This window comes from Citrobacter telavivensis (assembly GCA_009363175.1).
GTDB lineage: Bacteria > Pseudomonadota > Gammaproteobacteria > Enterobacterales > Enterobacteriaceae > Citrobacter_A > Citrobacter_A telavivensis.
Window position 1 is genome coordinate 1,725,438 of sequence record CP045205.1, and the last position, 57,321, is coordinate 1,782,758.

The window sequence follows — 57,321 nt, forward strand, 5'->3', positions numbered from 1 at the left end:
TGGCCTCGCCCTTCGTCGCAAATTGCTTGCGAACACGCTTACCGTCGCGCCCCTTTGGGTAGCATTCACACAACCATTTTCCGTTTGGCTGCTTTCTGATGGTCATATCAAAGGCTCTTAATTATTTTTAAAGCGCGGCCTACTACCTCGATATCATCAAGGCTGCACTCAAAGGATGATTCGTCTTGATGGACCACCAATCTGTTCCCTGGTAGCCGTGTTAACTTCACGATGATTTTTATTCCGTCGATATCTACCAACCACATACCGTTAACTGGAGGCGTTTGGCTGCGGTCCACTAAATAAGAATCGCCAGAAGTATTCACCAGTAATAGGTTTCTTGAGTCTGAGGGGAGCAGACTGCTATCAATGATTGCTTTTCCAGCATCGACTAATAAGCCACCGTTGAGAGTTGCCTTGTCAATTTCGGGGGAAACAAGCTCAGAAAGGGGTTTAACTTTGCCTGAGTTCACGAAATTAATATCTTTTTTGTGTTCAATATTTGAACCTGTATCGCCCTGTCCAGTAGTGAGCCACAATAAAGAAACCCCTGTCTCCAAAGCACACTGAATCACCCATTCTGCTGGAAAACTATCTCTTAAGTATCTGTTTGCCATGGTGCTTTTTGATGCGCCCAGGTGATCACACAGTTGCTGTCTGGACTTGAAATCATAGGCGGCCATTAGCCTATGGATAGCCTCTCTTCCCCCGGTATTCTCGCCAGCTTTCACTTGTATCATTTTTTAATCCTATTGATGTATCAAATATTGGATCGTAGTATCTCGATGTATCAATTATTGAATCAAATAAAACAAGATAAGACGACGTAAACCAAACCTTAACCGAGAGATATTGCACTATGAGCACTGATATTTCAATTCGTGTACCAAAAGAGATGGCTACGCCTGCAGAGTTCGCTGAATGGGAAGGTATCTCCCGTGGCTCTGTTTACCAGAAAATTCACCATGGTCATCTTGCTAAGTACATGGTCAAAAAAGAAAAAAACAAAGGTCGCGTAAGCCTGCGTTACCTGATGTACAAAACCGACCAGGTTCGTGAATCCCTCGGTCATTCCAACTTTCGCGTCATTGTTGGTCAGTAAGTTCAATTATGAGAACTTTTTGAGAGGGGCGCATGTTTGATTATAAGATTTCCAAACATCCACACTTTGACGAAGCCTGCCGGGCTTTCGCGCTGCGTCACAACATGGCGAAGCTGGCAGAACGCGCAGGAATGAATGTCCAGACGCTGCGCAATAAGCTGAACCCGGATCAACCGCATCAACTTACGCCGCCGGAGATCTGGCTGCTGACTGATATCACAGAAGACTCAACGCTGGTTGACGGTTTTCTGGCTCAAATCCATTGCCTGCCGTGTGTGCCATTGAATGAAGTGGCAAAAGAGAACCTGCCGCATTACGTCATGAGTGCAACTGCGGAAATTGGGCGAGTAGCTGCAGGCGCAGTATCCGGTGATGTAAAAACCAGTGCGGGCCGCCGCGATGTTATCAACAGCATCAACTCTGTCACGCGCCTGATGGCACTGACCGCAGTTTCATTACATGCGCGTTTGCAGGCGAATCCGGCGATGGCAAGCGCAGTAGATACCGTGACGGGCCTCGGCGCTTCGTTCGGTCTGATCTGAGGTGGTTATGCTGACTAAAGAACCATCTTTTGCATCACTGCTTGTTAAGCAAAGTCCTGCAATGCACTGCGGTCATGGCTGGATTATGGGGAAGGATGGCAAGCGCTGGCATCCGTGCCGCTCTCAGGATGCGTTGCTGGCTGAGCTGTCCACTAAAAAGCAGGGGAAACCATGGCTATTGAAGGCGATGCTGCGACTGTTCCGCTAAGCGCTGGCCTCCGCCTTAATGGGTTAAACCACATCGCGGAATTAAGGGCGAAAGTGTTTGGCTTAAATATTGATTCAGAACTGGAGCGCTTTATTAGCGATATGCGGGACCAACGGGATATTAACCATGAGCAGAATAAACGCGCACTAAATAGCTGTGCCTAATACCGCTACACTTTTGCCTGACCATGTTTTCCTCCGGGGAATGGGCTGGCGGTTTCCATAAAATGGCGGACCTTTTTCAGTAACTGCCACATTGAGCGGCACTGATGATTACGGGTTATCGTGTCATGAAGTGCCTGCCATAGCCGTTCCACATGATTCACCCACGGCGAGTAAACCGGCTGGTAAATTACCCTGAACTTGGGATTTGCTTTCAACCAGCGCTGTGTTTCGCGGCTTTTATGGATAATGTAGTTATCAACGATCAGCGTGATTGTTTTCGCCCGCCGGTAAGTGGCTTTCAGGTGCTTCAGCAGAGCGATAAACAGCGCTGAACTTTTGCTGTTGCCGCCCACGTAGCTGACTTTACCCGTGCCACTGTGCAGTGCGCCGGCCAGATAGTATTTTTCGTTCTGCCCCGGCGTCACTACCCGTTTCTGCTGTCCGCGCAACTGCCAGTCCGCACCGATTTTAGGATTAAGGTGGATATCCACTTCATCTTCATAAAATACCGGATGCTCTGCGCTGCATTCATCCAGCGCTTTGTGGATTACCGCCATCTTTTCATCTTTATGTGGGTCACGGATACGCAGAGTTGGCGCGGCCCTGCGCCATACAAGCCCCGCAGATGGCAACCAGCGGCGAACGGTTCCTGCATGTAACTGGCAACCGGTTATCTCATTGATTTTTATTGCCAGTAATTCGGTGCTCCAGCGTGAACGTTGATAACCAAAATCGCCGGGAGAATGCTTTATCAGCTCACGTAACAGGGTGCAGATATGTTCAAAAGGCCAGCGTCGGGAGCGCCCTGCGGGTAAGGATTTCAGGCCTTCAATACCTGAGTGCGTAAACCAGTTAATCCAGCGACCAACGGATGAACGGGCACAACAGAGAGTTCTGGCAACATCGCTGACCCGTTCACCCCGATGAAGCATCAGCATGGCCGTGAGTCTGCGGGCATGATTTTTATCGCGCGTTTTATGAATAGCTTTCTGCATCAGGCGTCGTTCGCCACGGGGTATTGGTGCTATGATCGGCATCGCTCAGTCCGGTTGGTGGTTTTGGTTGGTTTGGCGATTGATCAGATCGCACAATCCGGGCTGAGTTCCCTTTCAGTGATCTACTATTCCGCGCAGCTATTTAGCCGCAATATTCTTTATGGCAAAGATTCCGGCGGAACGTCATAGCGTCAATGTTAGTGAGCTGACGACTGACGAAAAGCGGGAGCTGATTAAAGCAATGAACCATTTCCGTACAGTGGTGAGTTTATTTCCAAATCGGCTAGCCATGCCGAATTAACCCACAACCGAAATTAAAGGCGTAAACCCGCCGGGCTTCTTATTGCCCAAATTCAGGAGAAACAACAATGCGAAATATTGAAACCCGAATCACCAAAACAGGACCAGATGATGCTGGCCTTAACCAGATGCTGACTGATGCACGCATGGAAGAACGCCGGGCACGTGCCGCGGCAATGGCAGCCCGTCTTGATAGCCTGGCTTGCCATATCACGTCACGCCAGCTTAATCACGTTGAAGCGGCGGAGCTGCTGCGTATTGCGGCTGAAAACATTCAGAACGAAGCGCAGGAGATCCACTGATGGCTGATTCAATGGACCTTGTACAGCAGCGCGTTGAAGAAGAACTTCAGCGCCACATCCACACCGCCCGCAACAGAACGCCGGGCGTTTCCCGTGTGCTTTGCATTGATTGCGATGCACCGATCCCGCCAGCTCGCCGCCGCGCTATTCCGGGCGTGCAGTGTTGCGTCACCTGTCAGGAAATCGCAGAGCTGAAAGGCAAACATTACGTAGGGGGTGCTGTATGAGCACTATCCTGAAATGGGCGGGTAATAAAACCGCCATAATGCCAGAACTGAAAAAACACCTTCCAGCAGGCCCGCGACTGGTTGAGCCTTTCGCGGGTTCGTGCGCTGTGATGATGGAGACAGACTATCCTCATTATCTTGTCGCGGATATTAATCCAGACCTGATTAATCTCTATCAGGTGATTAAGAATGATGTTGAATACTTCATCAAAGAGGGCAGATATCTTTTTGAAGCCCGTAATGACCCAGAGGCATATTATAAGACGAGACAGGAGTTTAACTTGCGCCATGGTGGTGCAATTGAACGCGCATTGTATTTCTTATATTTAAATCGCCATGGTTATCGCGGACTGTGTCGCTATAACTTGGACGGTTATTTTAATGTTCCTTACGGTAATTATAAAAAGCCCTACTTCCCTGAAAACGAAATACGCGCATTTGCAGAAAAAGCAAAATGCGCAACGTTTATCTGCGCCAGCTATGACGAGACACTGGCACTGCTGCAAACGGGTGATGTTGTCTATTGCGATCCACCATATGACGGCACGTTTAACGGATATCACACTGCCGGTTTTACAGAGGACGACCAGTATCATCTGGCGTCTATTCTTGAGCGCCGGTCATCAGAAGGTCATCCGGTTATCGTGTCCAACAGCGACACGTCCCTGACCCGTTCGATTTATCGTAACTTTACCCGCCATCGTATCACTGCAAAGCGCAGCATGGGCGTGACTGCCGGTGATAGTAAAACTGCAGTAGAAATCATCGCCACAAAATCAGCATGCTGGTTTGGTGTTGATTTGGCGTCTGGTCCTGATATCTCGGTGGAAGCTGAGGTGCGGGCGTGGTAGTGAGTAAATTCACATTACATCATGCACAAACCACTGGCGGCTCGAATGAGGCCGCCGTGGCCTTTCCATGGAATGCCCGAAAAAAAGCGGTTAACCCGTATCTGGACCCGGCGGAAGTTGCGCCGGAGTCTGCGCTTTCAAACCTCATCACTCTGTACGCTGCGGATAACGAGCAGGAGCATCTGCGCCGTGAGGCGCTGAGTGATAAGGTCTGGGAACGTTATTTCTTCAATGAATCCCGCGATCCTGTCCAGTGTGAAATGGAGCAGGATCGGCTGATTAGCCATGCCAAAATGGCCCGCGAACAGCAGCGTGTTAATCCCGATTTGGTGATTATTGCCGATGTAAGCGCCATGCCTGCCCATATCAACAAGCCTCTACTGGAGCGGATTAAATACTTCCATAGCCTGGGCAGGGCAAAGGCTTATTCCCGGTACCTGCGCGAAACAATCAGACCGTGTCTTGAGCGGCTGGAGCGCGTGCGGGGCAGCCAAATGTCCACCTCGTTTCGGTTTATGGCGAGCCAGGACGGGCTGGAGGGGCTGCTGGTACTGCCTGAAATGAATCAGGATCAGGTCAAGCGCCTTTCCACGCTGGTTGCGGCACATATGAGCATGTGTCTTGATGCGGCCTGCGGTGATCTGTTTGTCAGTGACGATGTTAAACCAGAAGAAATCCGCCAGGCATGGGAAAGGGTTGCTGCAGAAGCCATGCGCCTTGAGGTCATCCCGCCTGCCTTTGAGCAGTTACGCCGCAAAAAGCGCCGCCGCAAGCCGGTGCCTTATGAACTGATCCCACCGTCGCTGGCGCGCATGCTGTGTGCGGACTGGTGGTACCGCAAATTGTGGCAGATGCGCTGCGAGTGGCGGGAGGAACAGCTGCGCGCCGTCTGCCTGGTCAACAAGAAAGCGTCCCCGTATGTCAGCTATGAAGCCGTGATCCACAAACGCGAGCAGCGCCGCAAATCGCTGGAGTTCTTCCGCTCGCATGAGCTGGTCAACGAAGATGGCGACACGCTGGACATGGAAGACGTGGTGAACGCCAGCAACAGCAACCCGGCACACCGCCGTAATGAAATGATGGCCTGTGTTAAGGGGCTGGAGCTGATAGCGGAAATGCGCGGAGACTGCGCAGTGTTCTATACCATCACCTGCCCGTCACGCTTCCACGCAACCCTCAACAACGGCAGACCTAATCCGAAGTGGACCAGTGCCACGGTCCGGCAGAGCAGTGACTATCTGGTTGATACGTTCGCTGCTTTCCGCAAGGCAATGCACAAGGCCGGGCTGCGCTGGTATGGCGTCCGCGTTGCAGAGCCGCACCATGACGGCACTGTACACTGGCATCTTCTGTGCTTCATGCGCAAAAAAGACCGCCGTTCCATCACCGCGCTGCTGCGTAAGTTTGCCATCCGTGAAGACCGCGAGGAACTGGGCGCCAATACCGGGCCGCGCTTTAAGTCCGAGCTAATCAACCCGCGCAAGGGTACGCCGACAAGCTACATCGCCAAGTACATCAGCAAGAATATCGACGGGCGCGGGCTGGCTAAAGAAATCAGCAAAGAAACCGGCAGATCACTGCGTGACAGCGCCGAGCATGTCAGCGCCTGGGCGTCACTGCATCGTGTCCAGCAGTTCCGTTTCTTTGGTATTCCGGGGCGTCAGGCATACCGCGAACTGCGCCTGCTGGCTGGTCAGGCGGCGAGAGTGCAGGGTGGACGCAAAGCGGGCGCGCCGGTACTGGATAACCCGCGTCTGGATGCGGTACTGGCGGCGGCTGATGCGGGCTGCTTTGCCACCTACATCATGAAGCAGGGCGGTGTGCTGGTTCCCCGCAAACATCACCTTGTCCGCACGGCATATGAGCATAACGACGAGCCGAGCGCCTACGGCGATCACGGTATCCGTATCTATGGCATTTGGTCCCCGATTGCAGAAGGCAAGATTTGCACGCACGCGGTGAAGTGGAAAAAGGTTCGTAAGGCCGTTGACGTTCAGGAGGCGGCAGCCGACCAGGGCGCTTGCGCCCCTTGGACTCGTGGCAATAACTGTCCCCCTGTTGAAAATCTGAACAAATCAGGAGGGGATTTACCTGATATTAAAACCATGGATGAGAGGGAACTGGGGGATTATCTCCACAACATGAGCCAGAAGGAACGGCGGGAGCTTACAGCCAGGTTAAGACTGGTGAAACCGAAGCGGAAAAAAGCATACAAGCAGGAGATTTCGGAACAGCAGCGCCTGCAGCTTGAGGCAGAACTTATTGCCAGAGGGTTTGATGCAAGTAACGCAGAAGTGGATTTGCTTTTGCGTGGTGGCAGCATTCCATCTGGGGCTGGGTTGCGGCTTTTTTACCGGGGTCAGCGTTTGCAGGAAGATGATAAATGGCGCCATTGGTTCTAAGGCGCCTTAAATCGAAGAGTTACAAGCCAGCCAGACTCTTACCGCGAATGCGGGCAACTTCATACTTCAGTTCAGCCGCCTTGGCCTCGCAGAGCCTTAAGGATTTTAGCCATTGTTCTGTTGTAGGCTTACCAAATATGTCTTCCATTACTACAACCAAGTAAAGACAGCGACCAGTGCCTAGTTCACCTGCAACCAGGCAGGCTGCGTTAGTTCCTGCCATAAGTTCAATACATGCTTTACGCATCGATTAATTCCTCATTCCGTTGTCTCCTGTAAAGCATCTCACTTGAGCCATCTGTTTGAAACATAGAAAAAACAATTTACATTTAATGGCTAATTATATACTGTGTTTATATACAGTTGTTTTAAGTGGAGGGGAAAATGCAGGACTATTTTTTGGAGTCGTTGAAGCTCCAGCGCATTGATTTTTTTGTGAAGCTTGTAGCGGCTAGTGAATGCGATGATGAAGAGAAGCGGCTTGCTATCCAGTGGGTTTCGGAGCTTACCGATGAGCTGATGGCGAAAATCCGTGCTCATGAGTACAACCGTTCAATGGATCTCCCCAGTTAGGTTTAGGAACGTTGCTGGCGTTAGGACTTGATTCTGACGCTGGCAAGGTTGAACAACGAGCCATGCGAGGCGTTAGTGCCGTTGTGCATGTCTATGCCGCATGAAAATGCATGATCGTCTGAAGCTCTTTTTTATTGAGGCCTGCCAGAACTGGCGGGCTTTTGCTTATGTCATGCAGGTGCATGAAAACCACTACATAAAGCGGGCAGGCGTGGCGGGGATACGAGCGCGCGCTGGCACTATGGATGATCGCTTCACCTGTATGCATGACCACCTTGAAAATTTGATTGTTCTGGACTTAAGTATGTATTTTATATTCGGAAAAATCCGAACCACTGAAAAGGATTTGTGTGATGATAGAAGAGTTAACGATCAGAAATGCAGGTTCATATACTGGGCCAGAACAAAAGATGTATGGTTTATCTACATTTAATTATCTTTATGGAGCTAATGGTGCAGGTAAAACTACTATTAGTAAAATAATTAATGAACCTGATAAGTATCCCGACTGCTTAATTCAGTGGAAAAACGGCAATAAATTAATTAGTTATGTTTATAATAAGGATTTTGTAGACAATAATTTTAGTCAAGATAAAATAAAAGGGGTTTTTACCCTGGGAAGCGATATTAAAGGTGCTCAAGAGAAACTAACATCATTAAACGAGCAGAAAAATAAGCTTCAAGAAGGAATAACAGCTAAACAAAAATTATTAAATGGCAGCGCTGATGATGTGGGCGTTATTAATGATCTGACTGAGCAAGAAGAAACTTTTAAAGACATTTGTTGGAAACAAAAGCAAAAGCATGATGATGTTTTCTTTAAGGCTTTTGAAGGTTTAAGAAACAGTACTGAAAAATTTAAAATCAGAGTCCTTGCTGAATTCAAGCAGAACACCGCAGCTCCAATACCACTAAGTGAACTTACTGAGAAATGCCGTACAGTATTCTCGGATGAGCTAATTTCATACACCCCGTTATCCATTCCTAGTTTTGATGGATTCGAATCTATTTTAAGTCATGAGGTATGGCAGGAGAAAATACTGGGGAAAAAAGATGTCAACGTTGCAGATTTGATTAGCCTATTAAATAATAGTGACTGGGTAAAAAAAGGTTTAGAGTATTTTCACGAATCAGAGCCTAAGTGTCCATTTTGTCAGCAGGATATAAGTAGTGATATTTTCCATAATCTCTCATCATACTTTGATGAAACTTATAATAAAAAGCAACAACTAATAAATGGATTGCTTTCTGAGTACCATGCTAATATACAACGCTTAAGATGGGAACTTGATAACATTAGGGGGGCAAAGTTACCGTTTATCGATGACGACATATTTGAAGATAAATCTAATATCCTTATTTCTCTATTGCTTAGAAATTTTGATAAGGCAAGAGGTAAAGAAAAGTTACTGAGTGAGGTTGTTGTATTTGAAAACATTGACTCTATAATAGAGGATTTTTCAATATTTATACAAGCAATAAATTCAAAGATTGAGGCTAATAATACACTCTTTAGAAATATCAAAACTGAGCAAAAAAATTTAAAAGAACAAATCTGGGCATACATAACAAGAACTGAATTAAAAACGGATATAGAAAGTTATCTAAAATCACGAAACAAACTTGAAAAGAAAAGAGATGGTTTATATGCAGGAGTGGCAAAGGAAAGCGAAAAACTGATCGAGTTGAAGAAGGAAATTGAAGGGATTGAATCTGGCCAAACGAGTATTCTTCCTACTGTTCATGAAATTAACAAGATTTTGAAGAGCTATGGGTTCATAAATTTCCATTTAAAACCATCGGAAGATAGAGCACATTATGTAATAGTAAGAGACAGCGGAGATAACGCGCGATTGACATTAAGCGAAGGAGAGAAGACATTCATCACTTTCCTTTACTATTATAATCTCGTTAGAGGTAGTAATCAGTCTTCTGGTGTTCTGGCAGATCGGGTGGTTGTTTTTGATGATCCAATATCAAGTTTAGATAGCGATATATTGTTTATCGTTAGTTCACTGATTAAAAATTTAATGGATGATGTTCGTGCAAACAAAGGTAGTATAAAACAAATGATTATACTTACGCATAACATTTATTTCCATAAGGAGTTAACATTTAATCCGAAAAGATCAGGCAATAACGCAATGAATGAAGAAACCTTTTGGATTGTTAGAAAAAAAGAGAAGGATTCATATGTTGAAAAATGCACGACCAATCCAATAAAAACATCATATGATCTCTTATGGAGTGAATTACGCCGTAGTGAAAAAAATAATGGTACAATTCAAAACACTATGCGCAGAATTTTAGAGAACTACTTTAAAATTTTAGGTGGCATTGATGTTAGAGAATTAGAGTGTCACTTTGAAGGTTGTGATAAATTGATTTTTAAATCATTGGTGTCATGGATTAATGATGGCTCACATTTTTCTGGTGATGATGTGTTCATGAATTTAGATGATATTTCTGTAGGGAAGAATCTAATTGTATTTCAGAAAATATTTGAGTGTAGCCAACATGCCGCACATTATAAGATGATGATGGGCGATTCGTACAAGCCATTGGAAACATTGATTCAACCTGTCGATGTTGTTGAGTTGGAGCCTGGTGCTAATGATGATGATATGAAAGTTGATGGTGCTGCTGAGAAACCTCCCTTGTTGTCAAATGATGATGCTCCCTTTTAATCAGTTAAACTGTAAACATGCCTGTAATTGATTTTAATTACAGGCATGGTCTACTAGTTTAAATTGTAATTTTTAAAATTTAAAACATTTATACCTACCCAATCGTTCAATTCTTCCAGCCTTTTTTGCAATGGCAAAAGTTCATTTCGAACGAATACATTTGCCGCCTTCTCCACATCCCCAAACCCCCCAACATTGCTCGGCATGATCCCCATCATTTGCGGTGGAACGCGGTGCGCTGCCATCATGTCATCGCGACTCACGTTTTTGATATTCAGAAACTCATCCTTTGCCGCAACCTCTGACAATGGGATGATCTGGATGCCGTCCTTTTTGCCGTTGGGCGAGTACATAAACAGGTTGCGGAAATTACCTGGCCCTTTGGCGCTTTTCATGGCCTGGCGGATGTTGTTCACGTCCTCCTGGTTCTGCGCGGCGTCAGTCATATACATGATGAAGCCTGCGTGGCTGCCGTTGATGTAGTACTTACGGCGGAACAGCGTGGCGGATTCATTCAGCAGGGCTGAAGGGATGGCGGACAGGTACTCCGGCAGGCCGTAAATCTCCTGGTTTAAATCCGGCTCCATCAGGTGAAAAATGCTGCCTCTGGTGAACTCATACGGCTGGGTGGTCATGCCGTACTGCACAAACCAGTAGGTATCCAGATCCACTCCGCGCCGGGTGTACTTCGCCAGCGATGGCTCCAGCGACAGAATACCGCCGAGGCGGTTCGTCCGTTTTTCCAGATAGGCATTACCAAACACCAGATAGTCCTGTACAAAGCGGCTGAATGCCTGCTGACTCAGCAGCGGGTGCGGGATAAACGTGCTGGTCAGGATGTTGCGCTTAACGGCAATCGGTGAGCTGTGATGCACGGCGGCGCGGTAGGTGCGGGCAAGTCCGTCAAAACTGACCGGCGGCTCATACCAGCGGTCCATCTGTACGCATTCCACATAATCAAGAAGTTCACGCCGGTCCAGAACGGGGATCGGATCACCAAAACTGAATGCTTCTGCTGTCGCCGCTTTATTTGGCAGTTTCTCAGGTTCAATTGTGCTCAGGTTGGCGGCCTCGTTTTGTTCATTCATTAAAAAATCTCCACGATATTACTGGTATTGGCGGATTCGCCCTGCAGCGGTTCGTTGAACAGCGCGTGCATCGTTGCCCAGGCCAAATCTGCGTGGCTGGCTTCTTCGCTGCGGCTGGCTTCGTAAGTAGGGCGGTTTCCGCTGGCGGTTGTGGCGCGGCGGATAGCCATAAAGGACTGCGCAATGTCGGTATGCCCGGCGTCAAACTCCAGACGGCGGTGGCTGATAATGTCGTACGCCTTGAGCACCAGGGCGTTTTTGACGTTGGGGTTGTAGACAAATTCACGCACGGCAGGAAAGAACGCTTTCACGTTCTCATAGACACCGTGACCGACCCCGGTCGAGTCGATGCCGATATAGGTCACGTTGTATTGCTGCGTCAGTTTTTTGATAGCGTCCGCCTGCGCGCGGAAGTCCATCCCGCGCCACTGGTGCCTCTCAAGAATGCGGAACTTCCCGCCCGGTACAGTTGGCGGTGCTATAACCACGCAGCCTGCGCTGTCACCGTTCTGCGTACCTTTCGCCGGGTCGTATCCGATCCAGATTTCTCGCCAGCCAAACGGGCGCAACGCCAGCGCCTGAAAATCTCTCCAGACTTCCCAACTGTCCACCATGCACGCCTGCAACTCGCTGAGCGGGAATACTGACGCCAGATCGTCAATAAATTCGCACATCAGCAGGTTCTGGTATTCGTCCGGGCTGTACTCCGTGCGCAGCTGATCCAGGTCGAACAGGTTACAACCGCCGCGCACTGCATCCTCCACGGTGACGATCTGGCGATACTGTCCGTCCGGGCAGAGCACGCCGCGCGCAAGGTTGGCGTGGGTCAGGTCAATGTCCACCTTGTCCGCTTTGGCGCGTCCCCGGTTGAACAGCGCGCCGGACCAGAACGGATAGGCGCTGTGGGTCAGGCTGGACGGTGTGGAGAAGTAGGTTTGTCGCCATTTCTTGTGAATGGCCATACCGGAGGCAACCTTGCGCAGTTCCTGGAATTTCGGTATCCAGAAATATTCATCCAGATACAGGTTGCCGTGGTAGCTCTGCGCCGTGCGGGCGTTGGTGCCGAGGAAGTACAGGCACGCGCCGTTGCAGAGCGTCATCGGGTCGCCTTTCAGCTCCACATCCACCTCTTTGGCAAAGTCGATGATGTATTGCTTAAAGACGTGCGCCTGCGCCTTACTGGCAGAGAGGAAAATCTGGTTGCGCCCGGTGGTGATGGCATCAATCAGCGCTTCGCGGGCAAAAAAGTATGTTGCCCCAATCTGGCGTGACTTAAGCAGGTTGCGAATGCGGTGTTTTACGCCTGCCTGCCACCAGTGGCGCTGATATTCAAACATGCCGTTGCGGAAGATTTCTTCCAGCTTTTCGGTCTGTTCATCAGTGAAAACATTCTTTTCGGGCTGGCGACGTGGCCCTTTGTTACGGTTGGCAACTTTCGGGTTTAAATCAGCTTCGTTCCCGCCATCGTTAAATTTTTCGATCCGGGCATGGCGCTCTGACTGGCGCGCCAGCAGGTCAATTTCCTTGAAGTCTTTCCCTTCTTTCTGCTCCTTCATGATGAGCTGGCAGTAACGTGCGGCGGTGGTGAGCTGCATCTGATCCAGCGGCCCATAGTCGCCCCATTTGTCGCGCTTCTTCCAACTGTGAACGGTTGCAACTTTCTCGCCCAGCATTTCAGCAATGCGGGCTACGCGGTATCCCTGAAAGTACAGCAGCATGGCCTGCCGACGGGGATCGAGGTCTGCGGGGGTCAGTGTCGTGTTCATGGCCCAAACATACGGCCTTGGATGGCGGCTTTCCCCGGCTGCGGTTTGTGTGGTTTACCGTACAAATACAGCGCGTTGTCTCACTCCCCCCATCACCGCAAACATAAGGCTCCAGTAAGTTATTTCTAACGGAGCACGGCTCATGACAGTGAAAGCAAAGCGTTTCCGTATCGGGGTGGAAGGTGCCACTACTGACGGGCGCGAGATCCAGCGTGAATGGCTGGTACAGATGGCTGCCAGCTACAACCCGATGGTCTATACCGCGCTGATTAACCTTGAGCACATCAAGTCTTATCTGCCGGACAGCACTTTTAACCGCTATGGCAGGGTGACGGGGCTGGTAGCAGAAGAAATCCAGGATGGGCCGCTTGCGGGCAAGATGGCGCTTTATGCTGATGTCGAACCCACGGACGCCCTGGTGGAACTGGTGAAAAAGGGCCAGAAGCTTTTCACCTCCATGGAGGTCAGCACGAAGTTTGCCGACACCGGCAAAGCCTACCTTGTGGGGCTGGGGGCGACGGACGATCCGGCGAGTCTGGGTACTGAAATGCTGGCATTCAGCGCCAGCGCAGCACACAACCCGCTGGCGAACCGTAAGCAGAACCCTGAAAACCTGTTTTCGGAAGCAGTTGAAACGCTGATCGAACTGGAAGAAGCCCAGGACGAAAAGCCGTCCCTCTTTGCCCGCGTCACCGCGCTGTTCACCAAAAAAGAACAGACCGACGATGCGCGCTTCTCTGATGTGCATAAAGCCGTGGAGCTGGTCGCTACTGAGCAGCAGAACCTGAGCGAGCGCACTGACAAATCCCTGTCCGATCAGAACCAGCGCCTTTCTGAACTGGAGTCCTCCCTGCAGGAGCAGCAGACCGCCTTTGCCGAGCTTGAGCAAAAGCTTAGCAGCGAAGACAGCCGCAAGGATTACCGCCAGCGCGCGCCGGGCGGTGACGCACCGGCAGGCACCCTGACCAATTGCTGATGGAGCATATAACCCGATGAAAAAGAAAACCCGCTTTGCCTTTAACGCTTACCTGCAGCAACTGGCGCGCCTGAACGGTGTGGAGATTGAAGAACTCTCCAGCAAGTTCACCGTGGAGCCGTCCGTGCAGCAGACGCTGGAAGACCAGATCCAGCAGTCCGCCGCTTTTCTGACGCTGATTAACATCACGCCGGTCACTGAGCAGTCCGGGCAGCTGCTGGGGCTTGGCGTTGGCAGCACCATTGCCGGAACCACTGATACCACCACCAAAGAGCGCGAGCCAACCGATCCGACGCTGATGGAAGATGTGGAATACAAATGCGAGCAGACCAACTTTGATACGGTGCTGACCTACGCAAAACTGGACCTGTGGGCGAAATTCCAGGACTTCCAGGTGCGTATCCGCAACGCCATCGTCAAGCGTCAGGCGCTGGACCGCATCATGATCGGCTTTAATGGCGTGAAGCGTGCCAAAACCTCTAATCGTGCTGAAAACCCGCTGCTGCAGGACGTCAATAAAGGCTGGCTGCAGAAAATCCGCGAAGACGCGCCGGATCATGTCATGGGCAGTAAAACCGCAGAAGACGGCACCACTACTGCAGAACCGGTAAAAGTAGGTCCGGGGGGTAAGTATCTAAATCTTGACGCGGTGGTGATGGATACCGTCAACGAGCTGATCGATGTGGAGTATCAGGATGATGACGAGCTGGTTGTCGTCTGCGGACGTGAACTGCTGTCTGACAAGTATTTCCCGCTGGTCAACAAAGAGCAGGACAACAGCGAGAAAATCGCCGCCGATCTGATCATCAGCCAGAAACGCATGGGCGGCCTGCAGGCTGTGCGCGCGCCTTTCTTCCCGGCAAATGCCCTGCTGATCACCCGTCTGGATAACCTGTCCATCTACTGGCAGGAAGACACCCGCCGCCGTTCTGTTATCGACAACCCGAAACGTGACCGGATTGAAAACTTTGAATCCGTCAACGAGGCGTATGTGGTCGAGGACTACCGCTGCGCGGCGCTGGTTGAAAACATCGAAATCGGTGATTTCAGCGCGCCTGCCGCACCGGAAGGTGGGGAATAACGCATGAGCCTGAGTCCCGCACGGCAGCACCGCCTGCGCATTCAGGCCGAACAGGCCGCCCGTGAGGGCGGCAGTGTTCGCCATGCGTCGGGGTATGACCTGATGCTGCTGCAACTGGCAGAAGACCGCCGCCGCCTCAAGGGGGTCCAGTCCACGGTGAAAAAGGCGGAAATCAAGGTGGAGCTGCTGCCGAAATATTCCGCCTGGGCGGGGGGCGTGCTGGCTGCCGGAGGTGCGCAGCAGGATGACGTGCTGATGTACGTGATGCTGTGGCGTATCGATGCCGGTGATTATGCCGGTGCGCTGGAAATCGGGCGTCATGCGCTGCGCCATGGCTGGGTGATGCCGCTGGGCAATCGTAACGTGCAGACCGTGCTGGCAGAAGAAATGGCAGACGCGGCGCAAAGCGCTCTGCTGGCTGCTTCCGTTTTTGATGCCGATCTGCTTTTGCAGACGCTGGACCTGACAGCCGATCTGGATATGCCGGACCAGTCGCGGGCGCGCCTGCATAAAGCCATCGGCGCTGTACTGAGCGAAAGCAACCCGGCATCTGCCCTGAATCACCTTACCCATGCGCTGCAGCTCGATCCCCGCTGCGGTGTGAAAAAAGAAAAGCAGCAGCTGGAGCGCAGACTGCGCAATGACAGCCGCTAACGAACGTGCCCCGCGCACGGGCGGCACGGGGTGGCGAAAGGCACTGCCACATCAAAACCCCGTCCACCGCCCACTTATTCAGGAGAATGCCGCATGAAGTTTGTTGCGCCCGAACAGGCACCGGAACAGGCGGAGGTCATCAAAAATACGCCGTTCTGGCCTGATGTGGACCTGTCGGAATTTCGCAGTGTGATGCGCACTGACGGCACGGTGACGCAGCCGCGTTTAAAGCAGGTCGTGCTGACGGCAATTTCTGAGGTTAACGCTGAGCTGTACGACTTCCGCAACCGTCAGCAGATGCTGGGCTGGCGGACACTTGCTGAGGTTCCGGCAGAAATGCTGGACGGCAAAAGCGAGCGTATCCGGCACTACCACAACGCTGTTTTTTGCTGGGCGCGCGCCGTGCTCAATGAGCGTTATCAGGACTATGACGCCACGGCATCCGGTGTGAAGCGAGGGGCGGAGCTGGCGGAGGCCAGCGGCGATCTGTGGCGAGATGCCCGCTGGGCCATCAGCCGGGTGCAGGATGCGCCGCACTGTACGGTGGAGCTTATCTGATGAAAGTGCGTGCGCATCAGTATGACACGGTGGACGCGCTTTGCTGGCGTCATTACGGGCGCACGCAGGGTGTCACTGAGCAGGTTCTGCAGGCAAATCCGGGGCTGGCTGAGTACGGCCCATTTTTACCGCACGGGCTGCAGGTGGAGCTGCCGGACATTACGGCGTCAACCACAGCGCAGACCGTCCAGCTATGGGACTGAATGATGACGCTTGAACGAATCAGCGCCTTTATCACTTACTGCATCGCCGTGCTGCTGGCATGGCTGGGCGATCTGTCGCTCAAGGATGCGTCAACGGTTGGCGGCGTACTGATAGGTGTGCTGATGCTGGCTATCAACTGGTACTACAAACACCAGTCTTTCAAATTGTTACGTGGCGGCAAAATTTCGCGGGGGGAATATGAATCCTTCAATCGTTAAGCGCTGCCTTGTCGGGGCGGTGCTGGCTATCGCCGCCACGCTGCCCGGTTTCCAGTCGCTTCATACCTCCGTTGAGGGTCTGAAACTGATCGCCGATTACGAGGGATGCCGCTTGCAGCCTTATCAGTGCAGTGCGGGCGTATGGACTGACGGTATCGGCAATACGTCCGGTGTGGTGCCGGGGAAAACCATCACGGAACGGCAGGCGGCGCAGGGGTTAATAAACAATGTGTTGCTGACTGAAAAAAGGCTGGATGCCTGCCTGACGGTGAAGCCACCGCAGCATGTCTACGATTCGCTGGTGAGTATTGGTTTCAATGTGGGGACCGGCGCGATCTGCAGGTCAACCATGGTGTCATATATCAATCGCCAGCAGTGGTGGCAGGCATGCAACCAGCTACCGCGCTGGATTTACGTTAACGGTGTGAAAAATAAAGGTCTGGAGAACCGCCGCGCGAGGGAACTGGCCTGGTGTCTGAAAGGAACTGGAGCGTGACGCGCGCACTGGTGGTAGGGCTGGCGCTGGTTCTTGCGGCGCTGGCCTGGCAGTCGTGGCGACTTAACAATGCCACTCACACCATTGAGACGCAAGGCGCGGCGCTGAAAAGCAAAACGCAGGAACTGACGAAGAAAAATAGTCAGCTCATCGGCCTGTCCATACTGACCGAAACCAACAGCCGGGCGCAGACGCGGCTTTATGCGGCAGCGGAACAGACCACCGCACTGCTGCGCAGCCGCCAGCGCCGGATCGAGGAACTGAAACGTGAAAACGAGGATTTACGCCGCTGGGCTGACACTCTTTTGCCTGCTGACATTATCCGGCTGCGGGAGCGTCCGGCCCTCACAGGAGGTGCAGCTTACCGTAAGTGGCTGTCCCAGAGTGACGCAGTGCCGCCTGGAAAGGTCAGCGCCGCGCAGTAACGGCGATCTGAATGCGGTGCTCGATGAAACCGAGGCCGCCTGGGCGATCTGTGCTGACAAAGTGGACACGATTATTGCGTGTCAGGAGCTAGACAGTGAACAAACCACAGTCCTTACGCAGCGCCCTGAATAAAGCGGTTGCCTATGTCCGCGATAACCCGGACAAGCTGCACCTTTTCGTTGATAACGGCTCACTGGTTGCAACCGGTGCCAGCTCCATGTCATGGGAATACCGCTACACCATGAACGTGGTGATCGAGGATTTCAGCGGTGACCAGAATTTGCTGATGGCTCCTGTGCTGCTGTGGCTAAGTGACAACCAGCCGGATGCTATCAATAACCCGGATCTGCGCGAAAAACTATTCACCTTTGAAGTGGATATTCTGCGCAACGATGTGTGCGATATCAGCCTGAACCTGCAATTGACGGAGCGTGTACTGGTCAGCACTGACGGTAATGTGTCGAGCGTTGAAGCGGTGCCAGAGCCGGACGGACCCGAAGAAATGTGGACGGTGAAACGTGGATGAGCTGCAGAGGATGGATGACTGGCTGACGGCATTGCTGGCAAATCTGGAGCCTGCAGCACGCAACCGTATGATGCGGCAACTGGCGCAACAGTTGCGCCGGATGCAGCAGCAGAACATCAGGCTGCAGCGTAATCCAGACGGCACCGCCTTTGAGGCGCGCCGGGTGACGGCCAGAAGCAAAAAGGGGCGTATCAAGCGCCAGATGTTCGCCAAATTGCGCACCACTAAATACCTGAAAACCGCAGCCACTGCGGATTCTGCCAGCGTGCACTTTGAGAGGAAAGTTCAGCGGATTGCGCGGGTGCATCATTATGGGCTGCGTGATCGTGTCAGTAAAAAGGGAGGTGAAGTGAAGTATTCTGAACGTCGATTGTTAGGATTTAATATGAGCACACAGGATATGATAATCGAAAATCTACTTGAGTTTTTTGTGGTTAACCATCTCTGGTTTAAAACATAAATAATGAAAATTTAATTTTGGTCGAAATTTTTTTTGTGTATGGAGGTTTTTTTTAGGTTTGTTTTTTGATTCGGATATTATTATGCTGATATTAAATCAAACCAATTGAAGAGGTGCGGCATGATCAAAATAATGTCTGAATATAATAGTGATTATAAAAACCTAGAAGAATATATTGAAAGCCAATTAATAGAACAGAGTTTAACTGCTCAAGTTTACAAAGAGGATCAGCTTGCTCAATCACTAAATAGTGATGAAGGTCTTCTCAATATTTGCCGTAAAATGGATAACATACCTTCTGATTATATGAAGGAGATCGTTGATAATGTCCAAGGTGTAATGACTCTTCCAACAATCTACGATGACCGATTAAGTTATAGTATTGCATCTCATCTAATGAGTAAAGTGGAGTTAGTCGCGAAAAGTTTTCCCTTTGATCACCAAAATTATGGCGGATTTTGTTGTGCCCCAACCGGTAAAGTTAGTGCGCTGGCTGCTCCGGTAAAGTGTTCAGACGGAAAATCAAAAGTTTTTATTATTTTTGAATCGGGGATATTTCATTTTGTTCATGGAGTCATTAGTTTGTTTGTGAGCAGTTATCCACGAACTCTTTTACAAGGGGGAAATGAAAAAGAGTGGAGAGCTGAATGGGAGAAACATGTAAACGATGATCAAAATAGAACGGAGTTATTACAAAGTAAGACTGATTTGAACGAGTGGCGGAATTTCTTCAAAGATTACAATGTTCGCGGCCAACTTGCATACACATCATTAATGAACTTTGGACCTGTGGGGCAAAAGCTCATACTGGATATGGTGTTAGGGTGTGAGATTTTCATAGCCGCACACGAGTATTCTCATGCCATGCTGAACCATCAGCACCCAGATTTAGATCCTTCTGAAGTAGAGAAAGAGGCAGATATGTGGGGCGTTAGAATTGCCTCAATCATATGTCGTGATGAAGGTGTTACGTTAACATTTATGATGGCTGGGATAGCTATATTTTTTTCCGCAATAGAAACAACAGTGCCATCTCATTATTTACCTGCTGCAGATCGAATTTCTTTTGTTATAAAATCATTAGAGATCAATGATTCAACACAAGAGAAAATACTTTCCGATATCGCGAGTTTAATGCAGGATGTATTCCGCGATATTGTCAATATGAAATGACTATTTTTAGACAATTGACCGGCTTCATACAACCTCGCAGTGAATAAGTGCTGCGAGTTTTTCATTTTCCTCCAAACTTCTTTGTATCCTTGCTTATACAATCAAACAAGATCAAATTACTTACAAAAGTTGTGCATTATTACTTTTATGAATGCACAACTTACAGAAATCATGCGCCTTATCACCAACCTGATCCGCACCGGCACAGTGACCGAAGTGGACCGGGAAAACTGGCTGTGCCGGGTGAGAGTGGGCGAGCTTGAAACCAACTGGATTAACTGGCTGACGTTGCGTGCCGGTGGTGCCCGTACATGGTGGTGTCCGTCGCCGGATGAGCAGGTGGTGGTGCTGAGTATGGGTGGCAATCTGGAAACTGCTTTTGCGTTGCCTGCCATCTATTCCAGTCAGTTTGCGCCACCGTCGGATTCCGTGGACGGCTGCGTGACGGAGTACCCGGACGGGGGCTGGTTTGAGTATGAACCCGCCACCGGGCGGTGGTATGTCAGGGGTATCAAATCCATGGTGATCGAGGCGGCGGACAATATCACCCTCAAAACCGGTGAGTTTGTGGTGGAGGCCGACACCACGCGCATTAACAGCGAGGTGGTGATCAATGGCGGCGTTACCCAGGGAGGCGGTGCGATGAGTTCTAACGGGATCGTGGTGGATGACCATGTGCATACCGGTGTTGCGAAGGGTGGTGCAAATACCGGAGGTCCGGTATGACGCTGTATATCGGCATGAACCAGAAGGACGGGCAGAGCATCACGGACACTGACCATCTGCGCCAGTCTGTGCGCGATATTCTGCTGACGCCACAGGGCAGCCGTATTGCCCGACGGGAGTATGGTTCCCTTTTATCCGTGCTGATTGACCAGCCGCAGAACCCGGCGCTGCGCCTGCAGGTCATGTCTGCGGTCTATGTGGCCCTGAGTCGCTGGGAGCCACGGCTTGCGCTGGATTCCATCACCATCAGCAGCAATTTTGACGGCTCCATGGTGGTTGAGCTTACCGGGCAGCGCAACAACGGCGCGCCGGTTTCCCTTTCGGTATCAACAGGAGCAGAAAATGGCAGTAATTGACATTTCCCTGCTGCCCGCGCCGCAGATAGTAGATGTGCCGGATTTTGAGACATTGCTGGCAGAACGCAAGGCCGCCTTTGTGGCCCTTTATCCGACTGATGAACAGGAGGCCGTTATGCGCACGTTAGCGCTGGAGTCTGAACCCGTCACCAAGCTGCTGCAGGAAAGCACCTACCGCGAAATACTGTTGCGCCAGCGTATTAACGAGGCCGCGCAGGCGGTCATGGTGGCATATGCCATCGGCGGCGATCTCGATCAGCTGGCAGTCAACTACAACGTGAAACGCCTGACGGTAACGCCTGCTGACAGCGACGCGGTGCCGCCGGTCGCGGCAGTGATGGAAAGCGATGAGGCGCTGCGTCTGCGTGTTCCGGCTGCGTTTGAGGGATTGTCCGTTGCGGGGCCGACGGCGGCCTATGAGTTTCACGCCAGAAGCGCGGACGGGCGCGTGGCGGATGCCAGCGCAACCAGCCCGGCACCGGCGGAGGTGGTACTTACCGTACTGAGTCGTGAGGGTGATGGTACAGCAGAGGCTGATCTGCTGGCGGTAGTTGAGCAGGCGCTTAACAGCGAGAGCGTGCGTCCGGTGGCAGACCGCCTGACGGTGCGCAGCGCCGAAATTATCCCTTACAGCGTGGATGCGACGATCTATCTTTATCCGGGGCCAGAAGCTGAGCCGGTGATGGCGGCGGCAAAAGCCAGCCTACAGAAGTATATCGCCAGTCAGACGCGGCTGGGCCGTGATATCCGTCGCAGCGCGATTTATGCCACGCTGCATGTCGAGGGCGTCCAGCGTGTGGAGCTGGCGTCACCGCTGGCTGATATGGTGCTGGATAAGACGCAGGCGGCGTTCTGTACGGAATGGAGCGTAACCAACGGGGGCACGGATGAATAGCCTGCTGCCGTCAGGTTCATCGCTGCTTGAGCGCCGACTGGCGCAGACCTGCAGCGGGATTTCCGGACTTATGGTGCCGCTGCGCGATTTGTGGAACCCGGCAACGTGTCCGGTCAGCTTTCTGCCGTATCTGGCGTGGGCGTTTTCCGTTGACCGCTGGGACGAAAGCTGGGCGGAGAGCGTCAAGCGCCGGGTGGTGCAGGATGCTTTCTATATTCACCAGCACAAGGGGACAACCAGCGCAGTGCGGCGCGTGGTGGAGCCGTTTGGCTTCCTGATTCGCATCATTGAGTGGTGGCAGACCGGCGAAACGCCGGGGACGTTCCGTCTGGATATTGGCGTGCAGGACCAGGGCATCACGGAAGAAACCTATCTGGAACTGGAGCGCCTCATCGGTGATGCCAAACCGTGCAGCCGTCACCTGATCGGCATGTCCATCAACCTGCAGACCAGCGGCCCCTATTTTGTAGGCGCGGCTACCTACACCGGCGAAGAAATCACGATCTACCCGTATATCAACGACACCATTATTTCCGGTGGCGCCGCTTACGAGGGCGGGGCAGTCCATGTTATTGACACAATGAGAGTGAATCCATGAGCGCAAAATTTTACACCCTGCTGACGGATATCGGGGCGGCGAAACTGGCAAGCGCCGCCGCGCTCGGTGTCCCGTTGAAAATTACCCAGATGGCGGTGGGAGACGGTGGTGGCGTATTACCCACGCCAAGCGCGCAGCAAACCGCGTTAGTTGCTGAAAAACGCCGCGCTTCCCTCAATATGCTGTATATCGATCCGCAAAACAGCAGCCAGATTATCGCTGAACAGGTGATCCCCGAAACGGAGGGCGGTTGGTGGATTCGTGAGGTAGGTCTGTTTGATGAGACTGGCGCATTGATTGCCGTGGGTAACTGCCCGGAGAGCTACAAGCCGCAGCTGGCGGAGGGGAGCGGGCGCACGCAGACTGTCAGAATGGTGTTGATTACCAGCAGCACTGATAACATCACCCTGAAAATTGACCCGGCAGTGGTACTGGCAACTCGTAAATATGTTGATGACAAGGTGCTGGAGTTAAAAGTGTATGTGGATGACCTGATGGCGAAGCATGTCGCAGCTAACGATCCTCATACGCAGTATGCGCCAAAAGCCAGTCCGACATTCACTGGTACGCCAAAAGCGCCGACGGCGGCGGCAGGCAATAATTCCACGCAACTTGCTAACACGGCTTTTGTGCAGGCGGCAATTGCAGCACTGGTGGCATCTTCTCCAGCTGCACTCGATACCCTTAACGAACTGGCGGAGGCGTTGGGAAACGATCCTAATTTTGCCACCACCATGACAAATGCGCTTGCCGGAAAGATGGACAAGGCTGCCAATGGAAAAGACATTGCTGATGTTTCAGAGTTTCTCAAAAACCTTGGTTTGGGAGAGATTGCGAAAAGAGATGTCGGTACCGGCGCAAATCAGATACCGGATATGTCCAGCTTTGGCGCTGGCTCAGGATGGTGCCAATTGCCTAACGGGAAACTATTGCAGTGGGGTGTTTACACCGGTACTGCTGCATCAGCGACCATTAATTTCCCGATTCCTTTTCCAACCACGCAAGGTAGAGTGATCCTTAGCTTATCCGGGACTGCAACCAACACGGATACGGCCTATATCATTCAAGATGATAATTTACTTTCGCGGACGTCATTTTCTTTTCGCCGTACTGGTTCTCAAGTTCGTTTTAACTGGTTCTGCATAGGTGAATAAAATGAATAAATATAAATGGTCAGCAAAATATAACGCATTTTTCCCGATTGAAATGCTTCATATATATCAATCGTCATGGGATGAACTTAGTGATTTAATTGATATTGATGATACTGTTGAGGCTGAATTTAACGGGGAGCCACCTGAAGGGAAAGTGCGGGGGGTTGTTGATAACATGCCAGCATGGGTAAGCGAGCCACCACCAACACAGGAAGAACTAACAGCAAATGCCGAAAATATGAAGTTGAATCTGAAGACTAAAGCCGATTCTGAAATTGCGTGGCGGCAGGATGCGTTAGATGCGGAGATCGCGACTGATGAAGAAACCGTTACGCTGACTGAATGGAAAAAATACCGGGTTTTGTTGATGAGAGTTGATCCTGCGTCACCAGTATGGCCAGCCCTTCCGGTTTAGCCTGTCGTAAACTTATATCGGCTGATATAACGCTCTAAAAATAAAGCATAAACTGATACTATCTAAACATTGGTTAGTTGCGAAGGTTGCAATTATAAGGTCTGAGTCCGATAGGATATCGAACTCAGACCCTGAAAGAATAACATGAGCTATCCAAACTTTATGGAGTCAGCCCTTGTTGGAGGGGTTAACCGGTGAACACCTGATTAACAAAACTAGATAACCATGACTGTTTAATTCGCCGTGTAATCCGATTAATAAGTTTACGTTGATAAACAGCCATCGAAATGGAGAAGATAGAGGTTATGATAAGGCTAATGGAATAATGATAATTGCTAAAGTAGTTTTTCGTGAAAAAAATCATTGGAATGTGCCACAGATATATCCATATCGTATTTGTAGCTATATTGTTAATGATTAGTGCGAATGTTTTATTTTTTAACCTGAAGTGCTGTAATGAAGAGTAAATAGTAATAGATATGATTATTGCATAAGAAATATAAATAATAGTAGGAGGGGTTTTATAATCATTGACTCTAAAGTTATTAAAATAAAATACACAAAAAAACAGAAGTAGTGCTGCGTGTATAATGAATATTATTGATAGTTTTTTGGTGGTCAATGATGAGGCTAAATATCCGATTACAAACATTAAACCGTAAGAAACGGAATGAATAAAATAATCACTCAATATGAAACTTATAAATTTATTATCTTTGTATGGTGGGGTGAAATGTGCAAAGGTAATAAGAACACACATTAGAGTAAATAAAAGAACGGTTTTCAGTTCACCACATTTTTTTATTAATAAGACATACAGAGGGGAAAGGAGAGCGACGATTAAAAATACTCTGATTATCCATACGTAGCCAAATCCGCTTTCTAATTTAAAAGAGCTTGTCATTGTATTGTAATTTAAAGTCCAGTGGGTTATTTTTATATTAAATAGAAAGGTTACTAGGTAAAAGAAAAACAAAAAAATCCACACAGGGAAAACAAGTCGCTTAATCCTTGACCATACATATGATAAATAATTCACTGAGGTTTTTTTAGCGAGAAAAAATGAAGCGCCTGAAATAAAAACCATCATGGGGACGTCAAAGGTCCTTATCTGAAACAAGATGTCAGAAGGTGTCGGGTTCATGTGAGCAAGGATGATTAGCAGTATTCCCAACGATCTCATTATATCAATAGTAAAATTTCTATCTTTCATTTATATGCTCGCCAAAAATTAAAAGTGCTTACATAGTGATTAATTGTACAGCATTCTTCTACAAGTTGTGATAATTACAGAAATAAATTATAGAGAAATGGCCTTCGCTGGTAAAGTAAAAAAAATTTATCATAAAAGATGTTTTTTTTCAGATTAATTCTAAATGTTGGAGCCAACTAATTATCTTGCAATATGCTGAATATATTGCATTGGTTTATGCTCGCTCAGTAGAATATTAGGTTTTGATGATTATTGGATATCCACACTATATCAAAAAAAATTTCCTGCCAGCCGGTTTGCATGACAATGGTTTCATTGTGCCAGCACTGACACATTACTGACCGCGTGCACGAGATGTCTATCACCCTGAACATAGGCAGACACCCTGTAAACCGGAGAGACTGCCTTATGGCTCAGGACTACCACCACGGCGTGCGCGTCGTTGAGGTTAACGACGGCACCCGCCCTATCAGAACAGTAAGCACGGCAGTTGTCGGTCTTGTTTGTACCGGCGACGATGCCGATCCCGTGACTTTTCCACTTAATAAGCCAGTCCTGCTGACCGATGTACTGACCGCCAGTGGTAAAGCGGGCGAGTCCGGCACGCTGGCACGTTCACTGGATGCGATTGCAGACCAGGCTAAACCCGTAACCGTTGTCGTGCGTGTGGCGCAGGGCGAAACCGAAGCGGAAACCACCTCCAACATTATTGGAGGCGTGAGCGCTGACGGTAAAAAAACAGGTATGAAAGCGCTGCTTTCGGCGCAGGCGCAGCTCGAGGTCAAGCCGCGCATTCTTGGCGTGCCGGGACATGACACGCAGGCGGTTGCTACGGAACTGCTGAGTGTGGCGCAGAGTCTGCGTGGGTTTGCCTACCTGTCCGCCTACGGATGCAAAACGGTGGAAGAAGCTATTGCCTATCGTGACAATTTCAGCCAGCGCGAGGGGATGTTGATCTGGCCTGATTTCATCAATTTTGACACTGTACTGAGCGCGGATGCGACGGCTTACGCCTCCGCCCGTGCGCTCGGCCTGCGCGCCAAAATTGACGAGCAGACCGGATGGCACAAAACCCTGTCCAACGTGGGCGTGAACGGCGTCACCGGCATTTCCGCCGATGTGTTCTGGGATCTGCAGGACCCTGCAACCGATGCTGGACTGCTGAACCAGAACGACGTCACCACGCTTATCCGCAAAGACGGCTTTCGCTTCTGGGGTTCCCGTTGCCTCAGTGACGATCCGCTGTTTGCTTTTGAAAACTACACCCGCACAGCGCAGGTGCTGGCTGACACCATCGCAGAGGGGCACATGTGGGCAGTGGATAAACCACTTAACCCGTCACTTGCTCGCGACATCATCGAAGGTATCCGCGCCAAACTGCGCAGCCTGGTGAATCAGGGGTATCTCATTGGGGCTGACTGCTGGCTGGATGAGTCCGTGAACGATAAAGACTCCCTGAAAGCCGGAAAACTCACCATCGACTACGACTACACGCCGGTGCCACCGCTTGAAAACCTGATGCTGCGCCAGCGCATCACCGATCGCTATCTGGTGGATTTCGCCAGCCGCGTAGCTGCATAAGGGGAAATCATGGCTTTACCACGTAAGTTAAAACACCTGAACCTGTTCAACGACGGGAACAACTGGCAGGGGATTGTTGAGTCTCTGACCCTGCCGAAATTCACCCGCAAGTTTGAGAAGTATCGCGGTGGTGGCATGCCGGGCGCGGTGGACGTGGACATGGGGCTGGATGACGGCGCACTGGACACGGAATTTTCAATCGGCGGCACTGAACTGCTGTTATTCAAGCAGATGGGCACTGCCACGGTGGACGGTATCCAGTTGCGTTTCACCGGCTCCATTCAGCGTGACGATACCGGCGAAGTGCAGGCTGTTGAGCTGGTTGTGCGCGGGCGTCATAAAGAAGTGGATTCCGGCGAGTGGAAAACCGGCGAGAGCAGCTCCACCAAAGTCAGCAGCACCAACAGCTACGCGAAGCTGACCATTAACGGTGAGGTGCTCTATGAGGTCGATCTGGTCAACATGGTTGAAATCGTTGACGGCGTGGACCTGATGGAAGCACACCGCAACGCCCTCGGCCTCTGATTAACCTTAACGGCGCGGGCAGCCGCGCCAGTATTTCATTAACAGGAAACGAACATGAGCGACAAGCTGACTGAAAGGACCGTGCAACTGGATACCCCGATCAAGCGCGGTAAAACTGAAATCACCGAAATTGTGCTGCGCAAACCGCAGTCCGGCGCACTGCGCGGGACACGCCTGCAGGCAATCATGGATATGGATGTGGGCGCGATGATGACCGTCATCCCGCGTATTTCCACCCCGACACTGACCGCGCAGGAAATGGCAGAACTGGACCCCGCCGATCTCACCGCGTTGTCGGTAGAGGTGGTGACTTTTTTGTTGAAGAAGTCGGTGCTTGCCGGTTTACCGACAGCCTGACGGTTGATGATCTGGTGGCAGACATTGCTACCATCTTTCACTGGTCGCCGTCCATCACTGACGTTATGCCGCTGACTGATGTGCTGGAGTGGCGGCACAAAGCGATTCAGAGAAGCGGGGCCAGCGATGAGTGACAATAACCTGCGTCTGCAGGTGATTCTGAATGCGGTTGATAAAATCACCCGTCCATTTCGATCCGCGCAGACCAGCTCAAAAGAGCTGGCTGCCGCTATCCAGCAAAGCCGTACCCGGCTGAAAGAATTAGATACGCAGGCGGGTAAGATTGACGGTTTCCGCAAAGCCAGTACGCAACTGGCTGTCACGGGCAACAGCCTGAAAGCCGCACGTGAAGAAGCGGCAAAACTCGCCACGCAGTTTTCCGCCACTAACCGCCCGACGGCGGCACAGGCGAGACTGCTTGAGCAGGCAAAAAGCTGTGTCACTGAGCTGCAGAGTAAATATAACGGCCTTCGCCAGTCCGTACAGCGTCAGCGTCTGGCGCTGAATGAAGCCGGGCTGGACACAAAGAAACTCAGCAGTGCGCAGCGGGAACTGCGACAGAATGCCGATGAAACAAGACAGGCGCTGGACCGTCAGCAGAAATCCCTGAAACGTCTGGGTGAACAGCAGGCCAGAATGAATGCTGCCCGTGATCACTATTCCAGAAGTCTGGAAGTACGGGATCGCATTGCCGGGGCTGGAGCGAGCACTACCGCCGCCGGGGTGGCAATGGGGGCACCTGTGGTGGCTGCTGTTAAGAGCTATTCAAGCATTGAAGATGCCATGAAAGGTGTGGCAAAGCAGATGAATGGCCTGCGTGATGATAGCGGCAACCGTACCAGACAATATTATGACATGCAGGATGCCATTAAGGCTGCCAGCGAAGATTTGCCGATGGAAAACGGTGCCATTGATTATGCCGCGCTGGTTGAGGGCGGTGCACGTATGGGCGTGACCAATCAGGACGATCCTTACGAGGACCAGAAACGTGACCTGCTGGCCTTTGCATCCACGGCGGCAAAAGCCGCAACGGCCTTTGAGCTGCCCGCCGATGAACTGGCGGAAGGGCTGGGGAAAATTGCGCAGCTGTATAAGGTGCCAACCCGCAATATAGAACAACTGGGCGATGCACTGAACTACCTGGACGATAACGCCATGTCAAAGGGCGGGGATATCATCGACGTGCTGCAGCGTATGGGCGGCGTGGCTGATCGCCTGGACTATCGCAAGGCGGCAGCACTTGGTTCCACATTCCTGTCTCTTGGTGCCGCACCGGAAATAGCTGCCAGTGCCTCTAATGCTATGGTGCGTGAACTGTCCATTGCGACAATGCAGAGCAAGCGCTTCTTTGAGGGCATGGATCTGCTGAAACTTAATCCTGCAGAGATTGAAAAGCAGATGACCACCGATGCCATGGGCACTATTCAGCGCGTTCTGGAGAAGGTCAACAATCTGCCGCAGGATAAACGCCTGTCAGCGATGACGATGATTTTTGGCAAAGAGTTTGGCGATGATGCAGCAAAACTGGCTAACAACCTGCCGGAGCTGCAGCGCCAGCTGAAACTCACATCCGGCAGTAACGCAAACGGCTCCATGCAGAAAGAATCGGACATCAACAAAGATTCATTGTCTGCTCAGTGGTTGCTGGTTAAGACGGGCGCGCAAAACGCTTTCAGTAGTCTGGGCGAAACGCTGCGTGAGCCTCTGATGGCGATCATGGGAACGGTAAAGCAGGTCACGGTAATATTTCGCCGCTGGGTTGAGGAAAACCCGAAGCTGGCAGGTGGGTTGCTGAAAGTTGTTGCGGGCATTGCCTCTGTTGCAGCGGTGCTGGGGACAATGATGCTGGCAGTGTCGGCGGTGCTTGGCCCTCTTGCACTGATGCGCCTGCAGTTCTCTGTCCTGGGTATCAAAGGAGGAAGCGCATTTGGTGTGATCAGCAAGGCCATCGGCAGTGTTGGTAAGGGGATTATGTGGCTGGGCCGCCTGATGTTCGCAAACCCAATACTGGCTGTGATTGGCCTGATTGCGATGGGGGCAGTCTATATCTGGCAGAACTGGGACACGCTGGGACCGAAGTTCAAAGCTATGTGGGATGCAGTTTGCGCTGCCACGACTGCTGCGTGGGAATGGATTAAACAGGCTGTCAGCAATGCCTGGGAAGGCATCAAATTTCTGTTTTTCAACTACACCCTGCCAGGGTTGATTGCCAAAAACTGGGACGCCATCAGGGCCGGAGTGTATGAAGCATGGGCCAGTATCAGACAGGCCATCAGTGATAAATGGAATGCGATTCTGGCTGATGTTGCGGCGCTCCCGGCAAAATTCCAGGCGATGGGGAGCGCAATTATTGACAGTATTCTGGATGGGATTAACGCCAGATGGGAGGCGCTTAAAAGCAAGATTTCCTCTGTTACCGATTATCTGCCTGACTGGATGACCGGTAATAACACGTCGGGCAAAACACAGATACAGATAACGGGTGGCGCTGCTGCTGTTTCTTATGCTGGCATGTACGACAGCGGCGGCGTTATTCCGCGTGGGCAGTTTGGCATCGTGGGCGAGAATGGTCCGGAGATTGTGAACGGTCCGGCAAATGTAACCAGCCGGCGGCGTACTGCAGCACTGGCTTCCATTGTTGCCGGAGTCATGGGGGGTGCTGCAACACCGACAGAGGCGTCACCGCTTCATCCGTTCAGCCTCCCGGCGCGGGCATACCAGACGCAGGCCGCTAAGACAGATATCCAACCCTCAGTTATCCGCTATGAGATAAACGCGCCCATTTATATCACTGCCCAGCCGGGGCAGAGTGCGCAGGATATTGCCCGCGAAGTGGCGCGGCAGCTTGATGAGCGCGAGCGCAAAGCCAGGGCTAAAGCACGCAGTAATTTCAGCGATCAAGGGGGATATGAATCATGATGATGGTGCTGGGGTTATATGTCTTCATGTTGCGTACCGTGCCGTATCAGGAGCTGCAGTATCAGCGCAGCTGGCGACACGCAACCAACAGCCGGGTGAACCGGCGACCATCAACGCAGTTTCTTGGCCCGGATAATGACTCGCTGACATTATCTGGCGTACTGCTGCCGGAGGTCACTGGGGGCAGGTTGTCATTGTTGGCGCTGGAGTTGATGGCAGAGCAGGGCAAAGCCTGGCCTCTGATTGAAGGCAGTGGAACCATTTACGGTATGTTTGTGATCGAGAGCCTGAATCAGACAAAAACGGAATTTTTTGAAAGTGGAATGCCTCGCCGTATTGAGTTTACGCTGACCCTGAAAAGGGTTGATGAGTCCCTGTCTGATATGTTCGGCAGTCTCAGCGATCAGCTCAGTAACCTGCAGGACTCTGCAACATCTGCGATAGGTAATATTAAAAATACGGTTGGAGGGTTGCTGCAGTGAATTTTAGCTCTGATCTTTTTGACCTGAACAGCAAAAGCCCGGCTTTCAGTATCACCATTGAAGGTAAGGATGTGACTGCCGCGCTGGATGCGCGTCTGATGAGTCTGACGCTCACCGATAACCGGGGTTTTGAGGCTGACCAGCTTGATCTGGAGCTGGACGACGCCGACGGGCAGATCGTCCTGCCGCGACGTGGTGCCGTTATTCAGCTGGCGCTGGGATGGAAGGGCCAGCCGCTTTTCCCTAAAGGAGCTTTTACCGTAGATGAAATTGAACACAGCGGTGCACCTGACCGGCTGACCATCCGGGCGCGTAGCGCAGATTTCCGTGAAACCCTCAATACACGACGCGAAAAATCATGGCATCAGACAAGCGTTGGCGATGTGGTAAAGGAAATAGCCGCCCGGCATAAGCTCAAAATGGCGCTGGGTAAAGACCTGGCGGATAAAGCGCTGGAACATCTGGACCAGACCAATGAAAGCGATGCCAGTTTCCTGATGAAGCTGGCGCGCCAGTATGGGGCGATTGCTTCCGTGAAGGATGGAAACCTGTTGTTTATCCGGCAGGGGCAGGGAAGGACGGCGAGCGGTAAGCCGCTGCCGGTAATCACCATTGAACGTAAGGCCGGTGACGGTCATCGTTTTACCCTGGCCGATCGTGGCGCGTATACGGGCGTTATTGCCAGCTGGCTGCATACCCGTGAACCAAAGAAGAAAGAAACAATGCAGGTAAAGCGACGTCGCAAGAAAGTCGCCGCACCCAAAGCGCCGGAAGCAAAACAGGGTGATTATCTGGTGGGAACGGATGAAAACGTGCTGGTTCTTAATCGTACCTATGCTAACCGGAGCAATGCAGAGCGCGCAGCAAAAATGCAGTGGGAACGTCTGCAGCGCGGGGTTGCTTCATTTTCCCTGCAGCTCGCTGAGGGCCGGGCAGATCTCTATACAGAAATGCCGGTAAAAGTGTCGGGGTTTAAACAGCCGATTGATGAGGCTGAGTGGACCATCACCACACTGACGCATAACGTCAGCCCGGATAGTGGGTTTACGACTAGTCTGGATCTTGAGGTGAAAATTGATGGTCTTGAAATGGAATAATCGGTTCTCAAAATTGAATTATAATGTATCATTATTGCGATTTCGGCAAAGATGGTGGAATTGCAACAATGATGAACTGTCCAGAGTGCGGTCAGGCTGCACACACCAGAAGTAGCTTCCAGGTATCAGCAACGACGAAGGAACGTTATAACCAGTGCCAGAATATTAACTGTGGCTGTACATTCGTGACTCATGAAACGTTTGTACGTCACATAACAAAACCGAATGTCGTTTCTTCTGCACCGCTACATCCAGGAAAGGGCGGACAAGCCCATATGAATTTCTGAGCAGAACCCGCTTTGACTGCGGGTTTTTTAATGTCGCCAGTCCGAGTCGCTGTCGCCATTTTGCCGCCACTACCAAAGAAAAAGAGGCTACGTTTTCACGTAACCCCTTGTTTTATTTGGTGGAGCTGGCGGGAGTTGAACCCGCGTCCGAAATTCCTACATCCTCGGTACTACATGCTTAGTCAGTCTTTACATTCGCCTGGCACCTGCGGATTGACACGCCACTACCAGACTAGCCTGATTAGTTTTAACGCTTCAACCCCAGGCAGGGCCTCCACGCGATCTCTTTTGGGTTTGACCTCTCTTTGATCCCCGTCTTAAGAGCGGAAGCTAGGGAGAGAGGGCTCAGAGCAGGTTATTAAGCTGCTAAAGCGTAGTTTTCGTCGTTTGCGACTATTTTTTGCGGCTTTTTACGAGGCCAACCGCCCCTCGGCATGCACCTTGGGTTTCGCAAATCCCGTCGAATCCAGAATCAGCCCCAATGTGTTAAGACAAGTATAACAGACTTGTGACAGCCCTTTCCAGCCCAATCCTCAAGGATTTACCGCTCGCGCAGCGCTTCTCGCGCCCGATTGAACGGTTTGATTAAATAGTCGACGATGGTTTTTTCACCTGTTTTTATATCCACTGTCGCAATCATGCCCGGTACGATAGAAAAGCGGCGTCCCAGCTTATTTTGTAAATAGTCCTGATGGGTACGGATGAAGACGCGGTAGTAGAAGATTTCTGGTTTTACTTTGTCCTGAATGGTGTCCGGCGAGATGGTTTCAACCACGCCTTCAAGGCCACCGTAAATGGCGTAATCGTAGGCGGTGATTTTGACCAGCGCGCGCTGACCGGGATGGATAAAGGCGATATCGCGCGGAGACAGGCGCGTCTCAATCAGCAGATGATCGTCAACCGGCACAATCTCCATCATTTCGCCGTTTGGCGGGATCACGCCGCCGATGGTCGTGACCTGAATGTTCTTCACAATACCGCGAACCGGAGAGCGAATGGTCAGGCGGGTCACCGAATCTTCGCGTCCCTTAATGATGGCGGACAGCATTGCCACTTCGGCGTTGGCTTTGGACAACGCCTCGCGCGCCTGGACGTAATATTGCGAGCGCAAATCCGTGAGCTTCAGGCCGATGTCGCTTTTTTGCCGCTGCAAACGCAATACCTCGACGTGGCTGGCAGCCCCGCTTTTTGCCAGTCGCTCGGTGATCGCCAGCTCTTTATTCACCAGCGCCAGCGCCTCTTTGAGCTCAGACTGCGCATCAGCGAGTTGCGCGCGGCGACTGGTATAGAGCCGCGTTTCCGAGGCGAGCAGATCCGGCCAGCCGTTCAGCTCGTCAGAAAAGACCAGCGGCTTATCGCTCACCTCCGCCGTCAGGCGTTGACTGGAGGCCAGCGACGCGCGATAGCGGGCGGCGCTTTCGCCGACGTTAGACTCCGATCGCGTGGGGTCCATCCTCGCCAGCACTTGTCCCGCCTGTACCTGATCGCCCTCATGCACCATCAGCTCGGCGAGAATTCCTCCGTCGAGCGACTGTAATACCTGCTCACGCGAACTGGGGATCACCTTACCGGTACCGGTCGAAACCTCATCAAGAATGCCGAACCACGCCCACACCGCGAGGATCAGGCACAAGATCCCGGTGAGCCAGATGATGCGGCTGGCACCCGAAAATTCGCGCTCGCGGCTGTCGTCGAGTGCGTCCGGCGTTGCGTCAGGCTGACTGGTTTTCATTTTTCCACTCCCGCGTGTTGGCCTGCGCGGCCATTCGACTTTGCCCCAGCGCCTGCGCTTTCGGCGCGTCCATCACCAGTTGCCCCTCTTTGAGCACCACCACCCGTTCGACCAGCTCAAGTACCGGTACGCGGTGGGTGGCAACCACCAGAGTGCGATTGCCAAGCCACTGTCCCAGCCGCTGAATAAACTCACGTTCGGAATGCTCATCCAGCGAGGCGGTGGGCTCATCAAGCAGGACAATATTGGGTGCGCGCAACAGCATGCGGGCGAGCATGATGGATTGCCGCTGACCGCCGGATAGCCCGTTGCCGCCTTCCATAATCGGGTGGTCGAGACCTTTCGGCAGCCGTTTCACGAAGTTGGCCGCGCCGCAAATCTCCAGTACGGTAAAAATCTCGTCGTCGCTGGCATGCGGGGCGCCCAGCGTCAGGTTCTCGCGCAGCGTACCGAAAAACAGGCGCGCGTTCTGGCTGAGGAGACCGACATTGCGGCGTAAATCGGCCATATCGATGTGCGTCAGGCTGAGGTTATCAAGACGGGCGTCGCCTTCGACCAGTTCCACACCGCCTGCCAGCGCCTGTAACAGCGTTGATTTGCCCGCGCCGTTGCGCCCGAGCACCGCGATGCGTTCGCCGGCGGCAATCTCCAGCCGGTTAATGCGCAGCGGCACCCGCTGGTCTTCACTGTGATAGCGAAACTGTGCGTTCTCGAACAGATAGTGACCGTGAAAGATCTCCTGATGCACCAGCGTTTCATCGCGCTGGGTCTCGGTGGGGAGTTCCATTATGCTGTCCAGCCCCTTTTTGGCGGCTTTCACCTGCTGCCAGCGCGCCAGTACGCCGCACAGATTGCCCATTGGCGCGATCATTCTCGAACCGAGCATCGAGGCGGCAACCACCGAACCGGTGGTCAGGGTGCCTTCAATCACCAGCGGGGCACCAAACATCACCATCGCGGCATAAACCAGTCCCTGGACGGTCACTCCCCAGTTGATCAACCCCTGCGACAGCTCGCGGGTGCGCAGTCCCGACTCGGCGGTAATGCGGATATAACTGTTCCACTGCTGCAGAAACCGGTTCTCCGCCTGCATCAGCTTGATGTCCTCCAGCCCCTGAACGCTTTCGACCAGCACGGCATTGCGCAGCGTGGCCTCGTGCGCCGACTGATTCGCCAGCTCCGCGAGCTTTTTTTGCAGTAGCAGACCGGGAAGGATCATCAGCAGCGCGGCGACCGGAGCGATCCAGGCCAGCGGCGGGGCGATGATCGCCAGCACCACGATGAACAGGAAAAAGAAGGGCAGATCCACAATCGTGGAGATGGTCGAGGAGGTGACCATTTCACGGATCTGCTCCAGCTCGCGTAGCTGTGAAATAAAGCTGCCGGTGGAGCGCGGGATCGCACTGTTGCGCAGGCGCAGCGCGTGGCTGAACACGCGATCCGACACCCGCATATCGGCGCGTTTACCCAACAGATCCATGACGTGACCGCGGGCGAGTCGCAACAGAAAACCGAACAGCATGGCTATCAATACGCCAGCGGCGAGAACGTACAGCGACGGCCATGACTGCGCGGGGATCACCCGGTCGTACACCTGCATCGAGAAGATGATCCCGGAAAGCGACAGGATGTTAATCAGCAGCGCCGCCAGCATCACCGGGCCGTAAGGGCGAAGATCTTTCAGCACCAAACTTTTTAGCCAGTCGGGTTTGAAACGTGAGATGTAGGCGTCCACCCGGCGGTCTTTCACGGCGGAAAGCGGGCGTAAGGCGATGATGAAACGAACCGTCGGCAGCAGTTCGCGCAGGGATATTCGGTTGCGCTGTAGTTCGCCGTTGATGAAACAGACGTCAAGCTGGTCTTCGCCATCGAACTGTTCAACCAGCACCAGTTCACCGTCCTGGAGCTGGATCACCACCGGCAGACGCCAGCGGGTGAGCGATTGTTCCGTGGGGGCCAGCGGCTGAAATGAGAGTCCGGCCTGGCGGGCCAGTTGGCTGAGCGCCTGCGGCATCGGTTTATCTTTGAACCAGGGGGCGCTTGCCTGTAACGCGCCGGGAGAACAGGCGATACGATAATGGCCGGCGATATGGCTCATCGCCCGCGCCCAGTTGGCCAGCGCTGGCGCGGTAATGCGCTCGTCGCCAGGAATGTCGGCGTGGGTCATGGCTGGATCTCCACTGACTGGATCGTGCGGTTTTCCAGACCAAAGGCCTGGCGCATCTGACCGGTGTTATACAGGCAGTTAAGCTGCAGTTGATGCAACTGACTCTCCGTCTGTAACTGTGCGAAGCGCGCCTGGTAGACCTCCTGTTCGGCGTTGAGCACGTCGAGCAGCGGTCGGGAGCCGAGGTCGAGATACTGCTGCTGATACAGCTCGCGCGTTCGCTCGCTCAACGTTTCCTGGCGTTTCTGGATCTGCAAGGAGGTCACGAGATTCATCGCTTCACTGCGATCGGCAAGCAGCTTCTTGCGCACGTCCAGCCGGGTACGCTGGATTGCCGACTGGGCGGATTCCACCGCGTGGCTGGCGGCGTTGCGACGGGCGGTTAAGCCGCCGCCCTGATAAATGGGCATCTCCACTTTGACCCACGCCGAATACTGGGTACGGTCAACGGACTCATGCCCGGCGTAATTATCGTTGAGATAGCGACGCACCTCTGGTTCCAGCGAAACCGTTGGCGTCATTTGCGCGTTAGCGTAGTCGAGATTGGCCTGGGCGATATTAGCCTGCGCCCAGGCGGCGAGCACGGAAGGCACCAGCTTGTCGTCTGGCTTTGCCAGTTCGCAACTGCGACTCAGCTTTGGCGGGAAGTCGTTACTGATGGTATTGAGGTTTTTCCAGCCCAGCCAGGTCATGAGCGTCGACTGCGAGCTTTCAAGGTTGGCCTGATATTGCACGAGCTGGGAGCGTGCGCCTTCGATACGCGCATCGGTCTGCACCACGTCCGAAAGCGAGCTGGCCCCTTCATCGTTGCGCTGATTCGCCAGCCTGCCAATGGCGCTCAGGGCATCCAGTTGCTCCTTTGCCACCGCCACCATCTGTTGCCATGTCTGCACCTGCACAATGGCGGTTGCCGTTTCATGACTAACCGTATCAATGCTGAGCAGCACGTTGGCCTGTTCCTGCGCCACGCTGGCGTTTTCTGCCCGTACCTGGCTTGCGACTTTGCCGAAGTCATAGAGCATTTGCGACAGTGACAGCACCAGCGATGGGCTAAATCCGCTGTCGGAATAGCTGTTGGTATAACCGTTGTTCATCCCGGCGTTAACCTGCGGGTAGTATTTGGCTTTCGCGACATCGACCTGCTGGATTTGGGCATACAGTTTGCCGACCACTTCCGCGATCGACGGATGCCAGGTGACGGCGCGATTGACCGCCTGAGAGAGGCTCAGTTCACCGGGAGCGGCGCTGTCGCTGCTCAGCGGCATCGGGCCATCAAGCGCGGGCAGTTCCTGTTGCTCAACCCACTGTTGCGGGGCGATGCGGGGCGTCTCTCCAGCCGCGATAGCCGGGGCCGCGCACAGGTTTCCCACCAGCCACCAGAATGTAAGCGGTCGTTTTCCCATCTTTCTTCCCTAATTGAACGTTGTTTTTTTGCCCCGGGCGAACGTGCGCCCGGGGTCGTTGTGTGGTCGTTCTGGAGACCTTTATCAGGTCACAATGTGGTTTTGTTCGATAAGCTCCGTCAGCGTGGTTTGTACATTCTCCAGGGTCACCAGTTGTGTGGAGTGATAAGTACTGCCTGTCCCGTCACGGTCAATAGAGATGATGGTGTTGCTGCCGCTGGTGCTGACGCTGAGATAGTTGCCAAGCGTCGCGGTTTGTCCGTTCCAGCCCACCAGCAAATCGCCGATATCAATCTTGTCGCCCTGCGCCAGCGAGAAGTTTTTCCAGGTATCCGTACCGTTACCGCCCGTGGCATCACTGGCGTTGAGCAGGTTGTAGATCAGCGTGTCGCCATACACCGAGCCCACCAGTACATCGCTTTGTGAGGTACTGGTAACCTGCGGGGCGATATCCACCGTCAGCGTGGCGCTGTCGGTATGACCGTGGGTGTCATTCAGCGTGTAGCTAAAGGTCTCCTTCGCCGTGATCGAAGAGAGGGCCACGCCGTTGTTGAGCGTGTAGGTATACGAACCGTCGGCGCGAATTTGCAGTGAACCGTAGTGGCCCTGAATGGTGGTGGTGGCGCTGGAGTAAGGATCCAGCGTGGCGGTACTGCCGTTAAAGCCGGTGATAGTCAGGCGCGTATCGACGGTGTTCAACTGGTCCATCGCACCGGCGGAGTCGCTGCCGTCAAAAATATTGCCGGTGACGGTATGCGTGCCGGAGGTTTCGAAGTTATCCAGATCGACCGTCGTGCCGGTGATTTTCGGCGTAATGGTTGCCGCGCCTGCCAGCGTGTTATTGCCGGTGAAATTCAGGGTGTAGGTGCCGCCATCCAGTTCCAGCCCGCTCAAATTGACGGTCACGGAGGCACCGCCCAGCGTGATGTTGGCGACCGGCACCGTGCCGGAGCGAATGATCACGCCGTTTTCCACTATCGACCAGTTGATGGTCAGGTTGCCCAGCGTGACCAGCGTTGAGACATCAAAGACGATGGCCGCACCTTTCAGAATGGTGCCCGCCGCGACGTCAAAGGTGCCGCTGCCGCTACCGGTTCTGCCAAGTAACCCCCAACTGGCGCTACCGACGGTGGAATCCAGATAGCCTGTGGTGTCCTGAGCCGCCGTGGCCAGCAGGGTATCGCTGACATCGTTCACGGCATCCAGCCCACGGGCGGTCGGCTGGATATTGAGCGATGCGGTATCGGTATCCCCGTTGGGTGCTTTCACCGTGTAGATGAAGCTGTCCGGCGTTTTGGTGCCGTCCGCGCCCACGCCGCTTTTCAGGGTGTAGGTGTAGTTACCTTTGGCATCAATGGTCAACGTGCCGTAAGTACCCACAATGGTCGTGGTGCCGGTTGCGGCAATCGCCACACCGTTCACCTGTGTCACCAGCGTACCGACGGGCGCGATGTCGTCGTTCAGCACATTGCCCTGGGTGGAAGTGGTCAGGCTGTCAACGCTGTAAACATGGTCCTCAAGCACGTTAAGGGTGTAGCCGGTGAGCGCCGTAATGCCAAACGCCGGATTCAGCAGGAACAGGTATTCACCGCCCGGCAGGTTCAGCGTCAGCTTATCGGACTGACCGCCCAGCAGCGGCGCGTTTAACCAGTTTTTCTCCACTCGCCACTGCTCAAACTGCTGGGTGACGTCGTTGAAGCGATAAATGTACAGGTCGAAGCTAGATGCCACCGCCACGCCGCCAATGGAGGATTGCAGCGTCATGGTGCGCGTTGAACCCTGCTCGACGTCGAAAATAATCGGGTTACTCAGTTTGTCCAGCACGCCCAGATCCAGCACGTTGCCCAGACTGACGTTCACCACCGTAAAGCCGCCCTGCGAGGACGTCCCGTTGTTGATGGCCTCCACATGGGTGTCGTAGGGCAGAGTGGCGACGTTATCCACGGCGGTCACGCTGCTAGCCGGCGTGTCATTGCCCAGAGTAATCACCAGCTTCGCCGACGCGCTGTTGCCGCCGCCGTTGATGGTGTAGGTGAAGCTCTCCGTTCGGCCAATGACCGAGGCAGGACTGTTCGGGTTCAGCGCGTAACTGTAGGTACCGTCCTGATTGATCGTCAGCGTGCCATAGACGCCCTGGATGACGTTACTGCCAGCCCCCAGCGTAAAGCTTTGTCCATTGGCGTTGGTGACGGTGGTGACGACGGTATCCAGTGGGGCGCTGTCGTTATTCAGCACGTTGCCGGTTTGCGGCGTGGACGTGGTGATGGTGCCGGCGCTGGTCTCTTCGACGCTGACGTTCAGTGCGGTATAAGAGCCGGTCGCCAGCAGCGCCGTATTGTAAGTCAGAACCCGATAAGTGCCGCCCTCCAGTCCGGACACGTTCACCGTGACGCCGCTGCTGCCGAGCGTCAGCAGATTGGCAAACTGCGACTGCGCGGTGTCGATGACGGTGGTCCATGAGTTGGTCGCGGCGTCAAATTTCTGGATCGCCACTTCCTGAGTATTCAGCAACGAGAGCACGACCCCGGTGGTGCTGGCATCGATCACCAGATTTGCGCTGCCGCCGTCCTGAATAGTGAATTCAACGGCTGCCGTATCGTTACCCAACACGTTCGCCACATTGCCCAGCGCGCCAACCAGCAGCAGGCCATAGTCGCTGAGCTGCTCGCTGGTTACGGTCGCATTTGAGGTGAGCTCCAGATTCTCCACGTTATCGCTGGCCGAGATGGGCAGGGTTGGGGCGGTGACCTGCGTCGGGGTCGAGGCGTTGCCGACGGCGTCCGTGGCGCTGACGCTGATGTTCTCGCCGCTGGTCTGTTTGCGATCAAAGGTATAGGTGTAATTCCCGCTGCTGTTGGCGGTGGTGGTGACCGTTAAGCCCGTGCTGAGGGTGATGGACACCGTACTGCCCGCTTCGGCAGTGCCGCTGATGCTGGCGCCGTCGCTGCTGATGGTGCCGGTTGGCGTAGCCGTGACCGTATCCACCGTGACGGTATAGCCTGATGACAGCGTACTGGTGCCGTTGGTATTGGTGGCCGTAGCGGTGAGGACGTGCGTCCCGTCGGCGATATTGGCCTGCGGGGTCAGCGACCAGTTGCCCTGCGCATCCACGCTGGCGCTACCAATGGAGACACCGTCTCTGTACACCGTGATGGTGGAGAACGGTTGGCCCGTCCCGTTTAACAGCGGCCTGGCGTCATTGGTGGCCTGACCATTGGCCACCAGTCCGGTTATCGACCCTACATCGTCCGTCAGCGAGGCGATAACGGGTGCGCCAGGCAGACCACTGAACGGTGCAATGACGCTGCCGGACGTTCCGGTGTTACCCGCTTTATCCTGGGCGACCACCTGCAACGTTTCTCCACCGACCTGCGCCGGATTAATCAGAATGTTAAAGCTGCCGGTGGTCCCGTCCGCGACGCCGGTTCCCAGTACCGTGCCGTTGCTGCTGGTGATGGTGACGGTGCTGCCAGCCTCTGCCGTCCCGGTGACGTGGCTGCCGTTGGTGACCACCGCCAGGTTGGTCGGCGTGCCGGGCGGGGTGGTATCCACCACGATGGTCGATGCCGCCGACGAGGCGCTGACGTTGCCCGCCGCGTCGGTGGCTTTGGCGGTAAAGGTATGTGAACCCTCCGCCAGTGCGGTAGTGGGGGTAAAGCTCCACGCGCCGCTGGCATCCGCCTGAATGGGCGTTGGCGTGAGTAACGTCGCACCGTCATAGATATTGATGAATGCCCCCGGTTCACTGGTCCCTCGCAGTTCCGGCAGGGTGTCATTCGTGCTTTGTCCGCTGCCGACGGGACCCGTGATGTTGCTGACATCATCAAGAATGGTGGCGATCACCGGCGCGTTTGGTGCCAGCGTATCCACCGTGACGCCAAAGCTGGCGGCCGGGCTGACGTTGCCCGCCGCGTCGGTCGCGGTCACCGCAAGGGTATGCGCGCCGTTGGTTAAGGCGGTTGTTGGCGTGAAGGTCCAGTTGCCGTTCGTGCCGACAACAAGGCTACCAATGACCGTGCCGTTATCGGTAAAGGTCAGCGTGGTGCCCGGTTCCGCCGTGCCGTTAAGCGTGGGGCGGGTGTCGTTGGTGCTCTGATTGGGCGAGAGATTGCCGGTCTGCGGCGCGCTGTCATCGACCACTGACGCGATCACCGGTGCCAGCGGCGCGGCGGTATCCACCGAGATGGCGAAGCTGGCTGATGGGCCGACGTTACCGGCGGCATCGGTCGCGGTGAAGGTCAGCGAATGATTCCCCTGTCCCAGATCGCTGGTGGGGGTAAAGGTCCAGGTCCCGTTCGCCTCGACCGTCACGCTGGCGAGGGGAACTCCGTTATCCACGATGCTGATCGTGGCCCCCGGCTCACCGGTGCCGGTGAAACCAGGACGCGCGTCGTTAGTGGTCTGACCGCTGGTCAGACTGCCGGTGACCGGGCCAACGTCATCCAGCACATTGCTGATTACTGGCGCGCCGGGCGAAACGGTATCGACCGTCAACGCAAAATTTGTTGACGCTGGCCCGGTATTGCCCGCGCTATCGGTGGCGGTGACTCTCAGCGAGTGGGCACCCTGAGAAAGTCCATCCGGTCGGTAGCTCCAGCTCCCGCCTTCGGTCACGGTGGTCGTACCCAGCAGAACGTTGCCATCGTAGACATTAATGGTGCTGCCAGGTTCGCCGGTGCCGGCAACGATCGGGCGGGTATCGTTTGTGCTTTGCCCGCTGGTGAGATCGCCGGTTCCTGGCGTCACGTTATCGGTGACGCTGACGATGATCGGGGCAACTGGCGCAACGGTATCAACCACCACGGTAAAGGCGGTGCCAGGGCTGACGTTGCCCGCGGCGTCCGTCGCGGTCACATTGAACGTGTGCGAACCGTTGCCCAGCGCGGTAGCGGGCGTAAAGGTCCAGGCACCTGAGCCATCGGCTTGTACGGTGCCCAGCAGCGTGGTGCCGTCAAAAATACTGACGGTACTGTTAGCTTCGGCGGTCCCGGCAAGCGTTGGTCGTGTGTCGTTGGTGCTTTGCCCATTGCTCAGCGTTCCGCTATTGGGGGCGACGTCATCGGTAACGGAGCTGATGACAGGAGCCGATGGCGACTGCGTATCTACCGTCAGGGAGAACGCGGCTGACGGGCCTTCGTTACCTGCTGCATCCGTCGCCGTGACGCTCAGATTATGCGGGCCGCTGCCTAACGGGTTATCCGGAGAGAGTGACCAGCTTCCGTCGGTGCCCACCACCACGCTGCCCACGGCGAGACTACCGTCATACAGCGTAACGGTAGAACCTGGCTCCGCCGTTCCCTGGAAGGTTGGCTGAGTATCATTGGTGCTTTGTCCGTTCGCCAGCACGCCGGTTGCCGGGCTGGTGTCGTCGGTGACGCTTTGAATCACCGGAACCCGTGGCGCGGTAGTATCGACGTTCACCGTCCAGGCAGCAGAAGGCGCGCTGACGTTACCCATCGCATCGGTGGCGGTGACGGTTATCGCGTGCGAGCCGGTGGCCAGCGTCGGCGCGGTGAAGCTCCAGCTACCGTTGGTGACCAGCGCGGTGCCGATTTTTACCCCATTGTCATAGACGGTAATCGTACTGCCTTCTTCGGCGCTGCCGCTAAAGTCGGGCGTGGTGTCGTTGGTGCTGCCGCCGTTGCTGATGACGCCCGTCTGCGGCTCGCTGTCATCCACCGCGCTGGCAATGGTTGGTGCCGCCGGTGGCGTGGTGTCCACCACCACCACAAACGCTTGCGACGCGAGGCTGGTATTTCCTGCCGCATCGGTGGCGGTGATGGTCAGATTGTGGCTGCCATCCCCCAGGCTGGTGGATGGAGTAAAGCTCCACGCGCCGTTAACCACCTGCACCTGGCCAAGGGGCGTATTGCCATCGTAAATTGTGATGGTTTCACCGTTGGTGCCGTTGCCGCTCAGAGTGGGGCGGGGATCGTTGGTCGTCTGCCCGCTGGTCAGCGTTCCCGTACCGGGAGCGACATCATCCGTCACGCTGCCAATCGCAGGTTGTGTCGGTGGGGTGAGATCAACAGTGATGTTCACCACGGCGGACGCTTTGCTGCTATCCCCGCTATCGACAACCTGGAAGGTGTGCGGGCCTTCGCCTAACTCGGCGGCGGATGTCCAGCTCCAGTTGCCGTTTCCGTCGACCTGAACGTTCGATGCGACAACGCCACCATCGACCAGAATGTTAACCGTCGAGTTCGGCGTGGAGAAACCGCGCAGTCCCGGCTGCGTGTCGTCGGTGGTTTGCCCACTCTTCAGGTCGCCCTGAACGCTACCCGTATCATCGACGATGGCGCTGATGACCGGCAGCCCGGTGCCGGAGCCGTTAAAATTAGTGGGATCGCTGTTGTTGCCCGCAGCATCCTCCGCCGTGGCGGTCAGCGAATTGAGACCCGTTTGCGCAGGCGTGACCTGAATCTGGAAGGTGCCGTCCGTCGCCACGCCGGATCCAATGACATTGCCGCCGGTGTCGCGGATAGTCACCGTGCTGCCGGTTTCCGCCGTACCGCTGACCGTTGCGCCATCGGCAGAGATTGTCACATCCTCCGGCGCTGCCGGTTTAGTCAGATCGACGTTTAGCGCGATGGAGGCAGAAGGTCCGCTGATGTTACCCGCCGGATCGGTGGCCGTTGCCGTCAGCGTGTAATTGCCTTCGGTGAGCGGTGAGTCCGGGACGATCGTCCAGTTTCCGTCGGAATCGACTTCGGCAGTGCCGATAACCGTGACTCCATTCGACAAGGTGATGGTGCTGCCGGGTTCGCCGGTGCCGCTAATGGGCAACTCGGGCTGATTGGTGACTGCCGGATTGCCTGGCGAGGTGATAAACGGCGCGTCGGGCACCTGGGTATCAATGGTGATGCCAATCGCATCCGATGGCTGACTGGTGTTGCCTGCGGCATCTTTTGCCGTCACGGTAAAGTTGTAGTTGCCTTCGACAAGGTCGCTGTCCGGAGTGAAACTCCAGACGCCATCAATGACCTCGGCGGTGCCAATCGGCACGCCGTTATTCAGAATGGTGACGATGCTGCCCGTTTCGCCCGTCCCACTCAGCGTCGGGGTGGCATCGTTGGTCTGTCCACCATCGTTCAACGGTCCGCCGTCATCGTTGACGGTCAGCGTTGGCGTGCCTGGAGCCTGAGTATCCACGCGCACGATGCGTTCCGGCGAGGTGCTGCTGTTACCGGCAGGATCGGTCGCGGTCACCCGGATGTTATGATCGCCCTGTGACAACGGGCCCGTCGGTTGAAAACTCCAGTTCCCGGAGTTGTCGATAACCAACGGCGACTGTTCAACACCGTCGAGGGTAATGGTAATGGTGTCGCCAGGCGTACCGCTTCCGCTCAGCAGCGGTCGCGTGTCATCGGTATACTGGCCGTTATCGAGTATGCCGGTCTGGCTGCCGACGTTGTCGGTGACGGTCAGGTTGGGCACGGCGGGTGGGGTGGTATCCACCAGAATGCCGATTGGTGCGGAGGGCTCGCTGACATTGCCCGCCGGATCGGTGCTGGTGAGGCTAAAGACATGGTCACCTTCATCGAGAGCATCCGACGTGTAGCGCCAGGTGCCGTCAGTTATCGTGACGGTGGTGACCAGAACGCCATTGTCGTAAATGCTGATGATATCGCCATCTGTTCCTGTGCCGCTCAGAACGGGCTGGGTTTCATTGGTCGCCTGGCCGTTGGTCAGTGGGGCATCAGCGCCATCCGTCAGCGTTAGCGTGGGGGCATCAGGCGCGGTGGTGTCCACCGTAATGGTTATGGGGATGGATTTATCGCTGGTGTTGCCCAGAGGATCGCTGGCGGTGACGCTCAGCGTGTGATCGCCTTCGCCCAGCGCGGGGCTCGGGGTAAAGCTCCAGCTACCGTTTTCATCGACCTCTGTCGTGCCAATGACCGCCGTTCCGTCATACACCGTGATGATATCTCCGGCGGTGCCGCTGCCGCTTAACACCGGCTGTGTTGCATCGGTTACGTCGTTATCCGCCAGTTCACCGACGTTGCTGCCGGTGTTATCCGTCAGGGTTACGAGCGGAATAGCCGGCGGTGTGGTATCGACCGTAATGGTGATGGGAGCAGACGGTGTGCTGGTATGGTTTGCGGTATCAGTCGCCGTGACGGTGAAGGTATGGTCGCCGTCGCCCAGCACCGGAGTGGTGAGCGTCCAGTTGCCGTTGTTGTCTACAGTGACCGTTCCCGCCAGCGGGATATTTCCGTCCCGAATGGTGATGGTTGCGCCGGGTTCACCGGTTCCGCTGAAGGTTAGCTGATTGTCATCGGTAAGTTGCCCGTCACCCAGATTGCCTTTCTGCGCGCCGATATCATCAACAATCGAACTGACGACCGGGGCATCCGGTGCGGTGATATCCGGCGCCACGACCTCGTACGGCAGGCTGGTATTGCTCGCGGCATCCGTGGCGGTGACGCTCAGCGTTTCACCGTTGGCCTGCGGCGGGTCAAGCGCGATCGCCAGCGTGCCGCTCTCCGGGACCGGACCGGATTGCGCCAGCGTATTACCGTTACTGTCTTTAATCGTAATCGTACTGCCAGGCTCGGCGGTGGCGGTCAGGACGGTGCCGTCCTGAGAAATGACCGCCGTGGGGGACTGCGGCGGTGTGGTATCCGGTGCGGTGACGTTGGCTGGCGTGCTGTTTTGATTCGCCGGATCGGTCACCGTGGCGGTAAGCGTTTCGCCGTTGGTTTGTGGCGTGTCCAGCGTAACGGTGAAATTCCCTTCGCCGTCGGTTTGACCATGGCCAATCGGGGTGCCGTCCGGATCGCGAATTGTCACCGTGCTGCCGGGTTCCGCTGTCCCCGTCACGGTGGTGCCATCATCCGAAACCTCCAGATTTCCGGCGGGCTGCGGCGGGGTGGTGTCCGGGGCGAGGGTGGTCGCCGGTGGACTGGTCAGATTCGCCGGATCCTTGACGATGGCGGTTAAAATTTCGCCATTGGTTTGCGGCGGGGCCAGCGTGACGGTAAATGAGCCGTCGGGTAGAACAAGTTCAGACCCCAGCGGGGTGTTGTCGCTACCGTAAATCGTCACCGTCGTGCCGGGTTCGGCGGTACCGGTCACCGTTGTCCCATCCTCAGATACATCCAGATTGCCTGCTGCCTGCGGGGGAGTGGTATCAGGCGCTGTTGCATTGGCGGGCGGACTGTTATTTCCCGCCTTATCCGTGGCGGTCGCGGTCAGAACCTCACCGTTTACCCGTGCCGGATTGAGCGGGAAGCTGAATTTTCCTTCACTATCGGCGGTCACGGTGCCGAGTGTGGTGCCGCTGGCATCTGTAATCGTGACTTTACTACCCGCCTCGGCGCTGCCGGTAAGCACGGTTCCGTTTTGCGAGACGAGCAGATCGTCGGGAACTGCCGGAGGGGTGGTATCCACGGTGACCGAGAATTCCACCGTGTTGCCGCTGACGCCGTCCTCTGTGGTCTGTGTGGCGGTGTAGTTGTGCAATCCTTCAGGCACACCGCTCAGCGCGAACGACCACGTGCCGTCGTCGGCGCTCGCCGTCCCGATAGCGATACCGTTTTCGTAAATGGTCACCTCCGCGCCAGGCAGCGCGGTCCCCGTGAGGGTGGGGGTGGTATCCTTCGTAAACTGACCGCTGCCTAACGTCACGGCGGTGGGTTGCGTATCATCAATGATGCCGATAATGACGGGGGCATCGGGGAAACCTGAGTCGGAACCGAAGAAGGACGCTTCGTCGCCTTCGTTGCCTGCGGCGTCAGAAATATCAGCATAGAGCTGCTCGGAATCGGTTTGTGCCGAGTTGAGGCGAACGGTAAACCGACCGGTGTCATCGACCTGAATGGAGGCAAGAATATGGTGTTGATTGTCGAAAATCGTGACGACGCAACCTGCTTCTGCGAGCCCGGATACCCAGAGTCCATCTTCAGAAACCGTTAGTCCGGAAACCTCATCCGGGGCAATGGTATCGACGGTAAAGGTGAAATCGCCGGAGACGGCGCTGGTGCTACCGTTTTCGTCTGTGGCGGTCGCGGTTAGCACATGTTCACCGTCAGAAAGGGGCGCGTCGGGTTGATAGTGCCAGTTACCCTGTCCATCGACGACGACGGTTCCCATTACCTGCCCGTTGTCATAGAGGGTGATGAGGGAGCCCGCGTCACCGGTACCAGAAATCATCGGCTGGCTGTCGTTGGTGGTCTGGTTCACCTGAATGGCGCCGGTGATGCCGGAAACGGCATCCACTGCGCCGGTAATCACGGGGGCAGGCGGTGGTGTGGGGTTTTCTCCTCCCGGAGGGTTCGTACCGTTATCGCCGCCGCCGTTGCCTCCGCCTCCGTTATTTCCGCCCCCCTCACCCGGTGTACCACCGTTACCGGAACCATCATCAGGATTGCCGTTGTCGTTATCATGATGGCTACTGCCGCCGCCACCCGAGGACGCTATTGCCGCGATCCCACCGGCGGCAACCGCCCCACCCAGCACCCACGGCCAGATAGCCCCACCTTCGTGAGATTCTCCGGCGGTGACAAGCAGATCGTCAATGGTTGAAATTTGTTCAAAGTGCAGGCCGCTTTCCGGATTTTCCACCCACCACAGTGCGCCGTGACTGTCTTCCAGCACCAGTTGGCTGGTTCCCTGGTCGTTCGCCACATAGAAATTTTTAACGGTCAGTTTTTCACCAGAAGTAAAGACGATCACCAGATCCTGATTCACGCGAGTCAGTTGGCTGATATCGCTACGCTCTGCGGATAATTTCACAATGGAAGGGGCATTAAGTGTGACTTCAGAGGCTTCAACATTGGTGGAAACGCCCGTCAACTTGGATATAACGGCGAGAAGACGCATATGTTCACTCCTGATGGCTTGCTCTGTGCATTAATTCTTTAAAATCACCGGGCAAGGAAAATGAGCAGACGAGCGATCCCGTTCATCAGGTCGATGAATTGTCGCCGGTGATTTCAATGTGAGTGTCACGCAGATGATGGTTTCTGTTGTGTTGAATAACCCTTTGTTTTTTGTGATTCACTGGTACTTTCGTATTAGATGATATAGTCAGAAAGCGCTCATCCTGCAACTTAACGCATATTTGTGATTTGTTTAGCGAGGGTGAAATATATGCTTTTTTACGCCATCTGGCGAAGCGTAGCAACCTGACATAACAAGAGGGGGTAACTTATCTTTCTGTGTTATAAGGTTTTCTTTGATTGATGTGAGCAGGGTTAATAATCGATTTCTTACACAAACTGTATTGTTATTTCTGAATGTTAAAACGTCAAAAAAAATTATTTGAAGTATTGGGTAATTGGGCTATGTCCATAATATGAAAATGGCTGAGGATATATTCTTGGCAGTGTTGATGTTTCAACAGAAATAGAAATAAAGGCGGGAGAATATATTTTTGGAGGTCCAATATGTCAATAATAATGACCCGTCCCAAATAGAGAGACAGGTCACACAGTAATGCGCTTAACGACCTGCATGTTTCATAATGCGCGCTTTATCCAGTTGCCATTCACGATCCTTCAGATCGGAACGCTTGTCGTGCTGTTTCTTACCCTTCGCCACGCCAATTTTGACTTTGCACCAGGCATTTTTCCAGTACAGAGAAAGGGCGACAACGGTGTAGCCTTCACGGTTCACGCGACCATACAGTGAGTCAAGTTCACGCTGATTCAGCAGCAGTTTACGGGTACGGGTGGGATCGCATACCACGTGCGTGGAGGCCACCGCCATTGGCGTAAAGTTAGCGCCGAACAGGTAAGCTTCACCGTCTTTCAGGATCACGTAGCTGTCGCCGATGTTGGCCTTACCGGCGCGCAGGGATTTCACTTCCCACCCTTGCAGGGCGAGTCCCGCTTCGAACTCTTCTTCGATAAAGTATTCGTGTCGCGCACGCTTGTTGAGCGCGATGGTGGCTGAGCCAGGTTTGTGTGCTTTTTTCTTCGTCATAGTGCCGCTCAGTATAGGTAATCTGGAATCGAAAAACACCCCATTTCATCCTTCGGGGGGCAAGGGGATATCTTAGCATGAACAAGGTTGTACCCTGTTGTGGGATAGCGTTTTTTTTACCTTGCGATAAATGATATTATTTGTTCGATTTTTGTTGATGGAAATAGCTATGCCGCAGATTAGTCGAACCGCGTTAGTCCCTTACAGTGCGGAACAGATGTATCAGTTAGTGAATGATGTTCAGTCCTATCCTCAGTTTTTACCGGGTTGCACCGGCAGCCGCGTTCTCGAGTCTACGCCAGGACAGATGACGGCTGCGGTGGATGTCTCTAAGGCGGGGATCAGTAAGACGTTCACCACGAGAAATCAGTTAACCAATAACCAGAGTATCCTGATGCAACTGGTCGACGGTCCGTTCAAAAAACTGATTGGCGGCTGGAAATTTACGCCGTTGAGTTCAGATGCCTGCCGTATTGAGTTTCATCTCGATTTTGAGTTTACCAACAAACTGATCGAGCTGGCGTTTGGTCGTATCTTCAAAGAGCTGGCATCCAATATGGTGCAGGCTTTCACGGTTCGTGCCAAAGAGGTCTACCGTGTCGCCTAAGATTGTCGTTGAGGTGGCCTACGCGCTGCCTGAGAAACAGTATCTGCAACGGGTGACGTTGCAGCCGGGGGCGACGGTCGAAGAGGCTATCCGCGCGTCGGGGTTACTGGAACTGCGTACGGACATCGATCTGACAAAAAGCAAAGTCGGTATCTACAGCCGTCCGGTCAAGTTGGCGGATGTGTTACAGGATGGCGACCGGGTTGAAATCTATCGTCCACTGATTGCCGATCCGAAAGAGTTGCGCAGACAGCGGGCAGAGAAATCGGCGAAAAAATAGCGGATAACAAAAAAGGTGCTCACAGAGCACCTTTTTTGTTATCAGAAGACAAGCTTATCGGTTGTCGGTCAACGCAGGCTTGTTATCGATATTGGTCAATACGCCGCTGCTGTTGAAGGTCAACGTCAGCGTTTGCTGCGTGACGCCTTCATGGCCCGGCTGTTGACGGAACACATAGAACCAGGTGTTGGTGCCAAACGGATCGGACATCATCGGCGTACCCAGCGCATAGGCAACCTGCTGTTGCGTCATGCCCACACGAATTTTGGATACATCGTTCGCAGTCAGATAGTTCCCCTGGTTGATATCAGGGCGGTAAACCACTCGCTCCAGAGTGGAACAGCCTGCGGTCAACATCAATAATACTGCTGCGGCAGCAGTCAGCGTTTTACAGCGCATAGTGATTTGATTCCTTTTCGGGCCCGAGCAGTACGTGGCTCATATGTAATATGCCGATGATAATAGACCTTTCACCACTTTAAAACCTTTTGCTTACGGGTCCGACGGCGTTTTTGTTGTCTACTCTGACCGTTGAGGTGCAAAAAAGTTTACGCCGCCAGCAGTTCTTTCGCATTTGCGAGGGTGTTTCGCGTCACTTCGCTGCCGCCCAGCAGGCGCGCTAACTCCTGCAACCGTGCGCGTTTGTCCAACGGTTGCATATGCGTTTCGGTCATTTCGCCGTCCGTCTCTTTGCTGACAAAAAAGTGCTGATGACCGCATCCCGCCACCTGCGGAAGGTGGGTAACGCACATCACCTGGGTCGATTCTCCGAGCTGACGCAGCAATTTTCCGACGACTGCGGCGGTTGGGCCGCTGATGCCAACATCGACTTCATCGAAAATTAGCGCCGGGGTTTCCATCTTACGTGCGGTAATCACCTGAATCGCGAGGGCAATACGCGACAGTTCTCCCCCGGAGGCCACTTTGGCAATCGGCTGCATCGGCTGACCTGGGTTGGTGGTCACTTTAAACTCGACGCGGTCCGCGCCGTCCTCGCTCAGATGATGCTCATCAAACGTGACGTCGATGGTGAAACGACCGTGCGGCATAGAGAGTGAGTGCATACTCTCGGTAATCAGGGTGCTCAGTTCTTGTGCATAATGCTGACGCTGCTCATGCAGCGCTTTCGCCGCCTCCAGCGCCTGCTGGCGATGTTTATTCACCGACAGGGTCAGGGTTTCCAGTGAGTCGGCCTGATCGTCAAGTTGCTGCTGTTCCTCCAGCAACGACTGATAATATTGCGGCAGCGCTTCCGGACTAACATGATGTTTACGGGCCAGTGAAATTTGCTTCGAGATGCGCTGTTCCAGTTCGAACAGCCGATTAGGATCTAAATCCAGTCGATCGCAATAGTGGCGCAATTCGTCGCTGGCTTCCGTTAATTGAATGGTCGCCTCTTCCAGCATATCGAGAATGCCTGAGAGTTTACCGTCCATACCGACCAGTTCACTGACCAGTTGCTTCGCAGTATACAGCTGACTTTGCAGGTTAACGTCTTCACCGTCCGCCATCAGCGATAGCGCATTCTGGCTGGTGGAGAGAAGTTGACCGCTGTTGGCCAGGCGTTTGTACTCTTCATCAATCAGCTCAAACTCACCCGCCTGCGGGTTAAATTCATTCAGCTCTTTAAGCTGATATTGCAGCAGTTCCGCACGGGCGGCGCGTTCCTGGCTCTGCTGCTGGTGGTGTGCTAAATCACGGCAGCTCTGGTGCCAGAGTTGGTAGCGCGCAGCCATATCCTGTACCAGCATGGATTCATTTGCGTAGCCATCGAGCAGGGATTTTTGATGTTCGGCTTTAGTCAGCAACTGATGCGCGTGCTGGCCGTGAATTTGAATGAGTCGTTGCCCCAGTTCGCGAAGCTGAGAGAGCGGAACCGCCGTTCCGTTGATAAAGCCACGGGAGCGCCCGTCGCTACTGATCACGCGGCGAAGTAAACACTCACGTCCTTCTTCAAGCTGGTTTTCTTCCAACCAGCGCTGGGCAGCAGGTGTGTCTTTCAGCGAAAAACGGGCGCACAGGTCGGCACGGCTGGCGCCAGCACGAACCATGTCGGCTTCAGCACGACCGCCGAGGCACAGGCCGAGCGCATCAATTGCAATGGATTTACCCGCCCCGGTTTCACCGGTGATGACGGTCATTCCACTCTGAAAATCGATCTCAAGTTCACGAACGATAGCAAAATTGCTGATGGTCAGTTGTGCTAACATAGCTGTTTTCCTGTATGAAAAACCATAACTGTAATTACATACAGTATAAACTGGTTTTTTATACAGTAAAGAGGTTGGCGTTAAATTAAAATAATTTTTTTGACCAGCCCAGTTTGGTGCTTAATGTATTGAAATAGCTGTAATCTTTTGGGTGGATCAGATTCAGGTGGTAATCACAGCGACGGATCAGCACATCTTCACCTTCCTGGATAGGCAGCGCGATCTGACTGTCGCAACTGATTTCGAGATCGTTACGGCGATGCGAGAAGCGTAGCCGAATGGTGCTGCTGCTGTTGATGACCAGCGGACGCGCCGAAAGGGTATGCGGAAACATCGGTACCAGTGTAATGGCGTCAAGCGACGGGGTCAGAATCGGCCCGCCGGCTGACAGGGAATAGGCGGTGGAACCGGTTGGCGTTGAGATAATCAGACCATCGGAACGCTGGGAGAAGGCAAAGCTTTCGTCAATATAGACTTCAAACTCAATCATGTGTGCAACCTTGCCGGGGTGCAGCACGACCTCGTTAATGGCGGTACTGATGCGCTTCTGACAGTCCTTCTGACAGACCTGCGCTTCCAGCAGAAAACGTTTTTCCGCGACGTAATGGCCTTCCAGCACGTCGGCGAGTTGTTGCTGTGCGTTATCGGGATCAAGGTCCGTCAGAAAGCCAAGATTGCCACGGTTGATGCCGATCACCTTGATGTCGTATCGTGCCAGGGTACGCGCTGCGCCGAGCATGTTGCCGTCGCCGCCGACGACGACCGCGAGGTCTGCCTGCTGACCAATCTCCGCCAGGGTGCCGATTTTCACATTCTTCAACTGCAACTCGTGAGCGATTTGCTGCTCGACAATGACCTCATACCCTTTAGTGCATAACCAGCGGTAGAGCATTTCATGTGTCGTGAGTGCCGTGGGGTGACGAGGATGCCCCACAATGCCAATACACTTGAAATGATTATTCATTTTTTCGAGGTCCTTGTGATGAAGATTGATGACAATGTGAGTGCTTCCCTTGAAACCCTGAATCTGATCCCCATAATAAGCGAAGTTAGCGAGATGAATGCGAAAAAAACGCGGAGAAATTCATGAGTAGTAAAGAACAGAAAACGCCTGAGGGGCAAGCCCCGGAAGAAATTATCATGGATCAGCATGAAGAAGTTGAGGCGGTTGAACCAGACGCTTCTGCTGAACAGGTGGATCCGCGCGATGAAAAAATTGCGAATCTGGAAGCGCAGCTTACTGAAGCTCAGACCCGTGAACGTGATGCGGTGCTGCGCATAAAAGCGGACATGGAAAACCTGCGTCGTCGTACCGAGCTGGACATTGAGAAGGCGCACAAGTTCGCGCTCGAGAAGTTCGTCAATGAACTGCTGCCGGTGATTGATAGCCTGGATCGCGCGCTGGAAGTGGCGGACAAAGCCAATCCGGATTTGAAGCCGATGGTGGAAGGGATCGAACTAACCCTGAAATCCATGCTGGATGTCGTGCGCAAATTTGGCGTTGAAGTGATCGCCGAGACGAACGTCGCGCTGGATCCGAACGTGCATCAGGCGATTGCGATGGTCGAGTCTGAAGACATCGCGCCGGGCAACGTGCTGGGTATCATGCAGAAAGGCTATACGCTGAACGGTCGTACGATCCGCGCGGCGATGGTCACCGTCGCGAAGGCGAAAGGTTAATATTTCGGCTATTTGTATTGCCGGATGGCGCTGACGCTTATCCGGCCTGTGGCCCGTTGGAATATCCGCGGGCCGTTGTCGTTACTCTGCGATGCTTTCCCGCAGCGGTTTAACGGGTAACACTTTGACCTGCTTAATCATATTCTCCTGGACGTCGAGAATATCGATATCGTATTGACCGATGCGCACGCGAGTGCCCGCAATCGGGATCTCTTCCAGCGCCTCCAGAATCACGCCATTTACCGTACGCGCGTCGTCTTCCGGTAGGTGCCAGTTAAACGCTTTATTAATTTCCCGCACGTTGGCGCTGCCATCGATGATCACCGAACCGTCATTTTGCGGCGTCACTTCTTCAGCAAGCGTAGGTGACATCGAGGTGGTAAAGTCGCCGACAATCTCTTCGAGAATATCTTCTACCGTGATCAGCCCCTGAATATCGCCATATTCATTGACGACCAGACCGACTTTCTTTTTATTGCGCTGAAATTTGATGAGCTGCGTGCTGAGCGGTGTACCCTCCGGGACGAAGTAAATCTCATCGGCGGCGCGCAGCATCGTCTCTTTGGTGAACTCTTTTTTTTCCGACATCAGCCGCCAGGCTTCGCGGACGCGCAGCATGCTGATGGCGTCGTCCAGCGAATCGCGGTACAGCACAATGCGTCCGTGCGGCGAGTGTGACAACTGACGCACGATAGACTTCCAGTCGTCATTGATATCAATACCGATGATTTCACTGCGCGGCACCATGATGTCATCCACGCTGACCTTTTCCAGATCGAGCACCGACAGCAGCATGTCCTGGTTACGCCGGGAGATTTGTGCGCGGGATTCATTCACGATGGTGCGCAGCTCATCCTTACTCAGCGAACCACTGATCACGATGTCGGTTTTAATGCCCATCATGCGCATCAGCAGTCGGGTGATGGTGTTGAGCAGCCAGACCAGCGGCATCATCAGAATCTGCAAAGGAGCCAGCAGGAAGCTGCTGGGATAGGCCACCTTTTCCGGATACAGCGCGGCAATGGTTTTCGGCAGGACCTCGGCAAATACCAGCACGACGAAGGTCAACACGCCGGTGGCGATGGCAACACCTGCATCGCCATACAGACGCATACCGACAATAGTGCCGAGCGCCGAGGCGAGGATATTGACGAGATTATTGCCAATCAGCACCAGGCTTATCAGGCGATCGGGTTTACGCAGTAGCTTTTCAACGCGCTTTGCCGGACGATTCCCCTGTTTAGCCAGGTGGCGTAAGCGGTAGCGATTCAGGGTCATCATCCCGGTTTCGGAACCGGAAAAATAGGCGGAGATGACCACCATGACGATCAGTGTGACGATCAGCGTGGTGGTGGAGATGTGTTCCAGGGGGCGCCTCCTTTAAGGCTTAGCTGACAAACTGCTGCAATATCCGGCTACCGAAATAGGCCAACGTCAGGATCCCAGCGCCCGCGACGTTAAACCACACGACACGACGACCGCGCCAGCCTTCATGATAATGCCCCCACAACAGAACAATATAGACAAACCATGCGATGATAGAGAGAACCGCTTTGTCGATATTTTCCATGCTGAACAGATTGTGCATGTAAAACAGGCCGGTACACAGGGTGAGCGTCAACAGGACTACGCCAATCTGCGTAATGTGGAACATCTTGCGCTCAATGCTCATCAGCGGCGGCATTTCATTATTGAACGCCAGCTTTTTGTTTTTAAGCTGATAGTCGATCCAGGCCAGTTGCAGCGCGTACAGCGCGGCGATAATGAGCGTTGCATAGGAAAACAGCGACAGCCCGATGTGGATCATCATCCCCGGCGTGGCTTCGAGATGGGTAATGAATTCGTTTGGCATGAAGGTCGCGAAGGCCAGATTGATCAGCGCGAAGGTATACACTACCGGCAGCAACAGCCAGCCACGGTTGCGTGAGGCGACAATCGTCATCACCGTACAGATCATCAGGCTAACCAGCGAGCCGACGTTCAGCAGGCTCAGGTTTTGTCCGCTGTCGCCACCCGGCAGAATGCGGGCTTCAAGTGCGATGGCGTGACACACCAGCGCGACAACCGCAGAAAGAATGGCCATACGCCGCCAACCGCTGTTTTTTTGCAGCAGTGCGGGGACGATCAGCGCGAGGCTGACGGAGTAGGCGACAAGGGCGAGCAGAGCAAAAACGGGCATAGTGGTGTCGACAGTTGGCCAGTGAGAAAGAGAAGCAGTATAGCGTTACGTGACCGCGGCTCCAACCGTTGCATAACAACAAAGACGGCTTCATGTTATACTGCGGCAAATTTATATACATGTGTCGCTTAAGCGACCAACCGTTTCCACCCCAGGCGAGAGACAATGTTTGATAATTTAACCGATCGTTTGTCGCGCACGCTGCGCAACATCAGTGGCCGTGGACGCCTTACTGAAGACAACGTTAAAGAGACGCTGCGCGAAGTGCGCATGGCGCTGCTGGAGGCTGACGTTGCGCTGCCGGTAGTGCGAGAGTTTATCAATCGCGTAAAAGAGAAAGCGGTTGGACATGAAGTCAACAAGAGCCTGACGCCAGGACAGGAGTTCGTCAAGATTGTCCGTAACGAACTCGTGGCGGCGATGGGTGAAGAGAACCAAAGTCTGAATCTGGCTGCGCAGCCGCCGGCCGTGGTGCTGATGGCGGGTCTGCAGGGTGCCGGTAAAACGACCAGCGTCGGTAAGCTGGGTAAATTCCTGCGCGAAAAGCACAA

Annotated in this window: 56 protein-coding genes, 1 other RNA gene and 3 pseudogenes (2 of these 60 running past the window's edge); 41 read left to right on the forward strand and 19 right to left on the reverse strand. The window is 53.8% G+C overall.

Annotated elements, in window-relative coordinates:
* Both GBC03_10385 and GBC03_10390 read right to left on the reverse strand, forming a co-directional pair.
* Window positions 1-106, reverse strand: the start of a protein-coding gene (locus GBC03_10385; GenBank protein QFS70589.1) for a tyrosine-type recombinase/integrase. It extends 923 nt beyond the left edge of the window; only the first 106 of its 1,029 coding nucleotides appear in the window; its start codon is at window positions 104-106; the stop codon falls past the left edge of the window.
* A gap of 1 nt (window position 107) precedes the next feature.
* The gene (locus GBC03_10390; protein QFS70590.1) at window positions 108-740 is read right to left on the reverse strand and encodes a phage repressor protein; all 633 of its coding nucleotides are present in this window, start codon (window positions 738-740) and stop codon (window positions 108-110) included.
* Window positions 741-859: 119 nt separating this feature from the next.
* Between GBC03_10390 and GBC03_10395 the strand changes: the two genes are divergently transcribed.
* From GBC03_10395 to GBC03_10410, 4 genes and pseudogenes are all read left to right on the forward strand, one after another.
* Window positions 860-1,102 carry a Rha family transcriptional regulator gene (locus GBC03_10395; protein QFS70591.1) on the forward strand — a complete coding sequence of 81 codons (243 nt, stop codon included), beginning with the start codon at window positions 860-862 and terminating at the stop codon, window positions 1,100-1,102.
* Between the two features lie 32 nt (window positions 1,103-1,134).
* The gene (locus GBC03_10400) at window positions 1,135-1,644 is read left to right on the forward strand and encodes a hypothetical protein (protein QFS70592.1); all 510 of its coding nucleotides are present in this window, start codon (window positions 1,135-1,137) and stop codon (window positions 1,642-1,644) included.
* Window positions 1,645-1,651: 7 nt separating this feature from the next.
* Window positions 1,652-1,852, forward strand: coding sequence for a DUF2724 domain-containing protein (locus GBC03_10405; protein ID QFS70593.1), 201 nt, complete (start codon window positions 1,652-1,654; stop codon window positions 1,850-1,852).
* A pseudogene (locus tag GBC03_10410) lies at window positions 1,816-2,001 on the forward strand (hypothetical protein). The gene GBC03_10405 and the pseudogene GBC03_10410 overlap by 37 nt, the downstream one beginning before the upstream one ends.
* A 20-nt stretch (window positions 2,002-2,021) precedes the next feature.
* Here the strand turns inward: GBC03_10410 and GBC03_10415 are convergent.
* Complete coding sequence (locus GBC03_10415) at window positions 2,022-3,053, reverse strand: IS630-like element ISEc33 family transposase (GenBank protein QFS70594.1); 1,032 nt, start codon at window positions 3,051-3,053, stop codon at window positions 2,022-2,024.
* A 326-nt stretch (window positions 3,054-3,379) separates the two neighbouring features.
* Between GBC03_10415 and GBC03_10420 the strand changes: the two genes are divergently transcribed.
* From GBC03_10420 to GBC03_10435, 4 genes are read left to right on the forward strand one after another with little or no spacing between them, the layout of a single operon-like run.
* Window positions 3,380-3,613 (forward strand): DUF2732 family protein, encoded by a 234-nt coding sequence (locus GBC03_10420; protein QFS70595.1) that lies wholly within the window; start codon window positions 3,380-3,382, stop codon window positions 3,611-3,613.
* Window positions 3,613-3,840 carry a TraR/DksA family transcriptional regulator gene (locus tag GBC03_10425; GenBank protein QFS70596.1) on the forward strand — a complete coding sequence of 76 codons (228 nt, stop codon included), beginning with the start codon at window positions 3,613-3,615 and terminating at the stop codon, window positions 3,838-3,840. Before GBC03_10420 ends, GBC03_10425 begins: the two co-directional genes overlap by 1 nt.
* Window positions 3,837-4,691: a Dam family site-specific DNA-(adenine-N6)-methyltransferase gene (locus GBC03_10430; GenBank protein QFS70597.1), complete on the forward strand. Its 855-nt coding sequence runs from the start codon at window positions 3,837-3,839 to the stop codon at window positions 4,689-4,691. The genes GBC03_10425 and GBC03_10430 overlap by 4 nt, the downstream gene beginning before the upstream one ends.
* Window positions 4,685-7,093, forward strand: a complete 2,409-nt coding sequence (locus GBC03_10435) for a replication endonuclease (GenBank protein QFS70598.1) — start codon at window positions 4,685-4,687, stop codon at window positions 7,091-7,093. Before GBC03_10430 ends, GBC03_10435 begins: the two co-directional genes overlap by 7 nt.
* Before the next feature lie 19 nt (window positions 7,094-7,112).
* On the opposite strand, the gene GBC03_10440 is transcribed toward GBC03_10435, so the two are convergent.
* Entirely contained in the window at window positions 7,113-7,340 is a 228-nt protein-coding gene (locus tag GBC03_10440) for a hypothetical protein (GenBank protein ID QFS70599.1), read from the reverse strand.
* A gap of 137 nt (window positions 7,341-7,477) precedes the next feature.
* Here GBC03_10440 and GBC03_10445 point away from each other — a divergent pair, with 137 nt between their 5' ends.
* From GBC03_10445 to GBC03_10455, 3 genes are all read left to right on the forward strand, one after another.
* Entirely contained in the window at window positions 7,478-7,666 is a 189-nt protein-coding gene (locus GBC03_10445; protein QFS70600.1) for a hypothetical protein, read from the forward strand.
* Between the two features lie 100 nt (window positions 7,667-7,766).
* Window positions 7,767-8,099, forward strand: coding sequence for a hypothetical protein (locus GBC03_10450; GenBank protein QFS70601.1), 333 nt, complete (start codon window positions 7,767-7,769; stop codon window positions 8,097-8,099).
* A complete protein-coding gene (locus tag GBC03_10455) occupies window positions 8,020-10,353 on the forward strand; it encodes an AAA family ATPase (GenBank protein QFS70602.1) in 2,334 nt (777 codons plus the stop codon). Before GBC03_10450 ends, GBC03_10455 begins: the two co-directional genes overlap by 80 nt.
* Window positions 10,354-10,406: 53 nt before the next feature.
* Here the strand turns inward: GBC03_10455 and GBC03_10460 are convergent, their stop codons facing one another.
* Both GBC03_10460 and GBC03_10465 read right to left on the reverse strand, forming a co-directional pair.
* Window positions 10,407-11,414: a phage portal protein gene (locus GBC03_10460; GenBank protein ID QFS73967.1), complete on the reverse strand. Its 1,008-nt coding sequence runs from the start codon at window positions 11,412-11,414 to the stop codon at window positions 10,407-10,409.
* 26 nt (window positions 11,415-11,440) lie between these two features.
* Window positions 11,441-13,207: an oxidoreductase gene (locus GBC03_10465; protein QFS70603.1), complete on the reverse strand. Its 1,767-nt coding sequence runs from the start codon at window positions 13,205-13,207 to the stop codon at window positions 11,441-11,443.
* A 142-nt stretch (window positions 13,208-13,349) separates the two neighbouring features.
* Here GBC03_10465 and GBC03_10470 point away from each other — a divergent pair, with 142 nt between their 5' ends.
* The 18 genes and pseudogenes from GBC03_10470 to GBC03_10555 all read left to right on the forward strand — a co-directional run bounded on the left by GBC03_10470 (window position 13,350) and on the right by GBC03_10555 (window position 24,123).
* On the forward strand, window positions 13,350-14,183 hold the full coding sequence (locus GBC03_10470) for a capsid protein (GenBank protein ID QFS70604.1): 834 nt from the start codon (window positions 13,350-13,352) through the stop codon (window positions 14,181-14,183).
* A 16-nt stretch (window positions 14,184-14,199) separates the two neighbouring features.
* Window positions 14,200-15,264 (forward strand): phage major capsid protein, P2 family, encoded by a 1,065-nt coding sequence (locus GBC03_10475; protein ID QFS70605.1) that lies wholly within the window; start codon window positions 14,200-14,202, stop codon window positions 15,262-15,264.
* Between the two features lie 3 nt (window positions 15,265-15,267).
* The gene (locus GBC03_10480) at window positions 15,268-15,918 is read left to right on the forward strand and encodes a hypothetical protein (GenBank protein QFS70606.1); all 651 of its coding nucleotides are present in this window, start codon (window positions 15,268-15,270) and stop codon (window positions 15,916-15,918) included.
* A 93-nt stretch (window positions 15,919-16,011) separates the two neighbouring features.
* Window positions 16,012-16,476 (forward strand): head completion/stabilization protein, encoded by a 465-nt coding sequence (locus tag GBC03_10485; GenBank protein QFS70607.1) that lies wholly within the window; start codon window positions 16,012-16,014, stop codon window positions 16,474-16,476.
* The gene (locus GBC03_10490; GenBank protein ID QFS70608.1) at window positions 16,476-16,679 is read left to right on the forward strand and encodes a phage tail protein; all 204 of its coding nucleotides are present in this window, start codon (window positions 16,476-16,478) and stop codon (window positions 16,677-16,679) included. The genes GBC03_10485 and GBC03_10490 overlap by 1 nt, the downstream gene beginning before the upstream one ends.
* 3 nt (window positions 16,680-16,682) lie before the next feature.
* Window positions 16,683-16,898, forward strand: coding sequence for a hypothetical protein (locus GBC03_10495; protein ID QFS73968.1), 216 nt, complete (start codon window positions 16,683-16,685; stop codon window positions 16,896-16,898).
* Complete coding sequence (locus tag GBC03_10500) at window positions 16,879-17,394, forward strand: glycoside hydrolase family protein (GenBank protein QFS70609.1); 516 nt, start codon at window positions 16,879-16,881, stop codon at window positions 17,392-17,394. Before GBC03_10495 ends, GBC03_10500 begins: the two co-directional genes overlap by 20 nt.
* Complete coding sequence (locus tag GBC03_10505) at window positions 17,391-17,819, forward strand: LysB family phage lysis regulatory protein (GenBank protein QFS70610.1); 429 nt, start codon at window positions 17,391-17,393, stop codon at window positions 17,817-17,819. Before GBC03_10500 ends, GBC03_10505 begins: the two co-directional genes overlap by 4 nt.
* Window positions 17,749-17,952 carry a hypothetical protein gene (locus tag GBC03_10510; GenBank protein ID QFS70611.1) on the forward strand — a complete coding sequence of 68 codons (204 nt, stop codon included), beginning with the start codon at window positions 17,749-17,751 and terminating at the stop codon, window positions 17,950-17,952. The genes GBC03_10505 and GBC03_10510 overlap by 71 nt, the downstream gene beginning before the upstream one ends.
* Window positions 17,915-18,346, forward strand: coding sequence for a phage tail protein (locus GBC03_10515; GenBank protein ID QFS70612.1), 432 nt, complete (start codon window positions 17,915-17,917; stop codon window positions 18,344-18,346). The genes GBC03_10510 and GBC03_10515 overlap by 38 nt, the downstream gene beginning before the upstream one ends.
* On the forward strand, window positions 18,339-18,806 hold the full coding sequence (locus GBC03_10520) for a phage virion morphogenesis protein (protein ID QFS70613.1): 468 nt from the start codon (window positions 18,339-18,341) through the stop codon (window positions 18,804-18,806). The genes GBC03_10515 and GBC03_10520 overlap by 8 nt, the downstream gene beginning before the upstream one ends.
* 132 nt (window positions 18,807-18,938) lie before the next feature.
* Complete coding sequence (locus GBC03_10525) at window positions 18,939-19,979, forward strand: hypothetical protein (protein QFS70614.1); 1,041 nt, start codon at window positions 18,939-18,941, stop codon at window positions 19,977-19,979.
* Window positions 19,980-20,126: 147 nt separating this feature from the next.
* Window positions 20,127-20,705, forward strand: a complete 579-nt coding sequence (locus GBC03_10530; protein ID QFS70615.1) for a phage baseplate assembly protein V — start codon at window positions 20,127-20,129, stop codon at window positions 20,703-20,705.
* Window positions 20,702-21,061: a baseplate assembly protein gene (locus tag GBC03_10535; protein ID QFS70616.1), complete on the forward strand. Its 360-nt coding sequence runs from the start codon at window positions 20,702-20,704 to the stop codon at window positions 21,059-21,061. Before GBC03_10530 ends, GBC03_10535 begins: the two co-directional genes overlap by 4 nt.
* Window positions 21,048-21,956, forward strand: a complete 909-nt coding sequence (locus GBC03_10540) for a baseplate assembly protein (GenBank protein ID QFS70617.1) — start codon at window positions 21,048-21,050, stop codon at window positions 21,954-21,956. Before GBC03_10535 ends, GBC03_10540 begins: the two co-directional genes overlap by 14 nt.
* Window positions 21,949-22,554: a phage tail protein I gene (locus GBC03_10545; GenBank protein QFS70618.1), complete on the forward strand. Its 606-nt coding sequence runs from the start codon at window positions 21,949-21,951 to the stop codon at window positions 22,552-22,554. Before GBC03_10540 ends, GBC03_10545 begins: the two co-directional genes overlap by 8 nt.
* Window positions 22,551-23,384 (forward strand): annotated as a pseudogene (locus GBC03_10550) (phage tail protein). The gene GBC03_10545 and the pseudogene GBC03_10550 overlap by 4 nt, the downstream one beginning before the upstream one ends.
* Before the next feature lie 325 nt (window positions 23,385-23,709).
* The gene (locus tag GBC03_10555; protein QFS70619.1) at window positions 23,710-24,123 is read left to right on the forward strand and encodes a tail fiber assembly protein; all 414 of its coding nucleotides are present in this window, start codon (window positions 23,710-23,712) and stop codon (window positions 24,121-24,123) included.
* Window positions 24,124-24,310: 187 nt separating this feature from the next.
* On the opposite strand, the gene GBC03_10560 is transcribed toward GBC03_10555, so the two are convergent.
* Window positions 24,311-25,336: an acyltransferase family protein gene (locus GBC03_10560; protein ID QFS70620.1), complete on the reverse strand. Its 1,026-nt coding sequence runs from the start codon at window positions 25,334-25,336 to the stop codon at window positions 24,311-24,313.
* Window positions 25,337-25,744: 408 nt separating this feature from the next.
* Here GBC03_10560 and GBC03_10565 point away from each other — a divergent pair, with 408 nt between their 5' ends.
* The 8 genes from GBC03_10565 to GBC03_10600 all read left to right on the forward strand — a co-directional run bounded on the left by GBC03_10565 (window position 25,745) and on the right by GBC03_10600 (window position 32,584).
* Window positions 25,745-26,917, forward strand: coding sequence for a phage tail protein (locus GBC03_10565; GenBank protein QFS70621.1), 1,173 nt, complete (start codon window positions 25,745-25,747; stop codon window positions 26,915-26,917).
* Window positions 26,918-26,926: 9 nt separating this feature from the next.
* The gene (locus GBC03_10570; GenBank protein ID QFS70622.1) at window positions 26,927-27,442 is read left to right on the forward strand and encodes a phage major tail tube protein; all 516 of its coding nucleotides are present in this window, start codon (window positions 26,927-26,929) and stop codon (window positions 27,440-27,442) included.
* A gap of 54 nt (window positions 27,443-27,496) precedes the next feature.
* Window positions 27,497-27,799 carry a phage tail assembly protein gene (locus GBC03_10575; GenBank protein ID QFS70623.1) on the forward strand — a complete coding sequence of 101 codons (303 nt, stop codon included), beginning with the start codon at window positions 27,497-27,499 and terminating at the stop codon, window positions 27,797-27,799.
* Between the two features lie 14 nt (window positions 27,800-27,813).
* Window positions 27,814-27,933 carry a GpE family phage tail protein gene (locus GBC03_10580; GenBank protein QFS70624.1) on the forward strand — a complete coding sequence of 40 codons (120 nt, stop codon included), beginning with the start codon at window positions 27,814-27,816 and terminating at the stop codon, window positions 27,931-27,933.
* Window positions 27,926-30,718, forward strand: a complete 2,793-nt coding sequence (locus GBC03_10585; protein ID QFS70625.1) for a phage tail tape measure protein — start codon at window positions 27,926-27,928, stop codon at window positions 30,716-30,718. The genes GBC03_10580 and GBC03_10585 overlap by 8 nt, the downstream gene beginning before the upstream one ends.
* Window positions 30,715-31,200, forward strand: a complete 486-nt coding sequence (locus GBC03_10590) for a phage tail protein (protein QFS70626.1) — start codon at window positions 30,715-30,717, stop codon at window positions 31,198-31,200. The genes GBC03_10585 and GBC03_10590 overlap by 4 nt, the downstream gene beginning before the upstream one ends.
* Entirely contained in the window at window positions 31,197-32,297 is a 1,101-nt protein-coding gene (locus GBC03_10595; protein ID QFS70627.1) for a phage late control D family protein, read from the forward strand. The genes GBC03_10590 and GBC03_10595 overlap by 4 nt, the downstream gene beginning before the upstream one ends.
* 68 nt (window positions 32,298-32,365) lie before the next feature.
* Entirely contained in the window at window positions 32,366-32,584 is a 219-nt protein-coding gene (locus GBC03_10600; protein ID QFS73969.1) for a levansucrase regulator, read from the forward strand.
* Window positions 32,585-32,701: 117 nt separating this feature from the next.
* On the opposite strand, the gene ssrA is transcribed toward GBC03_10600, so the two are convergent.
* The 6 genes from ssrA to smpB form a co-directional block, all read right to left on the reverse strand.
* Window positions 32,702-33,064, reverse strand: a transfer-messenger RNA (tmRNA) gene (ssrA, locus tag GBC03_10605).
* Window positions 33,065-33,125: 61 nt separating this feature from the next.
* Window positions 33,126-34,316: an HlyD family efflux transporter periplasmic adaptor subunit gene (locus GBC03_10610; protein ID QFS70628.1), complete on the reverse strand. Its 1,191-nt coding sequence runs from the start codon at window positions 34,314-34,316 to the stop codon at window positions 33,126-33,128.
* Window positions 34,297-36,483 (reverse strand): type I secretion system permease/ATPase, encoded by a 2,187-nt coding sequence (locus tag GBC03_10615; protein QFS70629.1) that lies wholly within the window; start codon window positions 36,481-36,483, stop codon window positions 34,297-34,299. Before GBC03_10615 ends, GBC03_10610 begins: the two co-directional genes overlap by 20 nt.
* On the reverse strand, window positions 36,480-37,886 hold the full coding sequence (locus GBC03_10620; GenBank protein ID QFS70630.1) for a TolC family outer membrane protein: 1,407 nt from the start codon (window positions 37,884-37,886) through the stop codon (window positions 36,480-36,482). Before GBC03_10620 ends, GBC03_10615 begins: the two co-directional genes overlap by 4 nt.
* Before the next feature lie 84 nt (window positions 37,887-37,970).
* Window positions 37,971-48,710 carry a BapA prefix-like domain-containing protein gene (locus tag GBC03_10625; GenBank protein ID QFS70631.1) on the reverse strand — a complete coding sequence of 3,580 codons (10,740 nt, stop codon included), beginning with the start codon at window positions 48,708-48,710 and terminating at the stop codon, window positions 37,971-37,973.
* A gap of 621 nt (window positions 48,711-49,331) precedes the next feature.
* Window positions 49,332-49,814, reverse strand: a complete 483-nt coding sequence (gene smpB / locus GBC03_10630) for an SsrA-binding protein SmpB (protein QFS70632.1) — start codon at window positions 49,812-49,814, stop codon at window positions 49,332-49,334.
* Between the two features lie 130 nt (window positions 49,815-49,944).
* Here smpB and ratA point away from each other — a divergent pair, with 130 nt between their 5' ends.
* Together ratA and GBC03_10640 are read left to right on the forward strand one after the other, a co-directional pair.
* Complete coding sequence (gene ratA, locus GBC03_10635; GenBank protein ID QFS70633.1) at window positions 49,945-50,421, forward strand: type II toxin-antitoxin system toxin RatA; 477 nt, start codon at window positions 49,945-49,947, stop codon at window positions 50,419-50,421.
* Window positions 50,411-50,701, forward strand: coding sequence for an RnfH family protein (locus GBC03_10640; GenBank protein ID QFS70634.1), 291 nt, complete (start codon window positions 50,411-50,413; stop codon window positions 50,699-50,701). Before ratA ends, GBC03_10640 begins: the two co-directional genes overlap by 11 nt.
* Window positions 50,702-50,755: 54 nt before the next feature.
* Here the strand turns inward: GBC03_10640 and bamE are convergent, their stop codons facing one another.
* The 3 genes from bamE to nadK all read right to left on the reverse strand — a co-directional run bounded on the left by bamE (window position 50,756) and on the right by nadK (window position 53,875).
* Complete coding sequence (gene bamE / locus GBC03_10645; protein ID QFS70635.1) at window positions 50,756-51,100, reverse strand: outer membrane protein assembly factor BamE; 345 nt, start codon at window positions 51,098-51,100, stop codon at window positions 50,756-50,758.
* Window positions 51,101-51,249: 149 nt separating this feature from the next.
* Window positions 51,250-52,911: a DNA repair protein RecN gene (recN, locus tag GBC03_10650; GenBank protein ID QFS70636.1), complete on the reverse strand. Its 1,662-nt coding sequence runs from the start codon at window positions 52,909-52,911 to the stop codon at window positions 51,250-51,252.
* Window positions 52,912-52,996: 85 nt separating this feature from the next.
* Window positions 52,997-53,875: an NAD(+) kinase gene (nadK, locus tag GBC03_10655; GenBank protein ID QFS70637.1), complete on the reverse strand. Its 879-nt coding sequence runs from the start codon at window positions 53,873-53,875 to the stop codon at window positions 52,997-52,999.
* A 122-nt stretch (window positions 53,876-53,997) separates the two neighbouring features.
* On the opposite strand from nadK, the gene grpE reads away from it, so the two are divergent.
* A complete protein-coding gene (grpE, locus tag GBC03_10660; protein QFS70638.1) occupies window positions 53,998-54,591 on the forward strand; it encodes a nucleotide exchange factor GrpE in 594 nt (197 codons plus the stop codon).
* A gap of 81 nt (window positions 54,592-54,672) precedes the next feature.
* On the opposite strand, the gene GBC03_10665 is transcribed toward grpE, so the two are convergent.
* From GBC03_10665 to GBC03_10675, 3 genes and pseudogenes are all read right to left on the reverse strand, one after another.
* Window positions 54,673-55,959, reverse strand: a complete 1,287-nt coding sequence (locus GBC03_10665) for a DUF21 domain-containing protein (protein ID QFS70639.1) — start codon at window positions 55,957-55,959, stop codon at window positions 54,673-54,675.
* 19 nt (window positions 55,960-55,978) lie between these two features.
* Window positions 55,979-56,770, reverse strand: coding sequence for an inner membrane protein YpjD (locus GBC03_10670; GenBank protein QFS70640.1), 792 nt, complete (start codon window positions 56,768-56,770; stop codon window positions 55,979-55,981).
* Window positions 56,716-56,862, reverse strand: a pseudogene (locus GBC03_10675) (inner membrane protein YpjD). The gene GBC03_10670 and the pseudogene GBC03_10675 overlap by 55 nt, the downstream one beginning before the upstream one ends.
* A gap of 73 nt (window positions 56,863-56,935) precedes the next feature.
* On the opposite strand from GBC03_10675, the gene GBC03_10680 reads away from it, so the two are divergent.
* Window positions 56,936-57,321, forward strand: partial view of a signal recognition particle protein gene (locus GBC03_10680; GenBank protein QFS70641.1) — the 5' end (the start) only. Its footprint extends 976 nt past the window's final position; only the first 386 of its 1,362 coding nucleotides appear in the window; its start codon is at window positions 56,936-56,938; its stop codon lies off the right edge, out of view.

Excerpts from the sequence above, each read along its gene's own strand:
- GBC03_10390 (QFS70590.1), bottom strand. The coding sequence starts at position 740 with ATGATACAAGTGAAAGCTGGCGAGAATACCGGGGGAAGAGAGGCTATC.
- GBC03_10395 (QFS70591.1), top strand. The coding sequence starts at position 860 with ATGAGCACTGATATTTCAATTCGTGTACCAAAAGAGATGGCTACGCCT.
- GBC03_10400 (QFS70592.1), top strand. The coding sequence starts at position 1,135 with ATGTTTGATTATAAGATTTCCAAACATCCACACTTTGACGAAGCCTGC.
- GBC03_10405 (QFS70593.1), top strand. The coding sequence starts at position 1,652 with ATGCTGACTAAAGAACCATCTTTTGCATCACTGCTTGTTAAGCAAAGT.
- GBC03_10415 (QFS70594.1), bottom strand. The coding sequence starts at position 3,053 with ATGCCGATCATAGCACCAATACCCCGTGGCGAACGACGCCTGATGCAG.
- GBC03_10420 (QFS70595.1), top strand. The coding sequence starts at position 3,380 with ATGCGAAATATTGAAACCCGAATCACCAAAACAGGACCAGATGATGCT.
- GBC03_10425 (QFS70596.1), top strand. The coding sequence starts at position 3,613 with ATGGCTGATTCAATGGACCTTGTACAGCAGCGCGTTGAAGAAGAACTT.
- GBC03_10430 (QFS70597.1), top strand. The coding sequence starts at position 3,837 with ATGAGCACTATCCTGAAATGGGCGGGTAATAAAACCGCCATAATGCCA.
- GBC03_10440 (QFS70599.1), bottom strand. The coding sequence starts at position 7,340 with ATGCGTAAAGCATGTATTGAACTTATGGCAGGAACTAACGCAGCCTGC.
- GBC03_10445 (QFS70600.1), top strand. The coding sequence starts at position 7,478 with ATGCAGGACTATTTTTTGGAGTCGTTGAAGCTCCAGCGCATTGATTTT.
- GBC03_10450 (QFS70601.1), top strand. The coding sequence starts at position 7,767 with ATGAAAATGCATGATCGTCTGAAGCTCTTTTTTATTGAGGCCTGCCAG.
- GBC03_10455 (QFS70602.1), top strand. The coding sequence starts at position 8,020 with ATGATAGAAGAGTTAACGATCAGAAATGCAGGTTCATATACTGGGCCA.
- GBC03_10465 (QFS70603.1), bottom strand. The coding sequence starts at position 13,207 with ATGAACACGACACTGACCCCCGCAGACCTCGATCCCCGTCGGCAGGCC.
- GBC03_10470 (QFS70604.1), top strand. The coding sequence starts at position 13,350 with ATGACAGTGAAAGCAAAGCGTTTCCGTATCGGGGTGGAAGGTGCCACT.
- GBC03_10475 (QFS70605.1), top strand. The coding sequence starts at position 14,200 with ATGAAAAAGAAAACCCGCTTTGCCTTTAACGCTTACCTGCAGCAACTG.
- GBC03_10480 (QFS70606.1), top strand. The coding sequence starts at position 15,268 with ATGAGCCTGAGTCCCGCACGGCAGCACCGCCTGCGCATTCAGGCCGAA.
- GBC03_10485 (QFS70607.1), top strand. The coding sequence starts at position 16,012 with ATGAAGTTTGTTGCGCCCGAACAGGCACCGGAACAGGCGGAGGTCATC.
- GBC03_10490 (QFS70608.1), top strand. The coding sequence starts at position 16,476 with ATGAAAGTGCGTGCGCATCAGTATGACACGGTGGACGCGCTTTGCTGG.
- GBC03_10495 (QFS73968.1), top strand. The coding sequence starts at position 16,683 with ATGACGCTTGAACGAATCAGCGCCTTTATCACTTACTGCATCGCCGTG.
- GBC03_10500 (QFS70609.1), top strand. The coding sequence starts at position 16,879 with ATGAATCCTTCAATCGTTAAGCGCTGCCTTGTCGGGGCGGTGCTGGCT.
- GBC03_10525 (QFS70614.1), top strand. The coding sequence starts at position 18,939 with ATGTCTGAATATAATAGTGATTATAAAAACCTAGAAGAATATATTGAA.
- GBC03_10530 (QFS70615.1), top strand. The coding sequence starts at position 20,127 with ATGAATGCACAACTTACAGAAATCATGCGCCTTATCACCAACCTGATC.
- GBC03_10535 (QFS70616.1), top strand. The coding sequence starts at position 20,702 with ATGACGCTGTATATCGGCATGAACCAGAAGGACGGGCAGAGCATCACG.
- GBC03_10540 (QFS70617.1), top strand. The coding sequence starts at position 21,048 with ATGGCAGTAATTGACATTTCCCTGCTGCCCGCGCCGCAGATAGTAGAT.
- GBC03_10545 (QFS70618.1), top strand. The coding sequence starts at position 21,949 with ATGAATAGCCTGCTGCCGTCAGGTTCATCGCTGCTTGAGCGCCGACTG.
- GBC03_10555 (QFS70619.1), top strand. The coding sequence starts at position 23,710 with ATGAATAAATATAAATGGTCAGCAAAATATAACGCATTTTTCCCGATT.
- GBC03_10560 (QFS70620.1), bottom strand. The coding sequence starts at position 25,336 with ATGAAAGATAGAAATTTTACTATTGATATAATGAGATCGTTGGGAATA.
- GBC03_10565 (QFS70621.1), top strand. The coding sequence starts at position 25,745 with ATGGCTCAGGACTACCACCACGGCGTGCGCGTCGTTGAGGTTAACGAC.
- GBC03_10570 (QFS70622.1), top strand. The coding sequence starts at position 26,927 with ATGGCTTTACCACGTAAGTTAAAACACCTGAACCTGTTCAACGACGGG.
- GBC03_10575 (QFS70623.1), top strand. The coding sequence starts at position 27,497 with ATGAGCGACAAGCTGACTGAAAGGACCGTGCAACTGGATACCCCGATC.
- GBC03_10585 (QFS70625.1), top strand. The coding sequence starts at position 27,926 with ATGAGTGACAATAACCTGCGTCTGCAGGTGATTCTGAATGCGGTTGAT.
- GBC03_10590 (QFS70626.1), top strand. The coding sequence starts at position 30,715 with ATGATGATGGTGCTGGGGTTATATGTCTTCATGTTGCGTACCGTGCCG.
- GBC03_10600 (QFS73969.1), top strand. The coding sequence starts at position 32,366 with ATGATGAACTGTCCAGAGTGCGGTCAGGCTGCACACACCAGAAGTAGC.
- GBC03_10610 (QFS70628.1), bottom strand. The coding sequence starts at position 34,316 with ATGAAAACCAGTCAGCCTGACGCAACGCCGGACGCACTCGACGACAGC.
- GBC03_10615 (QFS70629.1), bottom strand. The coding sequence starts at position 36,483 with ATGACCCACGCCGACATTCCTGGCGACGAGCGCATTACCGCGCCAGCG.
- GBC03_10620 (QFS70630.1), bottom strand. The coding sequence starts at position 37,886 with ATGGGAAAACGACCGCTTACATTCTGGTGGCTGGTGGGAAACCTGTGC.
- GBC03_10625 (QFS70631.1), bottom strand. The coding sequence starts at position 48,710 with ATGCGTCTTCTCGCCGTTATATCCAAGTTGACGGGCGTTTCCACCAAT.
- smpB (QFS70632.1), bottom strand. The coding sequence starts at position 49,814 with ATGACGAAGAAAAAAGCACACAAACCTGGCTCAGCCACCATCGCGCTC.
- ratA (QFS70633.1), top strand. The coding sequence starts at position 49,945 with ATGATATTATTTGTTCGATTTTTGTTGATGGAAATAGCTATGCCGCAG.
- bamE (QFS70635.1), bottom strand. The coding sequence starts at position 51,100 with ATGCGCTGTAAAACGCTGACTGCTGCCGCAGCAGTATTATTGATGTTG.
- recN (QFS70636.1), bottom strand. The coding sequence starts at position 52,911 with ATGTTAGCACAACTGACCATCAGCAATTTTGCTATCGTTCGTGAACTT.
- nadK (QFS70637.1), bottom strand. The coding sequence starts at position 53,875 with ATGAATAATCATTTCAAGTGTATTGGCATTGTGGGGCATCCTCGTCAC.
- grpE (QFS70638.1), top strand. The coding sequence starts at position 53,998 with ATGAGTAGTAAAGAACAGAAAACGCCTGAGGGGCAAGCCCCGGAAGAA.
- GBC03_10670 (QFS70640.1), bottom strand. The coding sequence starts at position 56,770 with ATGCCCGTTTTTGCTCTGCTCGCCCTTGTCGCCTACTCCGTCAGCCTC.